This window comes from Paenibacillus sp. FSL H7-689, assembly GCF_000517905.1.
GTDB lineage: Bacteria > Bacillota > Bacilli > Paenibacillales > Paenibacillaceae > Paenibacillus > Paenibacillus amylolyticus.
This window is the reverse complement of record NZ_ASPU01000013.1, coordinates 230687-288357: the sequence shown is the minus strand read 5'-3', so window position 1 is coordinate 288357 and position 57671 is coordinate 230687. Positions and strand designations below refer to the sequence as shown.

The following is a 57671-nucleotide window of genomic DNA, read 5'->3' as shown; positions in this document are numbered from 1 at the left end:
GATCTTCATTTGGGTAAGGCACAACGGGTGCCTGATGGATAAGCGTTCCTTTGGCAATATCAACGGTAGCAAATACCCCGCGGTTAAACTCACCACCATCACCCAACTTGGATTGTTTCACTTCAATCATAATCTTCACCTGATGCTCTTCGAAGAGCTCCGTTCTATATAATAGTAATTCGTTAAGGCAAAATTTTAACCCATACTTTCATATAAGGCAAATTTCAGACAAAAAGGTGGAATAATTTTTAATATGGCGTTGAGTTGTGCAGGATATAACGCTTATAATATACAAAGAATTAAGTCTATATAGAAAAGGTGTCATGAATGAGCATATTAAATGTAGAAAAATTAAGTCACGGTTTTGGTGACCGTGCTATCTTTAACGACGTTTCATTCCGCCTGTTGAAGGGCGAACATATTGGTCTGATCGGGGCCAATGGTGAAGGTAAATCCACCTTCATGAACATTATTACAGGAAAACTTCAGCCGGATGAAGGTAAGGTGGAGTGGTCCAAACGGATGCGTGTTGGTTATCTGGACCAGCATGCTGTATTGAACAAAGGCCAATCGATCCGTGACGTACTTCGCGGCGCGTTCCAGTACTTGTTTGATATGGAACAGGAAATGAATGATATGTATGGCAAAATGGGCGATGTTACACCGGAGGAGCTTGAACAACTGCTTGAAGACGTGGGTACGATTCAGGATACACTGACAAACCAGGATTTCTACATGATCGATGCCAAAGTGGATGAAACCGCACGTGGTCTGGGTCTGACGGATATCGGTCTGGATAAAGACGTCAATGACCTGAGTGGTGGACAGCGTACCAAAGTATTGCTTGCCAAGCTGCTGCTAGAAAAACCCGATATTTTGCTGCTCGATGAGCCTACGAACTATCTGGATGAATTGCATATCGAATGGCTGAAACGTTATTTGCAGGAATATGAGAATGCTTTTATTCTGATCTCTCACGATATTCCGTTCCTGAACAGTGTAATCAACTTGATCTATCACATGGAGAACCAGAATCTAACTCGTTATGTGGGCGATTATGATCACTTCCAGGAAGTGCATGAGATGAGAAAACAGCAGCTGGAGTCGGCTTACAAACGTCAACAACAAGAGATCGCTGACCTCAAGGACTTTGTAGCGCGGAACAAAGCAAGTGTAGCTACACGTAATATGGCGATGTCCAGACAGAAGAAACTCGACAAGATGGATGTCATTGAGATCGCCAAGGAGAAACCGAAACCGCAGTTCAACTTCCGTGATGCAAGAACATCCGGCAAGCTCATTTTTGAAACCAAAGGACTTGTGATTGGTTACAACGAACCGTTGTCCAGACCACTGGATCTGCGTATGGAGCGTGGACAGAAGATTGCCCTCGTTGGTGCGAACGGAATTGGTAAAACAACCCTGATGCGCAGTATTCTGGGTGAAATTCAAGCTCTGGAAGGAACCGTTCAACGTGGTGAACATCTGGAGATTGGTTACTTCCAGCAAGAGATGAAGGATGCCAACTACAATACGTGTATTGAAGAGATCTGGCAGGAGTTTCCTTCGTATACCCAATTCGAGGTGCGTGCTGCACTTGCAAAATGTGGTTTGACTACAAAACACATTGAGAGCAAGGTAGCTGTACTGAGTGGTGGCGAGAAAGCTAAAGTGCGTCTCTGTAAGCTGATCAATAATGAAACCAACCTGCTTGTGCTCGATGAGCCGACGAACCATCTGGACGTTGATGCCAAGGAAGAGTTGAAACGTGCGCTCAAGGCTTACAAAGGCAGTATTCTTCTGATTTCCCACGAACCGGAATTCTACCGTGATGTCGTTACGGAGACGTGGAACTGTGAGTCGTGGACAACAAAGGTATTCTAAATAGAGGTTGTTCAAAAAGTCCGCTTTTGATTACGAATCATGTACGAGCTTGCGAACAAGCTCGAAGCGTGAGAAAAGGCGCGAATTTTGCTTGCAGAACAAGCAGAACTCGCGCCTTTTTTGCGTGGTTTTAACGAAAAATGTTTGAGCCCAATTCACAGTTGACAGCTTGAATAAGGCAATAATATAATTCAGGAAAGCGATTACATTTATATATTAAAAACCTGTTTCACTGCATAGGGGCAAAGAAAACACGGTATTCCGTATGAGTATCATTGCACTTAGAAGGGAAGACGGGTCTTTTTTTGCGCTCCAATGAAACCGGTTTCATTAAAATAAGGAGGTGGACAAGAGCTCGTTACTGACCACTGGTTGCTAAGGATAGGCTGAACAACAACACCGCGCATACAAGAACCATGCTTTCATCTTTCACGCCAAAGGAGAGAATGAACATTGGATAAACTCAGGAAACCCATGATATTTATGTTATCTGCAACACTTGCGCTGTCTTCGGGACCGTTGATGTTGCCGAGTAAGGCGTATGCCGATCTGAGCAGTATACCCGCCACGTTGTTGCAGGACGATTTTTCGGATGGGAATTTCACGGAATCACCCGCGTGGAACGTAAGCTCAGGCAACTGGGAAGTGTTCGCTGACCCGACAGATGCGTCCAACTTTACGCTTTTCCAGAGCGATACCAATGAAGGCATCATCTCTACTGGAGACTCCATGTCGGACATGACCGTGTCCATGCGCTTTTACACGGGAGCCGGTCAGGGGTATCCGGGAATATTGCCGCGGTTTCAGGATAAGAGCAACTTTTACTATTTTCAAATGCAGGTTCCCAATAATAAACTCGTTTTCTCCAAACGGGTGAACGGATCAGACACAACTTTGAAAACGGTGGACTATGCTTTTGCCAAAGATGCATGGTACACGCTCAAAGTGGTGTTATCAGGTACCACCATTCGCGGGTATATCGCGGAAAACGGCTCCGATCGGTTGGTATTTGATCTGGTCGATCCTACATACGGGTCAGGTACTGTGGGCATTCGGAATAAGTGGCAGTCGGTACATGCAGATGACGTGACCATTGCCGAGCAACCGCCTGGGAACGATATTCAGCTCTCTATTGCTGAGCAGACGGCTTCTTCGGTTTCACTGCAATGGTCTGAAATCGCGGGAGCATCAGCCTATCGCTTGTACCGTTCCTCTACGCCTGAAGGCGGTTATTCTCTGGCAACCAGTACCGGAACTTTGGAACACATGGATGAAGGATTGAGCGGGGATACGGTGTATTATTACAGGCTCGCTTATGAATACGGAGGCCTAACCGAATCATTATGGACTGCTCCGCTGGAAGTTCGGACGACAGCCGCAGCACCACAGGCTCCGGGCGAACTAAAGGCCGAAGCACTCAATGCCACAAGCGTGAAGCTATCTTGGTCCGCTGTGGACAAGTCAACTGGTTATCGCGTGGTTCGGGCCGAATCTGGCAGTGAGCAATACGAGCAGATATACGAAGGGAAAGGGCTCACATTCACGGATAATGCACTTGAGCCGGGCACCAGCTACAGCTATCGCGTAACAGCCTATAACGCAGCTGGGGAGTCAGCATTCACTGTTGCAGAAGCCACGACATACTCCATTGACTCTCCAGCAGAGTTCGCTGCCACAGCTGTGACGGACACATCAATCTCTCTGGGGTGGAATGTCTTGCCTGGATCTGATGTAACGTATATCGTGTCCCGTTCAACCAGTGCTACGGGTACGTATCAGCAGGTCTATAGTGGCAATGAAAACACGTTTAACGATAGCGGTCTGACGATGGGCACAGGATATTTTTACATCATTCAGGCGACCGTGGAAGGCGTAACTTCTCCAGCATCCACACCGCTGGGTGTTGCCACAGTTCGCACAAGCATTACACCAGGGCAATTGTGGCCAGATCTGGACGGCAAGCCGATTGATGCGCATGGGGCTGGCTTTTTCTATGATGAACAGACGGAGACCTATTACTGGTATGGCGAATATCATAAGGGCGGCTGGCCAGCTGTTGGTGTGCGTGTGTATTCATCCGAGGATCTGATGAACTGGACTGACGAGGGCATGGCTCTGACGACGCTTCAATCGATGGATGATTTTGACAATGACCCATTGATTTCCGAATTGTATGCAGGACGCGAAGACAAGGTGGATATCTGGGCAGATATTCGCAAAGGACGGATCATTGAACGACCAAAGGTCATATACAACGACAAAACGAAGAAATACGTGATGTGGGCCCACATGGATGGCGACAAGGACCCTTATAACGATAATGCGAACTACGGTAAGGCGAGAGCCGGTTATGCGATCAGCGACTCTCCAACAGGGCCTTTTGTGTATCAGAAGAGTTACCGGATGGACAGAGCTCCGGAAGGGGAGAAAGATTATTTCCCAAGCGACCGGGGTATGGCACGTGACATGACGTTGTTTAAGGATGATGACGGTACCGGTTATCTGATCTACTCCAGTGAGGAAAACCTGACGCTCTATATCTCCAAACTGAATGAAGACTACAGTGACGTAACAGGGTGGCATAAGGAAGGACGAACGGATGACAAAGGCAATCCGGTACGAGATTCTACCTATCAGGCGGAATACGGCGTCGATTACGTGCGTGTGTTCCCGGGAGGGCAACGTGAAGCACCGGCGATGTTCAAGTATCAGGGGAAATATTATATTTTGACTTCGGGAGCTTCCGGTTGGGCCCCTAACGAAAACAAAGTGACGGTGGCGGACAACATCTTTGGCCCGTGGTCAACGCAGACCAATCCGTTCGTGCGTACGTTGCCAACCGATCCTGATCCAGGCAAGGCATTTGGCACACAGACCACTTCCGTCATTCCGGTCGATCCGGAAAAAGGCAAATTCATTTACGTGGGGGATACGTGGAATGGTGGCAATTTCTCGAATGATGCTGCAAAATACGTGTTCTTGCCAATTGAGTTTGGAATAGGCTCCGACATCGCGATCAAGTGGTATAACAGCTGGACACCTGATCTGCTGAATTCGATGGGAAAGGTAGATATTGCTGATCCGTTGCCAGAAGCCGTGGCGTTAGGCAAAGTACCATCCCTGCCAACAACATTGAATGTGCGCGACGGTGGAGCACTGGTATCAACGCCAGCAGTATGGACGATTGATAACCGGGAGATGACGGCAGAAGATTTTGCTAAGCCAGGACCGCTCACATTACAGGTAACGACACCGGAATATAACAACAAAAAGCAGGCAGTTCGCGTAAATGTCATTCCGGAGAATACACTATATTTCGTGAATAGCGGAGGTTACGAAACGGCTGATTACAGTCTCATGGGTGCTTATATGAAAGGAACGCTTGCCAACCCGGAAACGGCGGATCAGATGTACGCTCCGGCTGAGGGACGTAATTGGGGTTATGTCAGCGCAGATGCACTGGCATCCGGTTCGAATGGCGGGGATATATTCTCGACCGTACGTTATCTGAACGGTGGAAATGTCAGCAATTCTCCTAAAGGCACGGACTTAACCTATAGATTTGATGTGCCAAACGGGACATACGATGTCTACGCCGGATTCAACGATCCGTGGTCCAATGCATCGCGCAGAGCAAATTACATCATCAATGGAACCAATACTGGTGCAGTTACTTTTACACCTGCCAGCGTTAGAGCCCGCAAAGGCATCAGCGTGTCGGACAACAAACTGGAGTTGACCGTGCGCAATACGGCATCGCAGGACCCGATGATTAGCTGGATTATGATCGTTAAACCTGACGCCGCGCCACCTGCAAATGATAGTGCTGGCCTTAATGCTGATGCGTTAGATTCAACGAGCGCAACGCTTCGCTGGGATGCTCATCTTGGTGCAGCAAGCTACAAGCTCTACCGCTCAGATCGTGAGCAAGGAGAGTATAAGGTGGTCTACAGCGGCAATGGACGAGAGTACACGGACAGTGAACTGAACCCCGGCACGGAATATTATTACAAAGTGGAAGCTTTTGATGCGACGGGGCAATCCTTGAGAGGTGTATCTTCCGCTTATCAGGTGCATACGGCTCAGCAGAGCGCTGCTGATGTAGCGACAAGCATTACAGCGTTGGAACAGCCTTCCGCAGGTGCAAAAAAACTGAAGTTCCCATCCGTGCCGCAAGGTTTCACAGTGAAGATTGCTTCCAGTTCGGTACCGTCGGTCATTCAAACCGATGGAACGATTGTCCCACCATCTAAGGAAACAACAGTAACCCTGGAGTTGGAAATTACTCGAACTTCTGACGACAGTAAAGCCTTGACTGCACCGTTGACGGTGAAGGTGCTCGCATCTGTCCCTTCCCCCGGAGGCAACCCTGGTTCGGGCGGTAGTCCAGGCGGTAATTCCAATGGAATTCCAGGAAATAGTTCTGGTTCAGCCAACAATGGTGGACAAACAGGAAGTGGTAACCCAAGTGCAGAGAATGCGGTACCACAACTTAAACCGGAGAAGGACCGTTCTGTTCTGGAGTTGCAGGGACAGTCTGATCAGAAGGGGGTAGTGTATTCCAACGTAGATGTTTCAACGATTAAAGATGCTTTTAAAGTTGCCCCTTCAACGGATGCTGGTCTGCGCTTGGTCGAACTTCGGCTGAAGCCGGTTTCGGGAGCAACGGCATATGAAGTGTCTCTGCCTGCCTCTGCGTTAATAGATCAGGGTGAGTCACATGTGTTCAACATTGTTACAGAGCTGGGAATGTTGGAGCTTCCTGCGACACTGTTAAAGGATATAGTTGGTGATGGGATTGCATCAATCCGATTGGTCAGAACGGAGCTGCCAAAAACAGTCGCAGATCAGCTCGGCACGCAATATGGAGTCCAGCTTGAACTTCAACTGGATGGTCAACCATGGCCATCGGAAAGCGGGTTGAACCTTCGTCTGCCTTTCCAATCCTCACAAAATGCTCAGCAGGATCGGATTGTAGCATTTGCCATTGGCGCGAACGGTGTGGCAACCCCATTGCCGCAAAGTTACTACGATCAAAAAAGCGGGCAGCTTGTATTTTCCGTAACATCACTCACAGGAAATTATGCTGTTGTGCTTGTGGAGCAGACATTCGCAGATCTTGCAGAAGTGCAGTGGGCCAAGAAAGCAATGGAGGCTTTGGCTGTCCGAGGTGTAATTGATGCTGAGGCAAGCGGTGATTCCACCCAGTTACATCCAAAACAGGAGATGACCCGCGGCCAATACATGCAATGGTTGATGACTGCGCTGGGTTTGAATGCTTCTTCCGGGAATGCGTTCTCTGATGTAAACGAAAATGCTTCGTACTACGAAGCAGTTACAGCTGCGCGTTCGCTAGGTATCACCAGTGGTACAGGTGACGGGCGCTTCTTGCCAGAGTCCACGATCACTCGTCAAGAGATGATGACATTAACAGTGAGGGCACTTGCAGCGGCTGGACTGATTGACTCCGAGAAGGCTGGAACAGATAACCTTACTCGTTTCCGTGACGCTTCCGAGATTCACTCTTATGCCCGGGATAGTGTGGCATTACTTGTGGATCTGGGCATTGCCAACGGGTACAACGGTGAGGTGAAACCTCTTGCCGAAGCGACCCGAGCTGAATCGGCTACGTTGTTATATGCGATGATGAGCAAATTCGTATGGAATAAGTGATGATACATCAGAATCGCAGCGTGTGAAAAAGAAGGCTTACTTTGACCTGGAACCCAGGTTGGAGTAAGCCTTCTTCATTGTACGCCAGCCATGGGCGAAAAGTCAGTTACTCAACGAACGAGTAACCTCCTATCGTTTTGCAGTTGTTATCTGTAATTTCTACGAATGTTATCTGTAATTTCTGCGAATTGTTAATTGTAATGTTTGCCGATTTGATATGCTTGCTCAAGCAAGCCTTCGATATGTTCTTTGGATTCTGAAATGGTTTCATAGAGGAATTCGACTCGGGATTCCTGCATTCTCGCATAGCCTGCGATCCCATTATTTAGATAGTTGGAAATCATGTTGTAATAGTCGTATTTATGGAATGAAGCCTCCGTCCCCCCAGCTAGTGCAATCCACAGTGCCTTTTTGGAGTTTGCCTTGTTCAGCAGCCCCATGTTCCATACCTTGTCCAGATAAGCTTTAAGCATGGAGGGAACGTTGTACCACCAGATCGGGAAAACAAATACAATGGCATCAGCCGCAAGCACACGATCCAGCTCTTTGCGAATCACAGGGGCATGCTGTTTATCGGGATTTTGCCAGTCTCGCTCATCTTCTACACGATATAGGGGATCGAATCCGTCATGATATAGATCGAGGATATCGATTTCATGGGAATTCTCCTGCATACCTTCTATAAAACGATTCATCACGGCAAATGTTAGGGAGTCCTGTCTTGGGTGAGTAACGACTAGTTTAACTTTCATGTAGGAGTAACCATCCTTTTTTCTTTTTATTTTGGTTAAACATTCTGACCAATGTTATTATAAGTTTCATGACATCTTCTTGAGAAGTACGCACCTGAGAGTGCTGTAGATACTTTGGGGTTCTTCGGTTACTTTTAATAACGGGTATACATATATGTGAATTATGGGGGAGTACAAGTGGAACAAGAAATGAAAAAATATGAGAGTGGCGTGCAGGCAATGCTGGAACTGGTCGGTGGAAAATGGAGGATTCTTATTCTGCATCAGCTGATATCAGGTAAAAAACGAACAAGCGAACTTCGCAGAGCCATTCCTGGCATTACCCAGAAGGTCTTAACCCAGCAGTTGCGTGAACTGGAAAAGAATGAAATCATCCATCGGATCATTCATCCCCAGATTCCGCCCAAGGTAGAGTATGAGCTGACAGAGTACGGCTTGACACTACAGGACATCATTGACCGCATATGTCTATGGGGAGAGAATCACTTGGACAGAGTATACGGAGATAAAAGCAGAGTGCTTGGAGATCATTTTAGTGACTATATTCCACTTTCAACTTCAACTTGAGCTGGCCGCCAAATTAAAATTAAAACAAAACCGTCCATGTTTTGAAAAGGAGGGTTTTTGTTGTTTTTTGTCCTTTATCAGCGAAACTGATAAATGCTATAAAATCATTGAAATTGACCCTCAACACCCGGTGTGTTAGGTTTTAGAGAGAAGAAATTAAATTAATGTGATGATTTTAGTCGGAATTAAAATCGAAGCAATGCGCGAGGTGGCAAACAGTGGAACTTCAAGTGACAAACAGCCCTTTTAATCAAGAACAAGTTGAACTGCTTAATCGTCTTATTCCTACATTGACCGATGGACAATGTACTTGGTTGAGCGGATATATTGCAGCAATTCAGGCAAGCGCGACAATAGCCGCTCCAGCTAACCTGGTACAGGCTGCACCAACTACAGGTATTGCACCTGTCAGTGCTCCGCCAGTATCCCGGGAAGTTACCGTGCTCTTCGGTTCACAAACCGGGAATTCCAGTGGCCTATCGAAAAAGCTGGCCAAGAAACTTGAAGAGCAAGGTCTTCAGGTAACGTTGTCATCGATGGGAGATTTCAAACCGAACGGACTCAAGAAAATTGAAAATCTTCTCATTATCGTCAGTACGCATGGCGAAGGCGAACCACCAGATAACGCGATTCCGCTGCATGAATTCCTGAACAGCAAACGGGCTCCGAAGCTTGAAGGACTTCGTTACTCGGTGTTGGCTCTGGGAGATACCTCCTATGAGTTCTTTTGTCAGACAGGTAAGGACTTCGATAATCGGTTGCAGGAGTTGGGTGGTACAGCCCTTGTACCGCGTGTGGACTGTGATGTTGATTTTGATGAAGCAGCTGCGGAGTGGATGAATGAAGTACTGGCATCCTTAAGCAGTACATCTGCTGCTGCGAGTACGGTAACCACGGAGGCTGTTACAGCTGCGGTGAGCAGCGGAGAATCCGAATATGATCGTACGAATCCATTTAAGGCTGAAGTGTTGGAGAATCTCAATCTGAATGGCAGAGGATCGGACCGTGAAACACGCCACATTGAGTTGTCTTTGGAAGGCTCCATCCTGGATTACGAGCCAGGTGACAGCCTTGGGGTATTCCCTGAGAACCATCCGCGCCTTGTGGAGGAATTGATTGCAGCCATGGGATGGAATGCCGATGAACGCGTGACCGTGAATAAAAACGGCGATCAGGTATCTGTACACGAAGCGTTGCTGCGTTATTTTGAAATTACAGCTGTGACGAAACCGGTCGTGGAACAACTTGCGAAACTGAATCCTGGGAGTGGCCTAACGGCATTACTTGCAGATGATTCCGAATTCCGTACAGTCATGAATAGCTGTGATCTGCTGGATCTGGTTCAGGATTATAATCTGAAAGGGATTCCTGCCGGAGAATTTGTAGCTGCTCTTCGCAAAATTCCAGCACGTCTGTACTCCATAGCGAGTAGTTCGAAGTCTTTCCCGGATGAAGTTCATCTTACCGTTCGGTCAGTACGTTATGAAGCGCGTGGCAGAGAACGTTATGGTGTATGCTCGGTACATCTGGCTGAACGAATCGAAGCTGGCGACACCTTGCCTGTATATATACAGCATAACCCGAATTTTAAGCTGCCTGAGAACCCGGATACACCGATCATCATGGTTGGCCCAGGTACAGGTGTTGCGCCGTTCAGATCTTTCCTTGGTGAGCGTGAAGAAACAGGAGCAGAGGGCAAGACATGGCTGTTCTACGGAGATCAGCATTTCGCCACGGACTTCTTGTACCAGACGGAATGGCAACGTTGGCTCAAAGATGGTGTGCTCACTAAGATGGATGTAGCCTTTTCACGTGATACGGAACAGAAAGTGTATGTACAACATCGCATGCTGGAACACAGCAAAGAACTGTACCAGTGGCTTCAGGAAGGTGCAAGCGTATATATCTGTGGTGACGAGAACAAAATGGCACATGATGTGCATGCTGCGCTCACCACGATTCTTGAACAAGAAGGCGGTTTATCGCCTGAGCAGGCATCGGAATATCTGACACGGTTACAGCAGGAGAAACGTTATCAGCGGGACGTCTATTAATCACCGGCCCAGCCGGATTGCACCATCCCGCAGAGACGAGAGGAGAAAGCAGCATGGTTTATAATAACTTACTTAACCCACAGCGCACGAATAGCGATGTGGAAGATATAAAGATCAAAAGTGATTACTTGCGCGGAAGTCTGACCGAAACGTTGGCTGATCGTATCACGGGGGCTATTCCAGAGGACGACAACCGTCTGATGAAACACCACGGTAGTTATATGCAGGATGACCGTGACCTGCGTAACGAGCGTCACAAATCCAAGCTGGAGCCTGCATACCAATTCATGTTACGTGTGCGTGCTTCCGGTGGGATTGTAACCCCGGAGCAGTGGTTGATGATGGATCGGGTAGCGCATAAATATGCGAATGAGACGATTCGTCTGACCACACGTCAGTCTTTCCAACTGCATGGCGTACTGAAGTGGGATCTTAAAAACACCATTCGCGAAGTGAACGATTCGTTGTTAAGCACACTGGCTGCATGTGGTGACGTAAACCGTAACGTGATGTGTAACCCGAATCCGAATCAATCTGATGTGCATGCTGAAGTGTATGAGTGGGCATGTCAGGTGAGCAATCATTTGGACCCTCGGACCCGGGCTTATCATGAGCTGTGGCTGGACGGAGAGAAAGTGGTTGATTCCCAGGACTCGGACGAAGAAGTTGAACCAATCTATGGCAAAGTGTATTTGCCACGGAAGTTCAAAATCGGTATTGCTGTACCACCATCCAATGATGTGGACGTCTATTCACAGGATCTTGGCTTTATTGCTATTGTGGAGAACGGCAAGCTGCAAGGCTTCAACGTTTCCGTTGGCGGCGGCATGGGGATGTCTCACGGTGACGCCAAAACCTATCCTCAGGTGTCCAAAGTGATTGGTTTCTGTACGCCGGAGCAAATGATTGATGTGGCAGAGAAAACAGTTATGATTCAGCGTGATTATGGAGATCGTGCAGTTCGTAAACATGCTCGTTTCAAATATACGCTGGACGACCGTGGTGTGGAGTGGTTTGTTGGTGAGCTGACCACCCGTCTGGGATGGAAACTGGATGCGGCACGTCCATATCATTTTGAGACTAACGGAGATCGATATGGTTGGGTAAAAGGTAATAATGGCAGATGGCACTACACGCTGTTCATTCAGAATGGTCGTGTAAAGGATGTTGATGGATATCCTCTCATGACGGGTTTACGTGAAATTGCCAAAGTGCATACGGGTGATTTCCGTCTGACTGCGAACCAAAATCTAATCATCGGTAATATTAGCAGCCAGAAAAAGAAAAAGATTGAAGCACTCATTCAGCAATATAACCTGACCGATGGTGCACATTACTCAGCGCTGCGCAGAAGTTCAATGGCTTGTGTTGCGTTTCCGACCTGCGGCCTTGCGATGGCTGAGTCCGAACGTTACTTGCCGTCCCTGATCGACAAACTGGAGCCTGTACTCGACGAAGCCGGGCTGAGAGACGAAGAAATTGTCATTCGCATGACCGGCTGCCCGAACGGATGCGCAAGACCTATGCTGGCAGAGATTTCATTTATCGGTAAAGCACCAGGGAAATACAATATGTATCTCGGTGGCAGCTTCACTGGACATCGCTTGAATAAGCTGTACAAAGAAAACATTGGTGAAACTGAGATTCTGGACACGTTAACTCCAATGGTGAATCAGTATGCCAAGGAGCGCAATGAAGGGGAACATTTCGGAGACTTTGTCATTCGTGCGGGTTATGTTCCTGAAGTGTTGGATGGTCGACAATTTCACGCTTAATTGACCGAGTAAGATAACTGAAATTAGGACTGATTTAGGGCGGAAGCATTCCTTTATGGGGTGCTTCTTGTCTGCTATATATGGAGTGAATAGAGGTAACGTTAGTTGCTGCTGAGAGATGTATGAGAGGATAAACTGAAGCTAATCTTCAAATGGAGATGGATAATCACCGCAGTTATTCCCATTATTTCGTGTGTATTAACTTGTTGAAGTACGCTCAACAAGATATAATGGCATAGTAGAAAGCAGATTAAATGTTGAAAGTGAGCGGAAACGATATGGGTCGTAAGTGGAATAATATCAAGGAAAAGAAAGCTTCAAAAGATGCAAACACGAGCCGGGTCTACGCTAAATTCGGCGTTGAGATCTATGTAGCTGCCAAGAAGGGCGAACCGGACCCGGAAGCGAACCGTGCACTGAAAGTCGTGCTGGAACGTGCCAAAACGTATAATGTACCCAAAGCCATCATTGATCGTGCGATGGAAAAAGCAAAAGGCAGCGGGGATGAGAACTATGAAGAGTTGCGTTATGAAGGCTTCGGACCGAATGGTGCGATGGTCATCGTTGATGCACTCACCAACAATGTGAATCGTACAGCGCCGGAAGTGCGCTCTGCGTTTAACAAAAACGCTGGCAACATGGGTGTCAGTGGTTCAGTTGCTTACATGTTTGATCCAACAGCGGTTATCGGTATAGAAGGCAAAAACTCCGAGGAAGTACTGGAACTTTTGCTTGAAGCAGATGTGGATGTACGTGATATCGTGGACGAAGACGATGCTGTAATTGTATATGCAGAACCGGATCAATTCCACGCTGTACAAGAAGCATTCAAAGCTGCTGGTATTACTGAGTTCACAGTAGCCGAGCTGACCATGCTTGCGCAAAACCATATTGAACTTCCAGAGGATGCACAAGCTCAGTTCGAGAAACTGATCGATGCGCTTGAGGACCTTGAAGATGTTCAGCAAGTTTACCACAACGTAGAGTTTGTTTAAGATAACGAAACGATATGTGGTTTGATTGTATAAAAAGAGTGTCTGACCAATCTATGGGATTGGACGGACACTCTTTTTTGTTCGTTTACGAGTCAGACTGCAACGTTCCAGGGGACTGCTCTGATTTTTTCGATTTCCCTCCACCGAACTTGAACAATACAATTCCCCCAACAATGACAAGTACACCGAGCAGCTGATTCCACGAAAAAGGAATTTGCTCCAGACCGAGCCATCCCATGGAATCAAACAATAGAGCAAAACTCAGTTGGGATGTTAGCACGATCGAGATGGCATATGTGGGACCAAGTAGCTTCATCCCTTGCACGAGACAGAAGACCACGCCAACGCCGATGGCTCCACTGAGCCAGTACCAGGGTTGCATATGCTGGAAGCTGAATGTATTCTTGCCCTCTACTAGCAGAGAGATGAGGAACGAAGCAATGAATCCGGTGAAAAGCACCATCGTTGTTGTGGACCATGAACCGGTGCGTTCATTGACTTTGCTATTAAAAATCGTTTGCAGACTGACAAGTGCACCTGCCAGTAGTGCAAGCGAAATACCTGTGATTAACATGGTTGTCGAACTCCTTATTCATAAATATTGTGACCTGCTATTTCACGTAGACCCGCTCGATCCTTGATCATAATCAATCCCTGATGTCGCTCGATTAATCCGTCTGCACAGAGCTTCTGGATGACCCGGTTCAGGTGTCGGTAACTGGTGCCGATCAGATTCGCGATGTCGGTCAGATTGAACACGTCCAGCTCTTCATGAACGACGTTGCCCGCTTCTTCTGTTGAGATGGAGAGCAGGTAGCTGACTAGACGAACCTCAACGGGATACATCAGGTTGAAATTGGAAAAGTTCGAGTCAATGTAGAATTTGTGTGAGATGATTTTAAGCAAAAATTTAAGTAAAGGTGCATAATCGCTGGCAAGCTCAGCGAGCCATTGATAATGAATGCGAAGCATCACCACAGGTGACACGGCCTGAACCGTATTAACAATATCGCTTTCACGGACATACTCTATGTCACCGACAACTTCAAGCGGTGTTTTGAAACAAAGCACCAGCGTTTTGTCCTGAGCGGAGGTGGTGAAAATCTTGATTTTACCCTCGACCAGTACGTACAAATATTCGGAAGTTTCCCCTTCACGACAGATCAGTTCACACTTCTCAAAGTGGCATAACGTCATATGTGTACGCAGGGACTCGTGAAATACAGTTTCGAGTTGATATTGCTTCAGATATTGTATTAATTGTTGCTCGTTATGGATCTCTTGCACGCTGTGATTCACCCCCGACGATATGTTTCAATCCTTCTCCAAAAACTATAGTTTCATAATAATGACACCAGTCACCATTAAGGCAATGCCTAGAAATTGCGGCAGTTTCATCTTTTGTTTTACCACGCCGAACCATCCGTTACTATCCACCAGAAAAGTCAGGAACAGCTGAGCAATGAGCAGAGCCGAGATCGTGAATGTAACTCCAATTTGCTGAATTGCTGTCACTTCGCTGAAAATAATGACGGCGCCAAAAGCACCTCCGGCCAGGTACATAGGTTTTACTTGTTTGAGTCCTTGAAGGTTGGTGTCTCTAACAAACATTAGGATCAGCGCCGCTAAGATGAACCCTGTCAGTTGTGTAATCGTAGCGGCTTGCCATGTGCCCATGTCGGTGCTAATCCGAGTATTGGCAACCCCTTGGAGCGTGATACACGCTCCGCCCAGTAATGCAAAAATAATTCCTCTCATATGTACGCTCCTTATTCAATCACTTCGACTTCTATTATTAAATGATAAATTGACTCTGAACGCCAAGGACAAATGTCCTGAGCTTTGAAGTCACAGCATCTAGAGTACTATAAAGAACTCGGTAAATCCAGATGGGGCATGAAAAGATGCGTGGCATATGTGCTCAGTACTCATTTTTCATCATAATCTAACGAACTAGTGACACCTTATTGTACTGATTCGATTGAATTGAGAAATCTAACAAATCTCAGCGACGTTAAATGGGCTATGTTGGGTAGAAATGGGCGGTAAAACAGGGGGAATGGAGGCATAGGGTGTCTACGATTCGTTACTTTTGAAAATCGGCAAATATTCGCTCAATAGAGGGTGTCAGGTTCGTTAGCTATCCAAGAAATGAAACGAGAGTCTGCCCAGCGTCCCCGGAGCATAGAAAGTATCCAAAGCTCCAGGGTAGGATAGGCAATGAAAATTAGAAGCAATCAGCTAGAAGATCCTGATCCTCTCCATACAAATCAAATGATCCTATTAGATCACAGTGTACACAGGCTTCTCGCCTATAAAACGAACAGACAATTCAGGAAAACGTTCTGCCAACCTGTCTGCTAATAGCTTCATTCCCGAAGCCTCGCTCTCTGCATGCCCCATCATGATCAGTGCCTTGGACTTGCCTTGTTGCACGGCATCACGGATATATTCCGGTGTTTCCCATTCGAATCCTTCTCCAGCGATGATGAGATCTAATTGCTCATTCTGAATCAAGGGAATTGTCACATGTCCATTACCACGAAAACCTACCAGTACCGCTGCACGTCTACAGACTATTTCCGCATTGCCTGCAACGCGTACATAATCGATGCCCAGGGAACTTTTCACATGGTGAGCAATAGCTTGGGCGGTGCGTCCTTCCGGAAAAGAAAGGATGTCTGCTTCCGCTAGTCGTTGTTCCACATAAGAGGACCACCCCAAGGCCTGAATCAGTCCTTCGGTAATGCCGTCCGGTTGGAAGCGGTGGATGATATCATGACATCGATAGATGGAAATGCCTGCTTCGTTGATCAAGCTTTTTTTAGTTTCATAAACTGGATCATTGGCTAACCAATCGGTATGACTGTGATGGTTGTAGAAGGGGGATTCATGAGCGATAATTAGATTGGCCCCACGTTGTATGGCATGGTCAATGACATGTTGAGTGGGCATAAAAGTAACAAACACACCTGTGACCGTTTGGTCGGACGAGCCAGTAATCAGCCGATCTACCGTGTTCTCCGGTAACTCTACATGGGCTGTGAGATACTGTATAATGTCTTGAATGGTTATATTCATGAACATAAGTCCTCCAAAATAATAGATTTTATTGTTATTGTATCATTTTGAAGAATAAACAGTAGAATAGAAAGGTCTTGCTTGAAGTGACAAAAGGAGTTATACTGATCAAACATAACGGAATGAACGTTCATTCCTATATAAAGGAGGGATAGCCACATGGCTAAAAGCAGCAAAAAAGATGATATTTTTGCAGCTGCTTTAACGCTTTTTGCCCAGCGGGGATTCGATGCAACAACCATGCCGATGATTGCTGATTCGGCTCAGGTGGGGGCAGGCACTATTTACCGTTATTTTACGAACAAGGAAGTATTGTTGAATGAACTTTTTCAGAAAAGTATCAGGGAGTTTCTTGATGCCTTAAAGCATGGGTTTCCGAATGAGCCGATACCTGTACGAGACCAGTTTCATCATATTTTTCGTGGATTGTTCAAGTTCGCAGAGTCCGACCCGGATCGCCTAAAGTTTATTAATTCTACGGGTAATGCATTGCATTTTCACGATGAAAGCAAGGAAAGTGTCAATGAATTTATGGGGTTTCTGAATGAATGCATACATAAGGGGCAGCAGCAAGGAGCCATTCTTATACTGCCTACAGAAGCTTTAATGAATATAGTTTACGGTGCTTTCATACATTTGTTTGAACACTTTAACAAAGGTCTCCTGGAAGCGACGCCGGAGCTAATGAACCAGCTTGAGGAGTGCCTGTGGAATGCCATTAGAGTCCATTGATTCTATTGGCCTTTTTTACAACATAAACGGAATGAATATTCATTCCTATACTAGACATAAGGTGTGTGAAGATAAATCATGAATAAACTTAGGAATCCCAGAACGATTTCCCTGATTTTTTGGATACTTATTACTCTCGTTTCTGTAGTGGCGATGCCTGATTTTGGTCAACTGGTAAAAGAAAAAGGACAGATTTCAATTCCTGAAACGGCACAAAGCCAGGTTGCTGCGACTATGTTGAAAGATATGGATAAGGATAGCGGGAATACTTATTCCATCATTGCTGTATTTAATAGTGGAGAAGATACACAAGCATTAACGAACCAGCAAAAGACGGAGATCGAATCCGTTTTATCCAACCTGAAAAATCAGAAAAAGCAACTGAATATTGAGACGATCACAAGCCATCTGGATGGTGAAGAGCAAGCCGATCGGCTTATATCCGAGGACCAAACCACGATCCTGACTCAAATCACCGTCACTAAAGATGAGAATATTCCTCTTTCGGAAGTGATTAGTCTATTAAAAGAATCTACAGCCATCCCTGATGTGGATACATATCTGACGGGAGCTGACCTGATCGATGATGATTTTGGTAAATCGATTGAAGACGGTGTGCAGAAAACAGAAATTATCGCGATCATTTTCATCCTCGTTATCCTGATTATTATTTTTAGATCGCCGATCATACCTGTTATTTCACTGCTCACGGTAGGTATATCTTACGTTGTTTCATTAGCTATTGTGGGATATCTTGTAGATTGGTTTAACTTTCCGTTCTCGAACTTTACTCAGATATTTATGGTCGTTATCCTCTTTGGTATTGGGACGGATTATAATATCCTGTTATATACCAGATTCAAGGAGGAACTAAGTAGACAAGATGGCGATGTGATTCTTGCGACCAAAACGACATTTAAAACAGCAGGCAGAACCGTATTGTATAGCGGCATCGCTGTATTCATCGGGTTTCTTGCACTCCTGCTTGCCAAGTTTCAGTTATATCAGGCAACCTCAGCGGTGGCGATCGCAGTAGCGGTTCTCATTATCGTCCTCAATACGTTGAACCCGTTCTTCATGGTTGTCATGGGCAAAAAAATGTTCTGGCCATCGAAAAAATTCGAAGGCCATGCGGACAGCCGACTGTGGGGATTTTTATCCCGCCAATCGGTACGAAGACCTTTCCTGGCAATCATTCTGGTTGCGGTGATTAGTGTTCCTTTATTATTCAGTTACAGTAATCGACTAAGTTATAATGATCTATTTGAAGTCAATAATGACTACAATTCCAAACAGGGGATTAATCTGATTATGGAGCATTATGCACCAGGATTCTCAGCGCCAACAACATTGGTTGTGCAATCCGAGCAGGCAATGGACAATCAGACCTTGCTGAAGGCACTGGATGATCTGACGGATAAGATGTCCAAGGTGGAAGGTGTCTCTGAGATTTACAGTGTCACTCGACCAACTGGAGTCCAAATTAAAGAGTTGTATATTAACGATCAAGCAGAGGAGCTTAATCAGGGTATTGGTAAAGCAAACGATGGTGTAAGCGAAATTAACGAAGGTTTGTCCTCTGCAGCTGGACAGCTTCAATCTTCAAATGATTTAAGTAACGTACAGCTGTTGATTGATGGGACAAGCCGGTTGCAAGTTGGAGTAAATGCATTGGGAGACGCCATGAATCAGGTATCTGATGGTCTGAATAATGGGGAAGAAGGGGCAGAGACGTTGAAAAACGGACTTACTACCCTTAAAGAAAAGGTTGGGGTCCTGTCTAAAGGTGCCAATGATCTGCAAAAAGGGTATAGGCAACTTGAACAGGGATTTGGTTCCTTTAGTGGTACTTTCACAAGCAACAAGACAGCCATTAAGGGAGCGCTTGATGCCTATACTCAGATCGAAGGCAGCATGACCCGTCTAATTGCGACTCATCCTGAGTTACAACAAGAAGAAGATGCCGTACAAGTGATTAATATTTCTCAAGCGGCTCAAACTGAACTGAACGCGTTATACACACAGTTGGACCCGTTGATGCAGCAGTACAATGGGGCTATGGTTTCTTTCAAGGAAGCCAACGAGTCAATGGCTCAAATTAGTGTCGGTCTGACTCAGGTTGCTGTAGGTGTCGGTCAGCTTGAAGACGGTGCTGGCGAGCTATCCAAAGGTTTGGCGACTGGAGCCAATGGAACCCAGCAGATAGCGGGTAAAACATTGGAAGTGAAAGATGGGCTGGGTCAGATTAATGAAGGACAGAGTCAGTTGTTAAGCGTTCTGAACGATTTGCAGGACAAAATGGGTGAGTTGAAATCCGGATTGACCGAAAGTACAAAAGGACTCTCAGATGTGTCGAAGGGGCTTGGTGATGCCGAAGATTATTTGGCCCATCTTGGCCAGTCTGATGTTGCGAAAAGCTTCTACATTCCAGAAGATGTATTAAAAGGAGAGGAGTTTCTAAGTTCGCTCGACATGTATATGTCTTCGGATCGGAAGACAGCGGAAATCTCCATCATTTTGACCGATAATCCATATTCGAAAGAAGCGATGGATGTTGTTCAAAATCTTAACAAGCAGTTGGAAACGGCTTTGGTTGGCACGGATTTGAGTGAGGCGAAAGTGGCACTGGGCGGCATACCGTCACAGAACCTGGATATGAAAGAATTATCCGGAGGTGATCTGAATCGGACGTCCATGATCATGCTGATTGGAATTGGATTGATACTTTTGTTCATTATTCGTTCGTTTTGGCAGACTGTAATCATTATAGGTGCGTTATTCCTGACGTATTATGTGGCCCTTGGTCTGAATGAATTGCTGATGGTTGGCCCGCTTGGCGTTGACTATCTGAGCTGGAACGTTCCTTTCTTCAGTCTGATCATGATTGTTACACTTGGTGTGGACTACAGTATCTTCCTCATGATGAAATATCGTGAGATTGAAGGAGATCCAATTCATAAAATTACGGAAGCTTCCCGTAATATAGGAGGGGTCGTGATCTCCGCGGCAGTAATATTGGGAGGTACCTTCGCCGCACTAATTCCTTCCGGTGTTGTTACGCTGATTGAAGTAGCTATTTCTGTCATCATTGGATTGGTTTTGCTAAGTTTTGTCATGCTTCCAATCTTGCTTCCGGCTCTAATCAGTCTATTACACAAGTTAAAAAACTGGGGTTCGGGGTCCGATCCCATAAACAAATAAACAAATAAATCATCTTTATATCAAACGATTCCTGACAAACATGACGTCAGGGGTCGTTTTTTATTTTTTTATCCTATGAATTATAACTAAGTTATCATAACAATGCGGGAAATAATCTAACGTGAAACAATGACGGATTCATATAGTTTTCTCAAACAAGAATAAGTATACTTACATAGAGTCTTTGTTTGTATTAAATGGAGCTAATTGCAGCGCAAGTAAATCTATTTTAAGGCACAATGAGAATCAGTTGAGGATCAGCATTCATTTGCAACCACAGAACAGATTGTGAAAGGGGATAACTAAGATGACTGCAACAACTATTATGGAACGTCTGAAGAGCGAGACAGCTCATTATCACAGACAAGTAGAACAGAACCCTTATGCAAAAGCCATTATGAATCAAACTGTGACTATAGAAGAATATAGAACATATTTAGAGAAATTTTATGGATTCCTGAAACCGCTGGAGGATCAGGCTGTACAACAGCCTTTCTGGGAAAGTACGGGACTGGATATTGAGATTAGAGGCAAGGCTGGACTGTTGGAGAAAGATTTACGAAATCTGGGTGCCAGTGAAGAGGAAATCAGCCAACTTCCGCTCTGTGAAGAACTGCCGGATATTTCAACACCTGCCCGTTTGTTTGGATACCTGTATGTAATTGAGGGGTCCACGAACGGTGGACAAATCATGACCAAGCGTTTGTCGCATTTCCTGCCCATTGAGGCTGATCGTGGATTGGAATATTTCAATGCTTACGGCTCAGAGACAAGAACAAGATGGAGCGAGTTTACGGGGGTGCTGCAGCAGTCCATCAGTGCTCCAGAAGATCATGACAACATGGTGCATAGTGCATCAGAGACTTTCCGACTATTAGATCAATGGATTAATACGTAGGGCGGACTTTTTTAATATATTAAAAGGAACCTATATAAGTTGAAATAATACATTTACACATAACGGAGAGGACAGAAAAAAGTTAAATAGACATGATGAAAAGAGGGCAGAAATGCCTTCTTTTTTGTGTCCAGGAATGTCTAAATTTCGTCACCGCAGACACAGGACAAGTGATATAATGATCCCTATGGATACACTTGTTCGTATTCTGTCTTGGAGGAGGGTGAGATAACGTTCTATGAAAGACAACTCAAGACAATTGGAATTTATGGAGATAGATCTGAGTGAAGAACCTGAAACAGCAGCGGTTCCGGTTCCTGATCGTTCAACCATTGTGCAGTCTGCACATGATACGATTCAGCATCGTGGAGGCATATTGTCCTCAGAGAAACGTTTTGTAGAGGAAGCAAAGCAGTGGGCAGAGATGGAGGGGGATGTATCCCCGTGGGTTCCCTTTATGAGTTACTGGCCAACGTATGGCGTGATGAATGAAACCCAGCGCAAGTGGTATATGTTTTGGAGGAAGGAAGTACGTCAGGGGAGATACCCGGATACCGATCTGTCCTATCTATTTGTTCATATCTACGAGTTAATTAACGGCATTGGCTGGCAGAATCCTCAGGATGGTTATGATCAATTAAAGCAGCTATGGGTGAACTACCGTGAACGGTTGCCCCAATTAAATATATATATGCAAGAGTGGATGGTCGATTATGTGCTGGTCCATCAGATGGAGATGTCCTTATCCGAGGTCATGGGCCTTTCGGGCGGATACCTGCCAGCAGAGATGCTGGATAGGGAGCTGCAACGCATTTTACAGGATAATGTATCGGATATATCGCTGAATATGCTGCAAAGATACTATGATTACGATATTACGCTCAGTAAATTCTACAGAGATGGCGGCAAAGAAGTGATGGAGCAGTACATCCCGCGGGTCGTGGCCTTGGTTGATTCGTACCTGGAACGTACGCGACAAGTTGGACTGTTGCCTGAGTGTGATCCTAACGATGAACGCACGATGGAGCGCATTCTGTTTCGCAAAGCAGTCTATGATGATTCGATCTATGGAAGATCGGTATCGTTCAGATATACGCCAATAGGTGAACAGGCTGAATTTGTGCAGATGGTTACGCGGATCTATCGATGTACTGAAAATAAACTTCGTGAACTGCTCGGATTCAGAGGCAGATTGCGAGGACAGACTCTTGAACCCGAACTTGCAAATCTGATTGAGCGTTACCTGGACAAGGCTTATGCGATCGAGCAGGCTGAGACTGTGGAGCAACCAATGATTCGTATTGATACAGAGAAATTGGCGTCTTTACAGCAGGAAAGTGAGTACGTGCGATTGGCGCTTACAATTGAGGATGATCACCCTTCTGAAGTGAAGGATGAAGAGGTTAATAGCGCAAATGTTACAAGTAATCCATTCGATGTACTGGAAGCAAGGAATGAGATCACTCCAACTGAAGGTTCCATGGAGTCGGAGCCATCCGCAGAAGAGATTGCAACAGGAGCGCAAGTAGAATCGATTAGGTTGCAGTGGGACGAGTCTGCTGAGGCTGATCTGGATGAAGAATGGCTACTCTTTGCCAAGGAACTCTCCCCTCAGCAGGTGCAAACGATTCATGTTCTACTTGGCGCAAGTCCAGATACGGAGCTGATGCGTCTGGCTGAGCAATATGGAACGATGCCTACGCTTCTGCTGGATGAAATTAATGATGTAGCTATGGAAACGATCGGTGATCTTCTGATTGATGGTGATCGGATTGTTCCTGATTATATAGATGTGTTCGAACATGTGAAGAGGTGATACGCAGTGACAGAACTTAAAATACCAAAGCGGCTGACCACCGCACTTGTAAATTCATTGACAGCTGGTGTTGTCCCGCGCATAGGACTGGAGCAGATTGCTGTTGGTCGGAAACCGGAAGTGGAAGCCATCTTGCGGAATATGGACAATATCGCCGAGGGAGGCGCAGCGTTTAAACTCATTACGGGTCGTTACGGCAGCGGTAAAAGCTTTCTTTTGCAGATGATTCGTAACTATGCGATGGATCGTGATTTCGTTGTGGCGGATGCGGATCTGTCACCTGAGCGACGACTGGTGGGAACCAAAGGCCAGGGACTTGCGACATATCGCGAACTGATGACTCGTCTGTCTACACGCACACGCCCGGATGGGGGAGCGTTGGAGCCGATTTTGCAAAAATGGATCGCAGGGCTGCAACAATCCACGATGCAGAGTCAGAACCTGCGCCCGGATGATCCCGCTTTGCCGCTTGAGGTAGAGAAACAGATTTATGCGGTGACGGGGGAGATGCAGAATCTGGTTCACGGCTTTGATTTTGCCAAAGTACTGGCGTCATACTGGAACGGGTACAAGTTGGCTGATGATGATCGCAAACAGGCGGCCCTTCGCTGGCTTCGAGGAGAATTCGCAACCAAAACGGAAGCGAAAAAAGAGCTGGCTGTTGGCGTTATCATTGATGATGACAACTGGTATGACTACTTCAAACTATGGTCTGAATTCACAGCGCGCATTGGTTACAAAGGATTGTTGTTGTTCATTGATGAAGCGGTGAATCTGTACAAAATTACAAACAGTGTCTCCCGTCAAAGCAACTATGAGAAATTGCTGACCATGTTCAATGATACGATGCAGGGTAAGGCAGAGCACCTGGGCATATTTGTAGGCGGTACGCCGCAATTTGTGGAGGATGAACGGCGTGGATTATACAGCTATGAAGCGCTTCGCTCCAGGCTTATTGATGGTCGTTATGCAGCCAAAGCGTATGCGAATTACACAGGTCCGATCCTGAAGCTGGCGATGTTATCGCATGAAGAGATTCTGATTCTGCTCCAGAAGCTGCGACAGATTCATGCCTTGCATTTTGGATACAGCGCAAGTCTGACGGATGAACAATTGGTTGATTTTATGCAAACGGCGGTGAACCGGCTGGGTGCGGATGAATTGCTGACCACGCGTGAAGTGGTACGAGACTTTATGGATGTTCTGCATACGTTACACCAGAATCCTGAAGTGACTTATACTCAATTACTTGGCGAGCGGGTTGCCAAATCTCAGGAAACGGGTAAAGGGACAGATGCTTCCGCGAATACAGATGATCTGGACGACTTTCTGGCGGAGTTTGAATTATGAGTGATAATCCGTTCTATCGGCTGGCTCCGTTTGTTCAGGAATTTATATATAAAAAAAGATGGGAATCGCTTCGTCCTGCTCAGATTGAGGCCTGCAATATCTGTTTTCATACCCCACATCATATGCTGATTGCGGCGGGAACGGCCTCCGGCAAAACGGAGGCGGCTTTTTTTCCTGCATTGACCGAGCTGTATGAACGGCCTTCCAAGTCGGTTGGTATTTTGTACATTGGACCTCTGAAAGCTCTGATTAATGATCAATTCGAACGTCTTAAGGATCTGTTATCCGAAGGAAATATTCCGGTTTGGCATTGGCACGGGGACGTACCTCAGGCGGAGAAAACAAAACTGATGAAAAATCCGTCTGGTGTGCTCCAGATAACGCCAGAATCGTTGGAAGGTCTGCTCATGAATCGACCGAATGCAATCCCGGCGCTGTTTCATGACTTGCGATATGTCATCATCGATGAGGTGCATGCCTTTATGGGAGCGGATCGGGGCATTCAAGTACTCAGCGAGCTTGCCAGAATCGAGCGCATGGCTGGCTGTGCACCGCGAAGAGTGGGCTTGTCCGCCACACTTAGTGACTATGATGCGGCTACATCTTGGCTTGCTGCGGGAACGCAGCAGGGGGTGGATGTGGTCTCTTCCCCGGGCGGTCGCAAGTTGCGACTGCGGGTGGAACATTTCTCCTTTCCAGATGCACAGGACGAGGAGCAGGCGGAGCAGCTTCATAACGCACGTAAAGCGTACTACGACTTCATCTATGAGAGCACACATCGTAAAAAAGCGCTGATCTTCACCAACAGCCGAACGGATGCTGAAGTCACCATTCTTGAGATGCGGCGGGTCGCGGCTCGCAGGCAAGAGCGTGATGTGTTCCATGTGCATCATGGAAGTATCTCGGCCATGCTGAGGGAAGAAACGGAAGCTGCCCTACGCACAGGATCGGGGCCCGCGGTTGCTGCGGCAACGGTCACGCTTGAACTGGGCATCGATCTGGGCGAACTGGAACGTGTGGTTCAGCTCGGTGCACCGTATAGTGCGTCCAGCTTTGTACAGCGTCTGGGACGTTCAGGGAGACGAGAGGACATGGCATCAGAGATGCTTTTTGTATGTCCGGAGGAAGAGGATGAGGAAGCGCAATTGCCAGCGCGGATGCCGTGGACGTTGATGCGTGCGATTGCTGTTATCGAACTGTATGTAAAAACGAAGTGGGTCGAGCCGCTTGAAGCCCGCAAAATGCCCATAGGTGTGCTCTACCATCAGACGATGAGCATGTTGAAAAGTATGGGGGAGGCGGAGCCGAGAGATCTTGCGGAATCCATCCTTTCGCTGGCGCCATTTGCGTTGATTAGACCTGATCAATATCAGGTATTCCTGAATTACCTCATTGAGACGGATCATCTGCAATGGACAGAGGATCGAACATTGATCATCGGTCTGACAGGTGAGAAAATTGTGAATAATTATCGCTTCTACGCCGTGTTTAAAGACGATGAGGAACATAAAGTACTAAACGGCTCGGAAGAGATTGGTTCGATTACAACCGTGCCCCCACCTGGCTATTGCTTCTCGCTCGCAGGCAAACTGTGGAAAGTGGAAGAGGTCGATCACAAGCACAAGGCTGTGTATGTGAAGTCTGCAAAAGGTAAAGTAGATACATTATGGCTTGGCGCGGGAGGAGATATTCATACGTCGGTCGTACAGAAAATGCGTGAAGTGTTGTCCGACTCGACCATCTATCCCTATCTGTCACCACAAGCCGTCAATCGACTTGAACGGGCGCGCCGCCTAGCTCGTGAAAGCGGACTGTTGAAGCAGGTCGTGATTCCGGCAGGGGGAGATTCGATGTATGTTCTTCCTTGGGTAGGAAGTAAATCATTCCGTACATTGGAGCGCCTGATGAAGCATAATCTGTCCAAGAAACTTGCCTTGCGTTCGGTTGTGCCCATGGAGCCATATTATTTTGTAGTGTCCGGCAAGGTCGACGAACGAACATTGTTAGCCGAGATCATGAGTGAGTGTCGAACGGCTGAAGACGCATCTGCGTTACTGGCTGAAGATGAAGCGCCTTATCTGGGCAAGTATGATGAATTTGTCGCGCCGCCTTTGATCCGTGAGGCTTTTGCTGTGGATGGGTTAGATTTAGATGGATTGAAGGCAGGTTTACAACAAACATTGGAGTGGGACTCCTCAAGCTCCAATCGAACATGACGTTTTTACGTAATCAGAATACTCGAAGTATAGTACAGCGATCAAAGCGACTCGGTGTAATAATTTAGTTCAACTTTTTATACGGAATAGGGTTGACACCATCTCACCTCCCATGTAATATATGAAAAGTCGTCACACACGAATTACATCAAATTGCATATATCATTTCGTATAACCTCGCAGGCCGAAAGTGTACACAGGGCGAGGGTCTCTACGGGAAGCCTATACTTCCTAACTACGATGCCAAGGAATCATTGTATTCCTTGCTCGTAGTTAGGATTTTTTGCATTTAGATGGTGTCTGTGACCTTGGCATGAACCAACATGCGGGCGTATTTTTCTTATCATCAGGAGGTTTATTCACAATGAAATATTATCTGTCCGTTCTCGCGGGAGCGATGAGCTATGGCATATTATCCACGATTGTGGTTCTGGCGTACGGCGAAGGATATAAACTTGGAGAGGTTGTGGGAGCACAGCTGATCACGGGTTTCCTTCTATCCTGGATGCTGGCGCTATACACAAAATTTAGAACAAAACGTAAGTCACAGGCAAATGGCAAAGCATCAGGAGCCGTGGCACAGGTATTCAAGCGGTTGACGTGGAAACAACGTCTGATATTGATGGCTGCTGGAACACCAACGGTAATTACAGGTCTCGTGTATTATCAGTCTTTGCGTTACATTCCGGCTTCACTTGCCATTATCCTGTTGTTCCAGTTCACATGGATTAGCGTATTGATTCAGGCGATAAGCAAACGGCAACGTCCAGACAAAGTCACGTTCCTGACGTTGATCATTCTGTTTGGTGGAACTTTGCTGGCAGCGGGTTTCCTGGAACAAGGATTGGGTGAGTTCAACGGTCTGGGTATTGCTCTTGGACTAATGGCAGCCGTAAGTTATTCCCTGTTTGTCTTGTTCAGCGGCAAAGCGGTTCCTTCAGCGCATCCAGCCTTCCGCAGTGCGTGGATGGTTACAGGCGGATTGATCCTGCTGTGCATTTTGTTCCCGCCGACATTCCTCTTTAACGGATTGATCTGGAGCCAGTTGCTTGTATTTGGATTGCTGCTTGGATTCTTCGGGGCATTCATTCCACCAGTACTGTTCGCTATCGGCGTTCCGCATATTGGTGGTGACATGGCCGGAATCCTGGGTGCAGTGGAGCTTCCAATTGCAGTATTGTTATCCTCAATCGTGCTCCATGAGCATGTCAGCGGATTGCAATGGTTCGGAGTTATTATTGTACTCATTGGTGTAGCCCTGCCAGAGTTGTATAAATTACGCATGAGACGAAGTCGGAATACACCGATCTATTCCTGAGTTATACCAAAAGGGATATAGCAAAGCATGAACGGGAATACCCGTAGATAAGCCTGAGAAATCAGGCTTTTTCTATTGAAATATTTTTGCTCAATCGCAATAGCCCAGAGGGGTCATTTTCATTGTCATGCGAATCAGGTATGCTTAATGAATACATCCGTCTGTTGATTGAATATTGATGGGACATCGAATGAGGAGTGTTTATATGAAAAGCTGGTTTGGAAAAACATGGCCTTGGTTAACGCTGGGTCTGACCGTTGTTGTACTGCTTGGATCATTTTTGGTTTATTTTATGGGCAAAGACGTATCCCCCGGATCGGGAGGTGCAGTAACAGCACAAGCCGAGACTCCGGAGGATTTGAAGGGATATGAAGTCATTGATGTGGACGTGAGCAACGATGGTTTTGGACCAGACGTTATCGAGGTGAAAGCTGGCGTACCGACCAAAATCAACTTTATTCTGACCCGGTCGGTGACACATGTGAAATCAGTGGGATCACAAAAGCTTGGCATGGATCTATACATGCAAAAGGGACCCAATTATTATACGGTTGACAAAGATCTGCCCAAGGGAGAATATGAGATCCATTGCGGCATGTACATGATATATGCAACGATTAAGGTCGTATAAGCAGAAGGAGCAAGGTTTCGGGTCACCGAGCTTTGCTCCTTTTTTTGGTGCGTGATATCATGAGAAAGTGGGTAAAATCGATCAGGAGGTGGCGAAATGAAAGCGCTATTTATTGGAGGGACAGGCACGATCAGTACGGCCATTACGGAGATGCTTGCACAGCAAGGCTGTGAACTTTATTTAATTAATCGCGGCAATCGGAACGATGAGTTGCCAGCAGAAGTCAAGGTACTTCAAGCTGATATTAATGACGAGGCACGTGTAGCGGAACTGATAGCTGATCTGGAATTTGATGTTGTGGCAGACTTTATCGCTTTTGTACCGTCTCAATTGGAGCGAGATTACCGTTTGTTCAAGGATAAAACCAAGCAGTTTATATTTATAAGTTCAGCATCAGCGTATCAGACTCCTCTGGCCGATTACCGGATCACGGAAGGCACGCCCTTATCGAATCCATACTGGGAGTATTCTCGCAACAAGATTGCCTGTGAAGACTATCTGATGAAACAATACCGCGAGCATGGATTCCCTGTGACCATCGTGCGTCCGAGCCATACGTATGGCGACAAATCGGTACCTCTGGGTGTTCATGGTGCTCAAGGCAGCTGGCAGGTTCTCAAGCGTATCCGTGAAGGAAAACCCGTTATCATCCACGGAGATGGCACCTCACTGTGGACCATTACGCACAATACTGATTTTGCCAAAGGGTTTATCGGGCTTATGGGAAATATCCATGCCATTGGTGAATCGGTACATATCACCTCGGATGAATCCGTCACCTGGAATCAGATTCATGAGATTATAGCTGGCGTGTTGGGTGTTAAGCTTCATGCGGTACATGTACCCTCTGAGTTCTTGGCCGCATGCAGTGATCAGGATCTTCGCGGCGGATTGCTGGGTGACAAAGCCAATACCGTTGTGTTTGATAACAGTAAGCTGAAGCGGCTTGTTCCGGAATTTGTAGCAACGACAAGAGCCGATCAGGGCATTCGAAGTACGATTGAACACATTCTGGAGCATCCTGAGTTACAGACCGAAGATCCGGAATTTGATGTATGGTGTGACAAGGTCGTTGGCGCATTGGACGAAGCGTTATTAAAGATCAGAGATGAGAAATGAGAAGTAAGGCGTTCATGATCAAGTGTTTACATTCATGCGCTTAATCGTTATAATCAAGAAAAAATGACACTTGTTAGGGGAGGCACCCCAACTTAGGACATCGTTCCTTTGTTGGGGTGCCTCCTTTTTTTTGTGCCAAAAAGGAGAGTAGACGTTGAAGAAATCAGGAAAACGTGTGAAGAAACAAGCGGAACAATTAACCAAAGTGGTGCTGGCATTTGCGTTATTATCACCTCAAGCCCTGTTGCTTGAATGGGGTGCAGCCACGGTAATGGCTGAAACGGTTGAAACCATCGGGATTGTATCCGATACGTCCAGCATGAAGGCTGTACAGTCCTCCAAGGTGAAAGTGGAGATGAACAGTGACGGTAAATACAGAATTGTATTACTACCAAACACAAATGTATTTTACGGTGGTGATACAGGGAATGTATCCACCATTATCGACCATAATGGATCACCCGTGAACTTCAAAACATTGCCGCTTAATTATTACCGAATTAACAATAATGTGATTGAAATGTCCCGGCAAAAGGACAATGTCGAATATATTTTGCGTGTATCTATCGTTAATGCTACCTCACAAGGTGGATACATGAAGGTTGAACTGGAAGCCATCAACCGCAGTGGATCGGCACTGAATTTGGGTGGAACATTTTATTGGGATACGATGGTGAATGGCAATGATGCATCTCCGTTTGAAGTCATCGAGAATGGATGGCGCAATTACAGCGGCGGCGTTCAGGTCACGGCTTTTTATGCGAATACGTACAATGTTGTGAATGCAGATCGCATATACATGGGACAGTACAGCGGTCCGGACAATGCGCAGCTAACAGGGGGTTCTTCACCTTCGTCATTCACTACAGGGCAGACCGTTACGGCGAGTGATACAGCTGCGCAATTCTGGTGGAATGCCAAAGCAACAGCGAATCAGGCTTCACGCAAATTTTCAACGATCGTGGGAATCGGCCCTCAGAACGTTCCGCCTTCATTTACACTAACGGCTCCTTCTTCGGGGCAAACGTATTACAAAGGCGAGCAACTTCAGATCTCTGGTACAACGCGAGATACGGATGTAGGAGACCTATTGACCGTGAAATGGTCCATTGATGGTGGGTCTGAGAACATTTTGACCCAGATGACCGCGACGGGTTCAAATCAGTCTTTCAACACTAACTACACATTGCCTGACACCCTGCCAGATGGTACGCACACATTGCAAGTATGGGTCATGGATGACAAAGGTGGAGTGTCCTCAGCAGGAACCGTTAACTTTACGGTTAGAAGTTTTGTTGTGCCTGGAACGCCGACTTATACACTGGTTAACCCTAATAACTTGACGGTCAACTGGGATAAGAAGGCCAATGACGCCTCTGTTACATATGAGCTGAAGAATATGACCACGAATCAGATCGTGGATACAGGTGCGTCAAACAGTCGGCAGGTGACAGGGCTCACTCCGAATACCAGTTATTCTTTTGCTGTACGTGCCAAAAATTCAAGTGGTTCCTTCACGGGGTACTCCAGTCCATCCACCAAATATACATTGGCGAATCCACCCGCTGCTGCGGCTGTGACACAATCAGGCAACTCTGTTACAGCGAGTTGGAATAATAATGGAAATCCTGCGGGCGCTCATTACAAAACGGAAATACGCAGTCCAGGTGGGCAAGTCCTCGCAACGGGAACAACAACTTCCACACGTACAGAATTTGCCCTGACCGGACTCGCGGACGGAAAATATGAAGTTTTTGTGGCGGCACTGAATGGTGAAGGGATACAGACCCCATTTATATCCGCTGGAGAGATGATTAAAGATACAACGGGTCCAACTGCTCCTTCCGTTACAGTCACTCCATCCTCATGGACCAAGGAAGATGTTCTCATCACGGTTGAAGAAGGAAAGGATGCCTTGAGCGGAACTCAGAAGACTGAAGTAAAAGTTGGTCCGGCAGGAGAATGGCGTGAATACAGCGCTCCGTTTACCGTAAGCAGTGAAGGAAACACAACTGTTATGGCACGCAGTATTGATGCGTTTGGTAATACAGGACAGGAAACGGCTGTGACAGCCAGAGTAGATCGGACGGCACCAACGCCACCTGTCATCTCGCTGAATCCGCCCGATTGGACAAAAGCGGCGGTAATCGTGACATTAACGGAGGGTACGGACGAAGCGAGTGGCATTGGTCTGACACAATATAAGCTGGGAAGTGAGGGAGAATGGATCGACTATAAGGCTCCTCTTACACTAAGTGAAGAAGGGATAACTGAGATTTACGCACGAAGTGTTGATCGGGCCGCCAATGTCAGTGCTTCCACTTCGGCAACAGCCAGAATCGACAAGACTGGGCCTGAGCAACCAACGATTGCGTTAAGTGAAGAGGATTGGACGAATGAGGATGTAACTTTTGCAATAAACAGTGGTGAAGATGCGGGCAGTGGGCTTGCCAAGAGCCAATATCGACTTAACAAAGAAGGTCCCTGGATCGATTACACGGGCGAAGTGACGGTTACCGATGAGGGAGAAACGATCGTATATGCACGCTCACTTGACCGTGTAGGCAATATAAGCACGTCCGCTCAGGCTACAGTTCGAATTGACACGACAGCTCCAACCGAGCCGGTGATTAGTTTAAGCCCTTCTGGATGGAGTAAAGAACATGTGCAATTCACTATCGCTGGAAGTGTGGATGAACAAGCGATATCCTATGAATACAGCATGAACGATGCTCCTTATATTGCAGGCAATACGGGTACAGTAAGCACAAACGGCGCTACCACCATTCGGGCTAGAGCAAGGGATACTGTTGGCAATGTAAGCAAGGAAGTGAGTCGAATCGCCTATGTGGATCAGATGGCTCCAACGATTACATTTGCACCGAACGGACATGCTTGGACGGATATAGATATATCCACTACCATTCAGTATGCCGATGACCACTCAGGCATTCAGGACCGGGAACGATTCTATCAACTTACGAACAGTGCAGAATCACCGGAGCATTGGCTTGAAGCTCGCTCTGACCAGCATAAAATATCCATCGAATCGGAAGGTATATGGTACATCCATGCGAAAACCATGGACAGAGCAGGGAATACATATGAGACAACATCATCACCTTACCTTATTCAACGCAAGCCCCAGCAACCGACTCATGTGAAAACGACACAGATCGCTGAGACTTCAGCTGAACTTACAGTGGATTTGCCAACTGGGGAAAGGTATACCGATGGATATCAGTATGAGATAACGAATAAAACGACAGGACAGTCATGGACACTGGATTATCCTAACCACAGTATAATCGATAACTCCCTAAGCGGTGGTCAGGTCTATGAATATGAAGTTAGAGTGAGAAACCATACCGGAGTAAGTGATGCAGTAAGTGTTCAAGTATTAACTACCCCGGCAGCTCCCGGAACGTTGCACGTTAGAAAAGTAGATTCACAGCCCAATTTGGCCGAAATTCATTTTGATTCAGTACGAGGAGCAGATGCTTACCGCATCATCGCGACTACTTCGGACGGTGCCACCGTATTTGATCAGACGGTATCTGATCCTGGCAGCCTTCCCTATGTTAGCAACCTCGTTCCAGGAACCATTCATAACATTTCGGTAACGGCAATGAATGAAAGTGGAGCAGGTGGTAGCAGTAGAACCGGATTTCTCACACTGCCGGCAATGCCCGGAGAATTTATGGCCGTTCAAATTCAGGAGCATGATATTTCATTAGAATGGCAGGCAGTGACTTCTGCAACGTATTATGGTCTTTCACGTGATGGAGCAGCCATATATGAAGGAGAGCAGACGGAGTATCTGGACTCGGGTCTGGATAGCGGAACGGAGTACAGCTATACGTTAATTGCCGGAAATGAGACAGGAACAGGACCGTTGGCAGGATTACCTTTGCTCAAGACTTTACCTGGGCAAGTGTCCGGCTTACAGGTATCCGATGCTTCCACAGCGAGCCTTCGTCTGAATTGGGAAGCAGTACGAGGAGCCGATCGTTATGAGTTATGGTTGAATGGAGAGATGTCGGGAACGGTTTCTGCCGGAACCCAAGAATGGGTCTATGCGGGACTGAGTTCAGGAACATCTTATCAACTGGATGTACAAGCAGTGAACGGAAGTGGACAGGGGATACGCAGTTCGGTATCAGGAACAACACTACCGGAGAGCCCGTCGGGAATTCACGTTGTTCAAGTAACTGAACAGGGAGCAATCTTGAGCTGGGAGCCTGTAGCTGGGGCAACGAAATATCGGGTGGTCATCGATGGACAGAGCCATGAGATATCAGATACACAACTCGCAGTTCACCACCTGTCAAGCAGTCATGAGTATACCTATGAAGTACAGGCGGGCAATGCTGCCGGGTACGGTGTATCTACCAGTAGTACAATTCTTACGCTACCTAGCAGGCCGGAAGGACTTAATGTCACATCGACTGGTGAGACAAGTATGGGACTTGCATGGCAAGCTGTAGATACGGCGAATCTCTATATTGTGAAAATCAATGGAACAGAAATGGGCAGAACATCAGAACTGGCCTACATGCTTGAGGGATTGTTGCCAGGTACAGAGTACGCTTTGGAAGTTCAGGCTGTGAATGCTTCTGGATCAGGTGAAACAGCTCAGCTCATCCGATTGTCCAAACCTGTGTCGCCTGCCGAAGTACTTGTTGATTCAGGAGTACATCATGCAAAAGTTTCCTGGTCTGTCGTGGAAGGTGCCGCTGAATACGTGATTGAGCAGAATGGCAAGGAGATCTATAGAGGAATGGAGAATGAAGCAACGATTACAGGGCTCCAGGATGGGACGTGGCATCACTATCAACTATGGGCGGTCAACAGACAGGGAACTCGTTCTGAAGGGACGGATGTATCTCTGCTGACTTTGCCTGAGAAACCCGTTAAGGTTGCAGTATATGATGTGGCAAAAAACAGCCTAAGTCTGGATTTCAGTAACACTGGTGTCCAAGGGGCAGATCATTATGTCATTGAACGGGATGGAAGAGAGATCGCTCAGATGGATTCAAGTGAACCCCAATTTGTAGACAAGGATCTGTCGCCAGGAACGAAATACACTTATGTAATTCGGGCAGTCAATGCGAGTGGAACGAGTGCGCCGCTTACTTTCAGTGTAATGACTCAAACGTTGCCATTGGTTGCAGAAAGTATCACAGTGAAAGCCGGAACACATGCGGTGGATCTGGCTTGGGATGTTGTTCAGGGAGCGGCTGCATATGAGATTCGTAATCAGGTAACGGGAGATGTACAGAGCGTGTCTGAACCGTCTGTACATCTCAATAGCATGCAGGATGGCACAGCATATGAATTCGAACTTGTTGCGATTAATGAAGATGGTCATCGGTCAGAGGCTATTCAGATTCAGGTTTTAACGAAACCCATCTCACCTCAGACGGCAGGCATAACACACATCACAGATAAGACTGCGGTATTGGACCTGACTGGAAGCTCAACACGGGGAGCAGAGCAATTCATCATTATGCGGGATGGTGTTGAAGTCGCTAAGGTTCCAGCAGATCAAGCTTCATTTGAAGATGATGGACTGACACCAGGAGAGCATTACACGTATACCATCAAAACATCCAATGCAACGGGAGAGAGTGATTCCGGTTTCGAAGTTCACTTGCGAACGTTGCCTGCGATCATTCATGAACCTTTACATGCAAGCAAGATTGGGGAAAAAGAGGGATTGATCTCTTGGCCAAAGGTACAAGGTGCGGAGGGATATACCATACGTATCGGAGATCAGATGTTCACCACGATTGAAGAAGGGGATATCACAGAGGTGAGATTAACTCATCTGGAGAGTGCAACCCGATATGATCAGATACAGATTATTCCTTATAATACGGCTGGTTCAGGAAGTCCAATGATCGTGACTCCTTTTTACACCTTGCCTCATGTGGATTCACTGGAAATGAAGATATATCCGGAGACAGATCACGCCAAACTGGAATGGGACTTCCCTTATGGGAACGAAACTTTCGTTATATTACTGGATGGTACAGAAGTATACCGAGGCAAACAAAAAGAGTTTATTGTTAATCAACTGGATGCAGGCAAACAGTACTCGATTGAAATCTACACAGAGAATGATCAAGGAGATGCATCGGAGAAGCTGGCGTATTCTGTCCTGACCAAGCCAGCAGCTCCGGTCAAAGTGGAGTATCATTCGGCGAAGGACCACATTCGTCTTCTATTGGAACAGAGCCGGGTCGAAGGTGCCGAGCAGTTTATCATTGAGCGTGACGGTGTAGAGATTGCTCGTGTTCCTGCAGACGAACTGTTCTATGACGACAAGGAACTCGAACCGGGCGTGAACTATATCTATATAGTGAAGGCCATGAATGCCTCCGGCAGTAGTGATGGTGGTTATTACCTTCATGCAATGACTTTGCCTGGTAGTGCTGCTTCATCTCCTGTAGTAGAGGGGCGTTCCATGTATGGTGCAGACATTGTATGGGAACTGATTCCTGGTGCTGGGGGTTATCGAGTTTATCGAAACGAAGAGCTTGTGGGAACAACAACGGAGACATCCATACATGTGTCTGAATTAAACAGTGCCGAGCGTTATACTGACTTTGCAATCGTTCCATTTAATGAGGCAGGTGAGGGTGAGGCGCTCCAGGTTCCGGAATTCGAGACGTTGCCTTCCGAGGATCTGACAGTTGCAGCCGTAGCGCAAGGCACAAGTGCGATTAAGCTAACTTGGGAACTGGATTCAATAAATGAGGTGATTGTGATCACCCATAAAGATCGTGAGATCTACCGTGGCACGCAGCGCAGTCATGTATGGACAGGACTGAATGCCGAGCAGCATTATGAGGTGGAAGTATGGACGGAGAATTCAGCAGGTGAAAAAAGTGAAAGAAAACGGGCAGCAGCCATGACTTTTCCGTATCCACCATCCTCCTGGAGCGGTGGCGGTGCAACCCCGAGTCCAAACGGTACATCGGAAGAAGCCGATGAGGTGAGTTCACAACCAGAACCGTCTGAGCAGCCTGATGTACCTGTGAAAAAAATCATCAAATTTATTGATATCAGCCAAACATTTAATAAAGATCAGATCACCTGGCTAGCGGAACAAAATATCATTCAAGGTGTAAGTGAAACTCGCTTCGAGCCACGCCGTCCGATCACCCGTGCGGAGTTCACTGCATTAATCGTGCGTCTGATGGGTGTGGACACAGCGGTTAATGAACAGCATGGATTTCAGGATGTAAACGATGAGGATTGGTTTGCTCCTGAGATTAAGGCAGCCGTTCACCATGAGATGGTTCAAGGCATGGGGAACGGCAAATTCGCTCCACATGCGCTGGTGACACGGGAACAGGCATCCAAGATTATAGCAAATGTTGTTCGTAAAATCAGACCGGAACCGCTGACTTCCCCAAGAGCGTTTACCGACCAGACTGATGTATCCGATTGGGCCAAAGAAGAAGTACAGGAACTTGCAGGTTTGTACATGATTACCGGATATGAAGACGGTAGCTTCCGTCCCATGCAGCACTTAAGCAGATCCGAAGCTGCAGCGCTCATCTTCCGCTTAAATAAGCTGATTCAAGTTATGAATGAGAAGCGTACAGATCAAGTGGAGAAAGCGTCAGCGTTTGATCGTCATATCTAGATTGTATTGATTCTTACACATGATACTGCAATCATCGGCAGTAACGACATTACCGCTTGATTGGTTTTTAATGCTATAATGGTTGCCAATATGATAAAAAAAGGGTAATGAACAATGGTGATGAATAATGAATAATAAATTTATCCGGATATATAAAGATATTGCAGATCGTATTCGGACCGGAGAGATTGAGGCAGGGACGTTACTTCAATCGGAACTGGATCTATCGGAAAGTTATCAAACGTCTCGAGAGACTATTCGCAAAGCATTGAAAATGTTGTATGAAGAAGGTTATATTCAGAAGATTCAAGGCAAGGGCTCGATTGTACTGGATATACGCAAGATCGATTTTCCCATCTCAGGTCTGGTTAGCTTCAAGGAATTGGCCAAAAAAATGGGACATCGTGCTCAAACGTATGTGAAGGTTTTCGAGGAGCAGCAGGTGGATCAGGCGTTGCACAAGAAGATTAACTTTGGTCTGAATGAACAGGTCTGGGAGATCAGACGTGTGCGCAAAGTGGATGGAGAGCATGTCATACTGGACAAAGATTACATTAGCCAGCGGCTTGTTCCTGGGCTCAGCAAAGAGATCTGTAATGATTCCATCTATCAGTACATTGAGCAAGAGCTGGGGCTTTCGATTTCGTTTGCCAAAAAAGAGATTTTGGTGGAAGAACCCACCGCCGAGGACAGGGAACTGCTTGACCTTGAAGGGTTCCACAATGTAGTTGTGGTGAGGAGCCAAGTCTACCTGGAGGATGCCAGTCAATTTCAGTATACGGAGTCGAGGCACAGACCGGACAAGTTCAGATTTGTGGATTTTGCACGTCGCAGATAAGTTAATCAAGATCGATCAGAGAGTACCTTTCACTGCATTATTCAGTGGATAGGTGCTCTCTTTGGTTATGGGGGAATCCGAAGATCGTCCATCAAGAACCGCTTAATGTCAATGTTCTTCCTGCATGTCGGAGCGTATGATCACAATATATACGAGGCCGAGGAGTGAGGGAATTGAATCACGTGACAGCGAAATCAAATGTTCGCATATGGGAAGAAACCAGAGATATTCCAACCTATGGTACAGGTAAACCGGACAAAAATCCGATGTTTCTTGAAAAGAGAATCTACCAGGGGAGTTCGGGTAAGGTGTACCCGCATCCCGTGATCGACAGCATTGAAGATGAGGCCAAAATGAAGTCGTATCGATTAGTTATTCTCGAAAATGAATATGTACGTATCGAGATGATGCCCGAACTGGGTGGACGGATCTATCGTGCGCTGGATCGGACCAACAACTACGATTTTGTATATTATAACCGGGTGATTAAACCTGCGCTCGTGGGTCTGGCAGGGCCATGGATTTCCGGAGGAATTGAATTCAACTGGCCACAGCATCATCGGCCCAACACGTTTGGTCCAGTCGATTATACATTTGGCAGTAATCAAGATGGAAGCGCTACCGTGTGGGTGGGTGAGATTGACCGCATGTATGGTACCAAAATGACCGCTGGCTTCACATTACATCCCGGCAAAGCCTATCTTGAAATCCATGCCGAGGTATACAATCGCACCAGCGCACCTCAAACTTTTCTATGGTGGGCCAATCCGGCTGTAGCTGTCAACGATCATACGCAATCTGTGTTTCCACCTGATGTAACGGCTGTGCTGGACCACGGAAAACGGGACGTATCCCGCTTTCCCATCGCAACCGGTACCTATTACAAGATGGACTATTCTGAAGGTGTGGATATCTCGCGATACAAAAACATACCGGTTCCAACATCCTATATGGCGTATAAGTCGGATTATAATTTTGTAGGGGGTTATGACCACGGGGTTCAGGCGGGTTTGTTGCATGTAGCCAATCATCATATTTCTCCGGGCAAGAAGCAATGGACCTGGGGGAACGGGGAATTCGGGCAAGCTTGGGATCGTCAGTTAACGGACGAGGATGGACCTTATATTGAATTAATGACCGGGATCTATACCGATAATCAACCTGATTTTACGTGGTTACAGCCCTATGAAGCGAAATCATTTTCGCAGTATTTTATGCCGTATAAAGGAATTGGTATGGTCAAAAATGCAACGATTGATGCAGCGGTTAATCTGGAAATGGACGAAACGACCGGAATGGTAACCGTGATGGTATATGCGACGTCGGTTTTTGAACAAGTGACCGTTGAAGTGATAGGACCAACCATGGTATATCTCCACGAGAGATGTAATATCTCACCTACGGAACTATATAAATCTTCATTCCCGTGGAGCGGACAAGATGAATGGCATCAGGTGAAGTTAAGTGTTCGAACTGTGGAAGGAAAAGAACTTGTGGCCTATCAGCCTGAACGTACTGAGATCCAGGAAGTTCCAGATCCGGCCACACCACTCCCGCTACCATCCGAGATTCGTACGAATGAACAACTATATCTGGCGGGTCTTCATCTGGAACAATATCGGCATGCCACGTATGAACCGGAACCTTATTATCTGGAAGGTTTGAAGCGTGATGCAACGGATATTCGTCTAAACATAGCGTATGGCACATTGCTGCTGCGTAGAGGGCTGTTTCAAGATGCAGAGAAGCATTTCAGACAGGCAGTACAATCGCTGACATGGAAAAATACAAATTCGTATGATAGTGAAGCATTTTACCAACTCGGTCTGAGTTTGAAACTACAGGGGAAACAGGAAGAAGCCTACGCAGCCCTGTATAAAGCCGTATGGTCTGCACAGTATCAGGATACAGGTTATTACATGCTTGCTCAGATCGATACGGGGCAACATCGGTACATCGAAGCTTTGGATCACATCGAACGTTCGCTGATTCGTAACACCAGAAATTATAAGGCTCGCCATCTGAAGGTGGCTCTGTTACGTAGATTGGGTCAAAATAAACAGGCCATTCAATATGCGCGTGAGACATTGGAACTGGACCCGGTTGAATTTGGAGCTGCACATGAATTAGTCCTGATCTACAGCGGAGCAACTGCACCTTCAGAGAGAGAACAAGCGGGGCAAACACGTGAGCATTTCCATCGTCTGATGCGAGGAGACGTTTATAATTATCTGAATCTAGCCGCAGACTACGCGGATTGTGGATTGTGGGAAGAAGCACTGACGGTACTCTCTTATGTTGAATCCGAAATTGCACAGCCGTATCCTATGGTTGGTTATGTTCAGGCTTACTTGTATCGTCAGCTGGGGGATGTGGAGCAGGCCCGAGAATGTAAAAAGCAGGGAAAAGCTGCTCCAACGGATTATTGTTTTCCTAATACGTTATTTGAATTCATGGTGCTTCAGGATGCATTGGCAGTGGATTCGAATGATGCGCGTGCTCACTATTACCTGGGAAATTGGTTATATGATCATAAACGCTACGAGGAAGCAATTACCCATTGGGAAACTTCACGCGAGGTGGATGCTGCATATTCGACTGTACATCGGAATCTGGGACTGGCTTATTATAACAAGCTGAATCGCCCCGATCTTGCACTGGCATCATTAGAGGAAGCTTTCCGGTTGGATTCACAGGATGCCCGAATCTTCTACGAGTTGGATCAATTGCACAAGAAGATAGGGTATTCCTGCGAGAATCGAGTCAAATTGCTGGAACAACATATGGAGTTGGTTCACCACCGTGATGATCTTTATATCGAGTGGGTGACGTTATTGAATATGCAAGGTAGTCATCAAGAAGCATGGAATGCCCTTCAGACCCGGCGGTTTCATCCATGGGAGGGTGGAGAAGGCAAGGTAACAGGACAATATGTTACGGCACTGACGGAACTGGCAAAGCGAAAACTGGAGAAACAACAACCTGAACTAGCAATGGAATTGTTGAAGAAGGCTTTGGTTTACCCGGAGAACTTAGGTGAAGGTAAATTGGAGGGAGCCGGAGACAACCCAGTTTACTTTTATCTTGGCTGTGCCTACCAGCAACTGAAGAGTAATCAGGCGGCAGAGGAAAGTTTCCACAAAGCATCCATCGGTTTGAATGAACCGGCAAGCGCGATGTTTTATAATGATCAACCGCCGGAATCCATCTATTATCAGGGTCTGGCCTGGCAGAAACTTGGCAATGTGAAGGAAGCAAACCGACGCTTTAACAAACTCATAGACTATGCGGAAAGACATATGCATGATCACATCCGAATGGATTATTTTGCGGTATCTCTGCCCGATTTCCTAGTGTTTGACGACGATCTCAATCAGCGAAATGAAGAACATTGCAGGTATATGCGGGCATTGGGTCTTCTGGGGCTGGGGCGGACAAGTGAAGCCAAACTTGAGTTGGAGCGGATATTGGAGAAAAACCCGAATCATCAAGGGGCAATCATCCATCGATAATTGATAATCGTTTCAACACATCCCATTTATATCGAAGGAGTTATATAATCCATGAATGATACTATAGCAGGTAGCCAGATTCGTTTCATATTGGATGCGGAAGATAAAGAGATTCGTGCGGGTCGCATGACTGGCAGTGGCGGCAAAAGCCCACGAGGGGAATCGTATGATTTTACCAACTATTATATGACTCGTAATGTTAAACCCCATATTCCGGTGGTAGGTGAGTTTCATTTCTCCAGATTTGCTTACTTGCAGTGGGAAGAAGAATTACTGAAGATGAAGGCAGGCGGGGTGAGCATTATCGCTTCCTATGTTTTCTGGAATTTTCACGAGGAGCAGGAAGGCGAATTTAATTGGTCAGGAAATCTGAATTTGCGGCACTTTGTGGATATGTGTGGCAAACATGAGCTGCCTCTGATCGTACGAATTGGTCCATTCTGTCATGGGGAAGTGCGTAATGGTGGAATGCCGGATTGGTTATTCAGTTATCCATTTGAAGTCAGGTCGAACGATGAAGGATATCTGTATTACGCTAAGCGATTATATCGGGAGATTGCCCGTCAGCTCAACGGCTGCTTTTATCAGGAGGGTGGCCCTGTTATCGGGGTACAGTTGGAAAATGAGTATATGCACGCTGGCGCACCCATGGATGCCTGGGGATATACCCGCGAAAAATACATTTCCTCCGGCCGGGACGGGCGAGAACATCTGAAGATACTTCGCCATATTGCCGAAGAAGTCGGTATGAAGCCGATGTTCTATACTGCCACGGCCTGGGGCAATGCTGCGGTGCCTGAAGAAGGAACATTGCCTATGCTAGCGGGGTATGCGTACACACCATGGATTCCCAATCAGGCTCCAAGCCGGGAGTATTTATTCCGGGATCTGCATATGAATCCTGTGGAAGAAGTGGATTATGACAGTCTGGAGTACCCTGCTGCGTATTGCGAGCTTGCTGGAGGCATGCAGGTCAGTTATCACGCTCGTCCGGTTGTTGATGCGGACAGTGTCGAGGCGATGACCATTGTGAAACTTGCGAACGGCAGCAATCTGGTTGGGTATTATATGTATCACGGGGGAACCAATCCGATAGGCAAAAATTCATATATGAACGAGCAAGCATTGCCGAAAATGACGTATGATTACCAATCGCCACTCGGAGAATTTGGACGTGTCGGTGAATCGTATGACCGCATTCGTACCTTGTCCATGTTCCTGGAAGGATACGGTGAGTTACTTGCCCCAATGGGCTGTGTTGTACCGGATGGTCAACATGGGATAACACCGGAGAACACGATGGATATGCGTTGGTCTGTTCGCCAACAAGATGGCTCGGGATTCCTGTTCATGAATAATTATCAGGATCATGTGGCGATGCCTGATCGAGACATACAATTGGAACTGCATACCAGCAAAGGGACTGCTTTTTATCCAAGAGAAGGAACAATGCAGCTGAAATCCGGCATGGCAGCCATTCTGCCTTTCCATATGAATCTGAATGGAATGAAGATCATTAGTGCTACCGTTCAGCCACTGACCCGATTTATGGTAAATCAGGAGCTTACGGCTGTCTTTTATGCCCATGAAGGCATGGCGCCTGAGTATGTTGTTGATGCATCATCTGTTACAAATGTGGAGATGCCCGAAGGTACAATATCAGAGCAGGGGAATGAAGTTGTGATACATCCGATTGCCGGCAAGGACCATCATCTGGGGATTACAACATCGGACGGTATAGCCATACGTATCATTACATTAACCCGTGAAGAGGCATTACATGCCTACCGTTTCCGTGTGGGCGGAGAAGAAAGGCTTGTAATTAGCAGCAGTCATCTGTATGTACAGAATGAGATGCTCCTATGTACATCTGTGGAGCAACCAGAGATGGAGGTATCCTTTTATCCGGCTCCAGAGCATGTTTCAGCTTCGAAATATGCTGTGTCATCCCAGTCGAAGCAGGGAATATTCGGTACGTATACATTCCAAGTTTCTTCTTACGAGCCTGCTGTAGAGGTTGATTATCCGAAAGAGTATGCAGCAACACTGAGATTGGACACAGCGTGGCCGGAACAAGTAGATGACGTGTGGATTGAGATTGATTATGAAGGAGACGTTGCAACAGCACATATTCATCATCAGATGTTAACGGATCATATTCACTATGGACACAGCTGGATGCTTGGTTTGAAGCAATCCCGTCATTTGTTGGCTGATCACGCGCTTCGTCTGTCTATAACCCCAATTCGAAAAGGGACGACTGAGAGTTATGTGAATCAGGCTTATGTGGAGCGGTTTGAGGGCGTGGAGATTGGAAAGTTTAATGAAATTCGGGTGAGACCACAGTATCGGGTTGGTTTGGTATTGGCGGGAGTTAGAGAAGACACTTAGTCTAAATCAGGAGTTAAACAAAATAACAGATAAACAAGATTTAAACAAGAGTTAACTTTAGTTAATAATACAGAGGGTTCTTTCTCCGAACGATTGTGAGGGGAGAGAACCTTTTTTTGCTGTGTTATGTAAAAACAAATGATTCCTAATCATGGTAAAAAGATCTTGACTGGTAAGCGTTTTCAATTTATTATAACTTCATAACCTTAACGATAAAGTTTATTTAAACTAAATAACGTGACTTATATAAAGTTTTTTGTTATTTATTTAATAAAAAAAAACTTCCATTACCAACGATTTTAGTTAACTTCTTGCCTAGAGCAGGGTTAATTGAAATAAAAAAACAAATACAGGAGGTTCCAAACGAATGGTTAATCTGAAAAAGTGTACAATCTTCACGGTTATTGCTACACTCATGTTCATGGTATTAGGGAGTGCAGCACCCAAAGCATCTGCTGCTACAGGATTTTATGTAAGCGGTAACAAGTTATACGATTCCACAGGCAAGGCTTTTGTCATGAGAGGTGTTAATCACGGACATTCCTGGTTCAAAAATGATTTGAATACCGCTATCCCTGCAATCGCCAAAACAGGTGCCAATACGGTACGCATTGTTCTTTCGAATGGTAGCCTGTACACCAAAGATGATCTGAACGCTGTTAAAAATATTATTAATGTGGTTAACCAAAATAAAATGATAGCTGTACTCGAGGTCCATGACGCCACAGGGAAAGATGATTATAATTCGTTGGATGCGGCGGTGAACTATTGGATTAGTATTAAGGAAGCTTTGATTGGCAAAGAAGATCGGGTCATCGTCAACATCGCCAATGAATGGTATGGAACGTGGAATGGAAGTGCGTGGGCTGATGGTTACAAAAAAGCCATACCGAAACTCCGAAATGCGGGAATTAAAAATACGCTAATTGTAGATGCAGCCGGATGGGGACAGTTCCCTCAATCCATCGTGGATTATGGACAAAGTGTATTTGCAGCCGATTCTCAGAAAAATACCGTCTTCTCCATTCATATGTATGAGTATGCTGGCAAAGATGCTGCAACGGTCAAAGCCAATATGGAGAATGTGCTGAACAAAGGATTGGCTCTGATCATTGGTGAATTCGGGGGATATCACACAAACGGTGATGTGGACGAGTATGCTATTATGAGATATGGTCAGGAAAAAGGGGTAGGCTGGCTTGCCTGGTCTTGGTACGGAAACAGCTCCGGTCTGAACTATCTGGACATGGCCACAGGTCCGAACGGAAGCTTAACGAGTTTTGGCAACACCGTAGTTAATGATACCTATGGTATTAAAAACACTTCTCAAAAAGCGGGGATTTTCTAATCCGCCGTTGAAACAGGAACACTCTGACGGTTACGTCAGGGTGTTTTTCTAATAAAATAGCTCAATTTATAATGACTTTTGAATATTTCCGTTTGGTTTTAAAATATTTTGTTTTCAAAATAAAACAAAGATGTTAAACTCGGATTAGGAATAAAACAAACATTATCGGAGGGAAACAAATGGTACAGAGTTTATGGAATGCATCGCAGGCATCTGAGAAAACAACAGGACTTGAGCAGTTGGTTTACCGATCCAATCTGATTGGGACTGATCGCAGTGTATGTAACATCTACGGTGGTAATACGTCTACCAAAACGACAGTGAAGGATTTTCGTGGTCGTGATGTAGAAGTAATGTATGTGAAGGGAAGCGGCTCTGATCTGGGTTCCATGGAAGCGAAACATTTTACCGGACTTGGGCTCGAAGACATTCGACCATTAATTGAACGTGAATCCATGTCGGATGAAGAGATGGTTGAATATCTGGGACATTGCATGATTGATGCCAAGCACCCACGTGCCTCTATCGAGACTCTGCTGCATGCGTTTCTTCCATATAAACATGTTGATCATACGCACCCGGATGCCATTATCAGCTTGTGCTGTGCACATAACGGCAAGGAATTGGCGAGAGAGATCTACGGTGATCGTTTTGTATGGGTACCTTATGTACGTCCAGGGTTTACGTTATCTAAAATGATTGCTGAAAGCGTATTCTCGAATCCCAATGCCGAACTCGTACTGATGGAAAAACACGGACTTGTCACTTGGGGAGAAACATCCGAGGAATGTTACGCTCAGACCATCAAGATTATCAATGAAGCAGACTCATTCATCGAAGCACGAGTGAACGAAGAAAGTTTGTTCGGCGGTGTGAAACACCCGGCACTGGCCGCTGATGTTCGTCGTCAGATCGTATCACGTGTGATGCCAACGATTCGTGGAGCGGTATCGGATAGCAAAAAAATGATTTTGTCCTTTGATGATCAAGAGGACGTACTTGCTTTTGTGGGTGGAGCAGATTCCCCGGAATTGTCTCAGGTGGGTGCAGCTTGCCCGGATCATCTGGTACATACCAAAGTGGTACCTCTGTTCATTGATTGGACACCGGATGCGGAAGATATCGAAGGCTTAAAAGCCAAGCTGGTAGAAGGTGTCGCGGCCTACAAAGAGCAATATCAACAGTATTTTGAGAGCAACAAAAACGAAGGTGATGTCATGTTCGAAGCGGCACCACGCGTTATCCTCATTCCAGGTGTGGGCATGATCAACACAGGCAAGAGCTGGGCGCTTTCCCAAGTAAGCGGAGCGTTGTATCACAGAGCGATTGCCGTTATGCGTGGGGCTACTAGCTTGGGCCAATTCGTATCACTTAGTGCAAACGAGTCTTACAATGTGGAGTACTGGCCGCTGGAATTGTACAAATTGTCTTTGGCTCCAGCAGAAACCGAATTCTCCCGTAAAGTGGCGTTTATTACAGGCGGCGCAGGCGGGATCGGAAGTGAAACAGCACGCAGATTGGTATCTGAAGGCGCACATGTGGTGCTTGCTGATCTCAACCTGGAGGGCGCACAGAAGGTAGCACAGGAAATCAATGATCAGTACGGTGAGAATCGTGCTTATGCGCTGAAAATGGACGTAACCGATGAGGAAGCCGTTCAATCTGCGTATGCAGATGTTGCGGTGCAATATGGCGGAGTGGATATCATCGTGAACAATGCAGGATTGGCCACATCCAGCCCATTTGACGAAACATCCCTGAAAGAATGGAACCTGAATATGAATGTTCTGGGTACAGGGTATTTCCTCGTGGCTCGTGAAGCGTTCAAGCTGATGAAACAGCAGGGTATTGGGGGTAGCATGGTATTTATCGGGTCCAAGAACTCGGTGTATGCAGGTAAAAGTGCCTCGGCTTACAGCTCAGCAAAAGCGCTGGAAGCACATCTGGCACGTTGCATTGCAGCAGAAGGTGGAGAGTATGGCATTCGTGTCAACACGATTCTTCCAGATGCCATTCTACAGGGTTCAGCGATCTGGAACGGTTCCTGGAGAAACGAACGTGCAGCGGCATATGGAATTGAACCGGATCAATTGGAAGAGTATTATCGCAAGCGGACGACATTACTCGTGAATATCTATCCAAGAGATATTGCGGAAGGAATTGCATTCTTTGCTTCTTCGAAATCCGAAAAAACAACCGGTTGTATGATGACCATTGATGGCGGTGTACCGGCAGCATTTACACGTTAAAATAGGAGGGTTCTTGCGGATGGATAACCAAGTCAAGCAAGCGTATGAAGCAGCCAAGGCATTGTATGCCCAGCACGGAATTGATACGGACGAGGTACTGAACAAACTCGCGGAGATCAAAGTATCCGTACACTGCTGGCAAGGCGACGATGTCAAAGGTTTTCTGAATAAAGATGGGGAGTTAACAGGGGGTATTTCCGTTACCGGTCAATATCCGGGGGCTGCGACAACCCCTGCGGAGCTTCGTAACGATCTGGAGCAAGCTTTTGCTCTGATTCCCGGCAAACATAAGGTCAATCTGCACGCGATCTACACGGATACAGACGAGCAGGTTGAACTGGATCAGATTGAGCCAAAGCATTATGAGAACTGGGTAAAATGGGCTAAAGAACAAGGACTCGGTCTGGATTTCAACCCAACATGTTTTTCCCATGAAAAATCAAGTGACGGGTTCACGCTCAGTCATCCAGATCCTGAAATTCGCAAGTTCTGGATTGATCACTGCAAGGCATCCCGCCGGATTGGTGCTTATTTCGGGGAACAGCTTGGTCAGACTTGTGTAACCAATGTATGGGTACCGGACGGATTCAAAGATAATCCGGTTGATCGGTTGACACCACGCAAACGTCTCAAAGAATCGCTGGATGAAGTATTCGGCGAACCACTTAACCCGGAGCACAACCTGGACGCGGTAGAGAGTAAGCTGTTTGGTCTGGGTTCGGAAGCATATGTGGTGGGTTCTCATGAATTCTATATGGGTTACGGTTTGCAAAATGATACGTTAATCTGCCTGGATGCGGGTCATTTCCATCCTACAGAGGTTATTTCCAATAAACTGTCGTCATTGTCTTTGTTTACAAGCGGCATCCTGCTTCACGTAAGCCGCCCGATGCGTTGGGATAGTGACCATGTGGTAATCATGGACGATGAGCTGCTGGAAATTGCCCGTGAACTGGTTCGACATGATCTGCTTGCGACCACACATATTGGACTGGATTTCTTTGATGCAAGTATTAACCGTGTAGCTGCATGGGTTGTGGGTACTCGTAACACGATCAAAGCTCTTCTGCGTGCGATGCTCGAACCAGTGGATTCCTTGAAACAAGCCGAGTTGGAAGGGGATTACACGTTGCGCCTTGCCTTAACGGAAGAGTTCAAATCCTATCCGTTTGGCGCGATCTGGGACTACTATTGTGCTCAGCAAGGCGTTCCAGTTCGTGAGAAGTGGATCACCGATATCAAATCCTATGAACAAGACGTATTACTACAGCGTGATAAATCATTGGTGTAACTGTATTTACGTTTCGTCTAAACCACTATGGAATGAAAATTCCATGGTGGTTTTTTGGCATAATCACGCTGAAATGCATAACTGAGGCGATTGCTTCCATACTAGGAATATAGATCCGTATCGTATACGATTGCCACGCAGAGGAGGAATAATAGAGTTGAATCTAGCCCACAACAAACTGTATATCGCTGCACTTGGCGGCGTGAATGAAATAGGAAAGAATATGTATTTCATCCAGTACCATCAGGACATCATCGTGATTGACTGTGGTTCGAAGTTTCCTGATGAGACATTGCCTGGTATTGATCTGATCATTCCGGATGTAACGTATCTGCTGGAGAATCTGGATAAAGTAAGGGGTCTTGTAGTTACCCATGGACATGAAGATCACATCGGTGGCATTCCCTATTTGTTAAAACAAATGAACATTCCGGTGTATGCATCCAGGCTCACTCGTGGGCTGATCGAACTTAAACTGAAAGAGCATGGGTTGCTGCGCAAAGCCGACTTGCATACGATCGATGCTCATTCCAGCATTACGCTGGGAGGGATCGAGGTTTCTTTTTTTGCAACCAGCCATAGTATACCGGATTGTCTTGGTATCTTTTTTCAGACCCCAGCAGGCAATGTTGTGCATACCGGAGATTTCAAATTTGATATGTCGCCTGTACATGGACCCTTCCCAGATCTGCACCGTATGGCCGAGATTGGCAAACAGGGTGTCCATATTTTGCTCTCCGAAAGTACCAATGCAGAAAGACCGGGATTTACACCTTCCGAGCGTGTTGTGGGAGACCACATTCTGGATGCCTTTATCCGTGCAAAACAAAAAGTATTTATCTCTACCTTTGCGTCGAATGTCAGCAGGGTACAGCAGATTGTGAATGCAGCATTCGAGACGGGGCGCAAACTGGCACTGTTGGGCAGAAGTATGGTGAATGTGGTATCGGTGGCCAGTGAATTGGGGTATTTGCAAGTTCCTGATGGATTGTTGATTGAAGCTATCGATTCGGATCAGTTTCCACCAGAACAAGTTGTTGTATTATGCACCGGTAGCCAGGGAGAAGCGATGGCAGCATTGTCACGTTTGGCATCCGGTAAACATCCTCACGTAAGAATTAACGCCGGGGACACGGTCATTATTGCTGCCGGAGCCATTCCGGGCAATGAACGAAATCTTGCACATGTAATTGATAACCTGTATGTTCTCGGAGCACGTGTGATATATGGTTCAAGTGGTGCTGCTGGGATGCATGTGTCCGGGCACGGCAGTCAGGAAGAACTCAAATTGATGCTTACCCTGATGAAACCGGATTATCTGATTCCGATCCACGGTGAGTTTCGCATGTTGTATCAACACAGACTGCTTGCTGAATCCGTAGGTATAGAGCGTGATCATGTGTTTATCGTGAATAATGGGGATATGGTCCAGTACAAAGACGGCATTGCTTCGCTGGGTCCCAAAATTGCATCAGGAAATAGTCTCGTAGACGGTCTGATCATGGGGGATGTCGGCAATATTGTACTTCGCGACCGCAGGCAACTGTCCTCCGATGGCATGCTGGTGATTGTGACTACACTGAGCAAAACGGAAAAACAGATGGTCACGTCACCCGAAATTATCTCCCGAGGGTTTGTATTTGTTAAGGATTCGGAAGAATTCATGCATGAGATCCATGAGCTTGTTCTATACCGGATGGGTGAGTTGACCGGGGCTGGGGTGAATCAGTGGAATGTGATCAAAAGAAAGCTGAAAGACGAGATCGGTCACTATATTTACGCTCAAACGAAGCGAAGACCTATGATCTTGCCAATTATTATTGAGGTCTGAGTCAGCAGGGATAGGGATTATCCTTGCCCTAATGGTCTGTGCAAACATGTATATGGAAGCTTAACAGCCTGATGAATGTCGGATCATACTTCGGTATGGACGTCACATTGCCATCGGGCTTTTGTTGTTTATTCGGAGTTGTACAACGTGATGTGTATTAAATGGAGTTGAATCAAATTCGCCATAGGTTCGCGATTCGAAGTATAATAAAAGGTAAACTAGTTAAAGAAACAAGAGGAGTCTTTATGAATAAAACGATTTCTGATATCGCTCAGATGGCAGGTGTGGCAAAAAGCACGGTCTCTCGCTTCCTGAATGGCGGATCGGTTAGTGAGGATACACGCCAGAAGATTGAGCGTATTATCAAACAATACAACTATGTTCCCAATACATTTGCACAGAGTCTGAAGGCTAAGAAGACCAGTATCATCGGTACGGTTGTGCCACGTCTTGATTCGTTTGCAACATCACAGACATTGATCGGAATTGATGAAGAACTGCGGAGTAATCAGTATCAGATGCTTATCGCAAATACGAGTCAGGACATGCAACGGGAGATTGATGCCATCTATGATTTTGCACGACAGAAGGTATCGGGTATTATTCTGCTGGCTGCTGAAGTGACCGAAGCACATCTGAAGGCCGTTGAGGATATACGGATTCCGGTGTTATTGGTAGGGCAGCAGCATGAGCAACTGCACAGTCTGGTTCACAATGATGATCAGGCAGGTTATGAGATGGGCAGATATGTCGTCGAACAGGGTCACCGCAAGATCGTGTATATGGGGGTTAGCGAGAAGGATCGGGCGGTAGGAATCTATCGTAAACAAGGGTTCCAGCGAGCAATCGCCGAGTGTGGTGGATGTGAAGTGAAGTATTATGAGACAAGCTTTAAGATGTCTGAAGCCATCGTTACCGCTGAAGCCATACTGAAAGAGACCACACCAACGATCATCGTGGGGGCCACGGATAATATCGCACTGGGTGTGATGAAGATTGCATTCTCCAATAAAATCCGCATACCGCAAGATTTGTCTGTTACGGGATTTGGCGGATATGATATTACGGAGATGATTCATCCCACGCTGACGACTGTGAAATATCATTATTTGCAGGCGGGCAAAGTAGCGGCGAATCACATTATTCGTCTGGTCAAAGGCGAGTCGGTGGAGGAACGAACAACACTGGACGTAGAACTAATTCCTCGAGAAAGCGTTGACAAATTATAAAAACATCCTTTATGATAATTCCATCGAACCGGTTCCATTATGAATATCCAATACGGATATGCGAATACGGGCAGGCATTAGTGCCATATGGAATTATTTTTTTGCGCCTAATGGAACCGGTTCCTATATTTTGAATGGAGAACAGCTATGAAAATGACTAGAGAGCAACGCTACAGACGAATTGAGCAAGCAGAGCCTGGAGAGATTGCGAAGCTTGAAGCACAGATATCCGTATGTCCTTGGAGACAAAGTTATCACATTCAGCCGATAACAGGTCTACTTAATGATCCTAACGGCTTTGCATATTATCAAGGCTATTATCATCTGTTCTATCAGTGGTTTCCACTTGGGACAGAACATGGCATGAAATACTGGTATCATACCCGCTCGAAGAATCTGGTGAACTGGGAAAATGTCGGGATTGGAATCGAACCGGGTGGCAGGTATGACTCACACGGAGCTTATTCCGGTAGCGCAATTGAAAAAGACGGCAAGCTGCACTTGCTATACACGGGCAATACCAGAGATGAGGATTGGGTCAGACATCCGTATCAATGCCTGGCAGTTATGGATGAAAGCGGTTCAGTAACCAAACTGAATGATCCCGTGATCTCGTCTGTGCCAGCCGGATACACGGAACACTTCAGAGATCCCAAGGTGTGGAAACAAGGAGACACGTATTATTGTGTAATTGGTGCGCAGAGAACAGACGAGACGGGATGTACAGTGCTGTATCGCTCCATTGATCTGAACAACTGGGAGTTCCTTGGTGAAATTCGTACGCAATTAACCTCCTTTGGTTACATGTGGGAGTGCCCGGATTATATGGAGATGGACGGGAAAGGTGTACTTGTCTTTTCCCCGCAAGGCTTAGATGCAGCGGGAGATCATTATCAGAATATTTTTCAATCTGGTTATCTGATCGGTGAGCCGCTCAATCTCCAGACGAGAGAGTTCAATCATGGTGAATTTCAGGAACTGGATCGTGGATTCGACTTCTATGCGCCGCAGACGATGCAGGGCCCGGACGGAAGACGTATTCTGGTTGGATGGATGGGACTTCCCGATCTGGAATATCCGACAGACGGTAGTGGCTGGGCTCATTGCCTGACCATTCCTCGGCAATTGTCACTCCGTGACGGCAAGTTAATTCAACAACCGGTTGCAGAGATGGTCCAATTACGTCAGCAGGAGGAAGGGACACATATTCGCGCAACGATTGATAATGAGAGTCGATCTTTCACTGGTTTTAATGGGATTGCCTATGAGCTGATATGTGAGATAAGCCATGTAGAAGCAGAGGTTGTAGGCATCGAATTCCGGGCAAATGGAACTGAAAAAACGGTTCTTCTGTATGATCGGATTCAGCTGAAAGTTGTCTTGGATCGGACGATGTCTGGTACCGAGCTGGCAGAGCAGAATGGTGTTGTACGAAAGTGCACACTTACTTCGGAAGTGATCAAGTTCCATCTGTTCGTAGATTCGTCTTCCGTCGAGATCTTTGTGAACGATGGGGAAGAGGTCTTTACCAGCCGCATTTTCCCAAGCCGGGACAGCGTGGACATTCATTTCTTTACACACGGAGGCAAAGCTGATTTTGAAGCAACTCAATGGAATTATTAAGTATTACGTGAGAGGAATGAGATAACATGTCGGAGAATCAACGAATTGCCCAGGAAGTCATTCATGCCATCGGGGGCAAAGAGAATATCGCATCATTTGCACATTGTGCAACACGTCTTCGTATCATGGTGAAAGATAAAGAAAAGATTGATCAGAAAACGGTCGAGAATATCGAGAAGGTGAAAGGTGCTTTTTTCAACTCAGGTCAATATCAGATTATCTTTGGTACGGGAACAGTGAATCGAATCTTTGAAGAGGTTGAGAAGCTGGGCATCGAAGGAACGTCCAAGGAAGATGTGAAGAGTCAGGGGAAAAAAGAAGGAAATGCTTTTCAACGGGCTATCCGCACGTTTGGTGACGTATTTGTACCCATCATTCCCGTACTGGTAGCTACAGGACTGTTCATGGGATTGCGCGGATTACTTACCCAGAATGAAATTCTGGCGTTATTCGGTGCAACACCGGATGATATCTCGGCCAATTTCCTGTTGTTCACTCAAATCCTGACGGATACGGCATTTGCATTTCTACCTGCACTTGTAGCGTGGTCCGCATTCCGCGTATTTGGCGGAAGTCCAGTACTTGGTATCGTACTGGGGCTAATGCTGGTCAATCCTGCATTACCCAATGCTTACGCGGTGGCAGATGGATCAGCACAGCCGCTGCATATGTTCGGTTTTATACCTGTCGTGGGTTATCAAGGTTCGGTTCTGCCTGCGTTCTTTGTAGGTTTGATTGGAGCCAAGTTTGAGAAGGTACTAAGAAGACGGGTGCCTGAGGCATTGGACTTAATTCTGACTCCTTTTATTACGTTGACAGTCATGATTACGCTTGGACTTTTCGCCATTGGTCCCGTATTCCATTCCCTAGAAGAGTGGGTGCTGCATGGAACAACTGCCGTATTGGATCTGCCGTTTGGAATCGCTGGTATTATCATTGGATTCTTCCATCAGATTATTGTCGTTACCGGTGTACATCACATCTTTAATTTCCTGGAGATTCAGCTACTGGAGAAAACGGGATTCAATCCGTTCAACGCCATCATTACCTGTGCCATGGCAGCTCAAGGAGCGGCTTGTCTCGCAGTCGGTCTGAAGACCAAAAATATGAAACTCAAAGCACTCGCATTACCTTCTTCCTTGTCCGCATTTCTGGGCATTACGGAGCCAGCGATCTTCGGAGTTAACTTGCGTTATATGAAACCATTTATTATGGGACTTGTTGGTGGTGGTGTGGGTGGTTTCATCGCTTCCTTGTTCCATCTGCAGGGTACAGGCATGGCTGTAACGGTTATTCCCGGTACACTGCTCTATCTGAACAGCCAACTGCCGTTGTATATCTTGTCCAACGTAGTTGCCATGGCGATTGCATTTGCACTTACCTGGTTCTTCGGATATAAGGATCAACCGGTCGCAGAAGAATCGGTGAGCCATGAGAACAGTGGAGTAACATCAACTGAAGTTAAAGCAGAGGACTCTAATCCGCGTATTAATTCAGTTACCGATGCCGTTACAAGCAATCGTCCTAAGGTAGATTTTCTCGAAATCGCTTCGCCAATGAACGGTACCGTCGTTGCTCTGGAGCAGGTTCCTGACCCGGCGTTCTCGGAAAAACACATGGGTGAGGGCATTGCCATTGAGCCATCAGAAGGAAAAGTGTATGCACCGTTTGATGGTTTCATCGCACATGTCATGAACAAGAGTAAACATGCGGTGATTCTGGAGCATGAGACGGGTGTACAGATGCTGGTTCATATCGGAATTAATACGGTTGGACTAAAAGGGAACGGTTTCACCGCGCATGTGAATAGCGGAGATCGTGTAACTGCAGGTCAATTGTTGATTGAATTTGACATGGATGTCATTCAGTCTGCGGGTCTGCCTTTGATTACACCTGTGTTGATCCCTAGTGGAAACGAAACCATAGCAACTGTTACAGCAGCCTCAACAGGTCATGTTCAAGCCAATGGGGAAGCGGTGCTAGTAGTGAAATTCAAAGAACCTCAATAAGTGATCGTTTGAAATAGAAATGTACTGGAACATGGATGTAGAGAAATACAAATCATACAAGGCAAAGGAACTGATGTATCATCAGGTTTCCTTTGTCTTTTTGTATTACTTTTAGCCAAAGTATTAAGACATTTTGCTTTGAATCTGTGCATGTAAGCGATTAAAAAGAGATATATCTTCGATTAAGGCTCGGTTAATCAGATTTCTTTAATCGCTTATGATTAACGGAGATATAAGGAGATTCAGAGCGTAAAGGGCAGATTACATAGGATATAAAGAGGAATATGGTCTGGAATCAATCAGGAAGGTTCTGAATCGGATACGGTTCAATTGCGGAAAGGCAGACAGAGGACTATGATTCGCACATAACGTACTTGAGATGATATATGCAGGATCTGATGTGAAGGCGAGGTAGACAGCAATGGATGAAGCAATGATTGTTGTATCAGCAGGACACAGTGCAGCGGGGATGAATTTCGTGGATTTATTACTGAAAAAGGGATTAGCCTTCGTTGTGCTTGTACACAGTGAAGAGGAACGGGAACAACTTCAAACCCTTGGAGCATTTCCTGTGCGTTATATTCAAGAAACGGAAGGGATGCAACAGACTCGACCCGAATATATGATCACAAATGCATTTGTGTTCGAGAATAATCTGCCTCAGTGTTGCCAGGATATCCAGTTGTGTCACAGCTGGTATCCGCAACATCTCTATGTCGTTTCCAGTAACAAGGCTCCAGTTGGTCTTGTATATAAAGGGCTTGGTGCGACGTATGTCATTCATAGCCAGAGTGGGAATGTTTCGTTTTTATTGTGAACGGTCATTCATAATGGAAGTGGAAGGAATATCTGATTAAAAGGAAAAACGTTCTGTTCGAACCGATGGCTCTGGACAGAACGTTTCGTGATTCCCACAGGTATAGATCAAGTGGGGAATCCTTATAACTATTATGAAGTTACGCCAACAACGCTGGTTCCATTTTTCGTGATTTTGTACGTCAGCACATCTCCGTTCCAGAAATGGAACTTAAGCGTAACTTCGCCATCATTGGTTTCATTGAAGAAGTTAGGTTTCAGCTCAATCACATTACGTTCGTAATCTGGGCTAAATGTGTAGGAGAATTCTTTGAACGAAGTCCAGTTCTGTGGACCGGCGTTCTCTCCGTTTGCATATGTTGCTTCCATCGTGGCCAGTTGATTGCCGTTAAACGTAGTCGGAATGGCAAATGCACTGGTTGTACCCGTTGCATCGTTCAACTTAGGTGTGTCATATTTAATGATATTGAAGTTCCAGTCAGCACCTTCATTGAATCCAGCCGTGAGTGTGGCATTTACGCCCAAATCACCAGAGGCTGTCAATTTGGTTAACAGATTGGATTTTAACGTAAGTACATCTTTTTTAATTGTATAGTCTTTACCTCTTACAAGAGGGGTAGTGCCATTTTTCAACGAATTGAATTTGTTCCCATTCAGATTGAGTTTTACCTTCTTATCTTGAATGGCTTCATTTTGTTTAAGATACACGAGGTCCGTTTCGGCTGTGGATGAGCGACCTGTCCAGCTGGCTTTCATGGTATCAAATAATTCCTGATCAGACCAAGTAAAACTTGTGCGACCGAAGTGTTGACCGT

Annotated in this window: 34 protein-coding genes and 1 riboswitch (2 of these 35 running past the window's edge); of the genes, 27 read left to right on the top strand and 7 right to left on the bottom strand. The window is 46.2% G+C overall.

The genetic code is table 11. The features are described 5' to 3' along the window. Positions 1–130 carry the 5' portion of an SET domain-containing protein gene (locus C170_RS08810; RefSeq protein WP_036608537.1) on the bottom strand. It extends 344 nt beyond the left edge of the window, so only the first 130 of its 474 coding nucleotides appear in the window; its start codon is at positions 128–130; its stop codon lies off the left edge, out of view. Positions 131–327: 197 nt separating this feature from the next. Here C170_RS08810 and C170_RS08805 point away from each other — a divergent pair, with 197 nt between their 5' ends. Then, positions 328–1884 (top strand): ABC-F family ATP-binding cassette domain-containing protein, encoded by a 1557-nt coding sequence (locus C170_RS08805; RefSeq protein WP_017688769.1) that lies wholly within the window; start codon positions 328–330, stop codon positions 1882–1884. 453 nt (positions 1885–2337) lie between these two features. Beyond that, on the top strand, positions 2338–7557 hold the full coding sequence (locus tag C170_RS08800) for an S-layer homology domain-containing protein (RefSeq protein WP_036608536.1): 5220 nt from the start codon (positions 2338–2340) through the stop codon (positions 7555–7557). A 191-nt stretch (positions 7558–7748) separates the two neighbouring features. On the opposite strand, the gene C170_RS08795 is transcribed toward C170_RS08800, so the two are convergent. Further along, positions 7749–8309 (bottom strand): NAD(P)H oxidoreductase, encoded by a 561-nt coding sequence (locus C170_RS08795; RefSeq protein ID WP_036608534.1) that lies wholly within the window; start codon positions 8307–8309, stop codon positions 7749–7751. A 177-nt stretch (positions 8310–8486) separates the two neighbouring features. Here C170_RS08795 and C170_RS08790 point away from each other — a divergent pair, with 177 nt between their 5' ends. The 4 genes from C170_RS08790 to C170_RS08775 all read left to right on the top strand — a co-directional run bounded on the left by C170_RS08790 (position 8487) and on the right by C170_RS08775 (position 13700). Beyond that, positions 8487–8876 carry a winged helix-turn-helix transcriptional regulator gene (locus C170_RS08790; protein ID WP_280523071.1) on the top strand — a complete coding sequence of 130 codons (390 nt, stop codon included), beginning with the start codon at positions 8487–8489 and terminating at the stop codon, positions 8874–8876. A 218-nt stretch (positions 8877–9094) separates the two neighbouring features. Beyond that, entirely contained in the window at positions 9095–10930 is a 1836-nt protein-coding gene (locus tag C170_RS08785; RefSeq protein ID WP_036608531.1) for an assimilatory sulfite reductase (NADPH) flavoprotein subunit, read from the top strand. A 53-nt stretch (positions 10931–10983) separates the two neighbouring features. Next, positions 10984–12705, top strand: a complete 1722-nt coding sequence (gene cysI, locus C170_RS08780; protein ID WP_036608528.1) for an assimilatory sulfite reductase (NADPH) hemoprotein subunit — start codon at positions 10984–10986, stop codon at positions 12703–12705. A 278-nt stretch (positions 12706–12983) separates the two neighbouring features. Next, positions 12984–13700 (top strand): YebC/PmpR family DNA-binding transcriptional regulator, encoded by a 717-nt coding sequence (locus tag C170_RS08775; protein ID WP_036608916.1) that lies wholly within the window; start codon positions 12984–12986, stop codon positions 13698–13700. An 85-nt stretch (positions 13701–13785) separates the two neighbouring features. Here C170_RS08775 and C170_RS08770 read toward each other — a convergent pair whose 3' ends face one another. From C170_RS08770 to C170_RS08755, 4 genes are all read right to left on the bottom strand, one after another. Continuing rightward, complete coding sequence (locus tag C170_RS08770) at positions 13786–14274, bottom strand: DMT family transporter (protein ID WP_036608524.1); 489 nt, start codon at positions 14272–14274, stop codon at positions 13786–13788. 14 nt (positions 14275–14288) lie between these two features. Then, complete coding sequence (locus tag C170_RS08765; protein ID WP_036608522.1) at positions 14289–14987, bottom strand: Crp/Fnr family transcriptional regulator; 699 nt, start codon at positions 14985–14987, stop codon at positions 14289–14291. Between the two features lie 45 nt (positions 14988–15032). Next, positions 15033–15458 carry a DMT family transporter gene (locus tag C170_RS08760; protein WP_036608521.1) on the bottom strand — a complete coding sequence of 142 codons (426 nt, stop codon included), beginning with the start codon at positions 15456–15458 and terminating at the stop codon, positions 15033–15035. A 525-nt stretch (positions 15459–15983) separates the two neighbouring features. Beyond that, positions 15984–16781, bottom strand: coding sequence for a Nif3-like dinuclear metal center hexameric protein (locus C170_RS08755; RefSeq protein WP_036608520.1), 798 nt, complete (start codon positions 16779–16781; stop codon positions 15984–15986). 159 nt (positions 16782–16940) lie between these two features. On the opposite strand from C170_RS08755, the gene C170_RS08750 reads away from it, so the two are divergent. The 21 genes from C170_RS08750 to C170_RS08650 all read left to right on the top strand — a co-directional run bounded on the left by C170_RS08750 (position 16941) and on the right by C170_RS08650 (position 56857). Continuing rightward, on the top strand, positions 16941–17513 hold the full coding sequence (locus C170_RS08750; RefSeq protein ID WP_036608519.1) for a TetR/AcrR family transcriptional regulator: 573 nt from the start codon (positions 16941–16943) through the stop codon (positions 17511–17513). A gap of 78 nt (positions 17514–17591) precedes the next feature. After that, positions 17592–20714 carry an MMPL family transporter gene (locus C170_RS08745; RefSeq protein ID WP_036608516.1) on the top strand — a complete coding sequence of 1041 codons (3123 nt, stop codon included), beginning with the start codon at positions 17592–17594 and terminating at the stop codon, positions 20712–20714. A gap of 307 nt (positions 20715–21021) precedes the next feature. After that, entirely contained in the window at positions 21022–21612 is a 591-nt protein-coding gene (locus C170_RS08740; protein WP_036608514.1) for a biliverdin-producing heme oxygenase, read from the top strand. Between the two features lie 238 nt (positions 21613–21850). Further along, entirely contained in the window at positions 21851–23428 is a 1578-nt protein-coding gene (locus C170_RS08735; protein ID WP_036608512.1) for a TerB N-terminal domain-containing protein, read from the top strand. Between the two features lie 6 nt (positions 23429–23434). After that, a complete protein-coding gene (locus C170_RS08730) occupies positions 23435–24778 on the top strand; it encodes an ATP-binding protein (RefSeq protein ID WP_036608509.1) in 1344 nt (447 codons plus the stop codon). After that, positions 24775–26994: a DEAD/DEAH box helicase gene (locus C170_RS08725; RefSeq protein ID WP_036608507.1), complete on the top strand. Its 2220-nt coding sequence runs from the start codon at positions 24775–24777 to the stop codon at positions 26992–26994. The genes C170_RS08730 and C170_RS08725 overlap by 4 nt, the downstream gene beginning before the upstream one ends. 147 nt (positions 26995–27141) lie before the next feature. Then, positions 27142–27252: riboswitch (purine riboswitch) on the top strand. Positions 27253–27358: 106 nt separating this feature from the next. Then, positions 27359–28312: an EamA family transporter gene (locus C170_RS08720; RefSeq protein ID WP_017688752.1), complete on the top strand. Its 954-nt coding sequence runs from the start codon at positions 27359–27361 to the stop codon at positions 28310–28312. A 205-nt stretch (positions 28313–28517) separates the two neighbouring features. Further along, a complete protein-coding gene (locus C170_RS08715) occupies positions 28518–28943 on the top strand; it encodes a cupredoxin domain-containing protein (protein ID WP_036608499.1) in 426 nt (141 codons plus the stop codon). Between the two features lie 96 nt (positions 28944–29039). Beyond that, on the top strand, positions 29040–30062 hold the full coding sequence (locus C170_RS08710) for an SDR family oxidoreductase (RefSeq protein ID WP_036608497.1): 1023 nt from the start codon (positions 29040–29042) through the stop codon (positions 30060–30062). Between the two features lie 154 nt (positions 30063–30216). Further along, entirely contained in the window at positions 30217–37719 is a 7503-nt protein-coding gene (locus C170_RS08705; RefSeq protein ID WP_036608486.1) for a fibronectin type III domain-containing protein, read from the top strand. 127 nt (positions 37720–37846) lie between these two features. Beyond that, positions 37847–38557, top strand: a complete 711-nt coding sequence (gene treR, locus C170_RS08700) for a trehalose operon repressor (RefSeq protein WP_036608483.1) — start codon at positions 37847–37849, stop codon at positions 38555–38557. A gap of 173 nt (positions 38558–38730) precedes the next feature. After that, positions 38731–42069 (top strand): DUF5107 domain-containing protein, encoded by a 3339-nt coding sequence (locus C170_RS08695; protein WP_036608480.1) that lies wholly within the window; start codon positions 38731–38733, stop codon positions 42067–42069. A gap of 51 nt (positions 42070–42120) precedes the next feature. After that, complete coding sequence (locus C170_RS08690; protein ID WP_051447077.1) at positions 42121–44460, top strand: beta-galactosidase; 2340 nt, start codon at positions 42121–42123, stop codon at positions 44458–44460. Between the two features lie 415 nt (positions 44461–44875). Then, positions 44876–45808 carry a glycoside hydrolase family 5 protein gene (locus C170_RS08685; RefSeq protein WP_370739085.1) on the top strand — a complete coding sequence of 311 codons (933 nt, stop codon included), beginning with the start codon at positions 44876–44878 and terminating at the stop codon, positions 45806–45808. A gap of 179 nt (positions 45809–45987) precedes the next feature. Next, the gene (locus C170_RS08680) at positions 45988–48057 is read left to right on the top strand and encodes a bifunctional rhamnulose-1-phosphate aldolase/short-chain dehydrogenase (RefSeq protein ID WP_036608476.1); all 2070 of its coding nucleotides are present in this window, start codon (positions 45988–45990) and stop codon (positions 48055–48057) included. Between the two features lie 19 nt (positions 48058–48076). Then, complete coding sequence (gene rhaA, locus C170_RS08675; RefSeq protein WP_036608474.1) at positions 48077–49348, top strand: L-rhamnose isomerase; 1272 nt, start codon at positions 48077–48079, stop codon at positions 49346–49348. A 157-nt stretch (positions 49349–49505) separates the two neighbouring features. After that, positions 49506–51179 (top strand): ribonuclease J, encoded by a 1674-nt coding sequence (locus tag C170_RS08670; protein ID WP_036608472.1) that lies wholly within the window; start codon positions 49506–49508, stop codon positions 51177–51179. 245 nt (positions 51180–51424) lie between these two features. Continuing rightward, a complete protein-coding gene (locus C170_RS08665; RefSeq protein WP_036608469.1) occupies positions 51425–52408 on the top strand; it encodes a LacI family DNA-binding transcriptional regulator in 984 nt (327 codons plus the stop codon). A 147-nt stretch (positions 52409–52555) separates the two neighbouring features. Further along, the gene (locus tag C170_RS08660) at positions 52556–54031 is read left to right on the top strand and encodes a glycoside hydrolase family 32 protein (RefSeq protein WP_036608466.1); all 1476 of its coding nucleotides are present in this window, start codon (positions 52556–52558) and stop codon (positions 54029–54031) included. Between the two features lie 26 nt (positions 54032–54057). Then, positions 54058–56040, top strand: a complete 1983-nt coding sequence (locus C170_RS08655; RefSeq protein WP_036608463.1) for a sucrose-specific PTS transporter subunit IIBC — start codon at positions 54058–54060, stop codon at positions 56038–56040. 421 nt (positions 56041–56461) lie between these two features. Further along, the gene (locus C170_RS08650; RefSeq protein ID WP_036608458.1) at positions 56462–56857 is read left to right on the top strand and encodes a hypothetical protein; all 396 of its coding nucleotides are present in this window, start codon (positions 56462–56464) and stop codon (positions 56855–56857) included. Positions 56858–56988: 131 nt separating this feature from the next. Here C170_RS08650 and C170_RS08645 read toward each other — a convergent pair whose 3' ends face one another. Further along, on the bottom strand, positions 56989–57671 hold the final stretch of the coding sequence (locus C170_RS08645) for a cellulase family glycosylhydrolase (protein ID WP_036608455.1). 1042 nt of this gene lie beyond the right edge of the window; only the last 683 of its 1725 coding nucleotides appear in the window; its start codon lies off the right edge, out of view; the stop codon is at positions 56989–56991.

Coding starts and splice junctions, on each gene's coding strand:
- C170_RS08660 (WP_036608466.1), top strand. CDS start 52,556: ATGAAAATGACTAGAGAGCAACGCTACAGACGAATTGAGCAAGCAGAG.
- rhaA (WP_036608474.1), top strand. CDS start 48,077: ATGGATAACCAAGTCAAGCAAGCGTATGAAGCAGCCAAGGCATTGTAT.
- C170_RS08775 (WP_036608916.1), top strand. CDS start 12,984: ATGGGTCGTAAGTGGAATAATATCAAGGAAAAGAAAGCTTCAAAAGAT.
- treR (WP_036608483.1), top strand. CDS start 37,847: ATGAATAATAAATTTATCCGGATATATAAAGATATTGCAGATCGTATT.
- C170_RS08745 (WP_036608516.1), top strand. CDS start 17,592: ATGAATAAACTTAGGAATCCCAGAACGATTTCCCTGATTTTTTGGATA.
- C170_RS08760 (WP_036608521.1), bottom strand. CDS start 15,458: ATGAGAGGAATTATTTTTGCATTACTGGGCGGAGCGTGTATCACGCTC.
- C170_RS08650 (WP_036608458.1), top strand. CDS start 56,462: ATGGATGAAGCAATGATTGTTGTATCAGCAGGACACAGTGCAGCGGGG.
- C170_RS08725 (WP_036608507.1), top strand. CDS start 24,775: ATGAGTGATAATCCGTTCTATCGGCTGGCTCCGTTTGTTCAGGAATTT.
- C170_RS08720 (WP_017688752.1), top strand. CDS start 27,359: ATGAAATATTATCTGTCCGTTCTCGCGGGAGCGATGAGCTATGGCATA.
- C170_RS08740 (WP_036608514.1), top strand. CDS start 21,022: ATGACTGCAACAACTATTATGGAACGTCTGAAGAGCGAGACAGCTCAT.
- C170_RS08735 (WP_036608512.1), top strand. CDS start 21,851: ATGAAAGACAACTCAAGACAATTGGAATTTATGGAGATAGATCTGAGT.
- C170_RS08710 (WP_036608497.1), top strand. CDS start 29,040: ATGAAAGCGCTATTTATTGGAGGGACAGGCACGATCAGTACGGCCATT.
- C170_RS08805 (WP_017688769.1), top strand. CDS start 328: ATGAGCATATTAAATGTAGAAAAATTAAGTCACGGTTTTGGTGACCGT.
- C170_RS08750 (WP_036608519.1), top strand. CDS start 16,941: ATGGCTAAAAGCAGCAAAAAAGATGATATTTTTGCAGCTGCTTTAACG.
- C170_RS08715 (WP_036608499.1), top strand. CDS start 28,518: ATGAAAAGCTGGTTTGGAAAAACATGGCCTTGGTTAACGCTGGGTCTG.
- C170_RS08755 (WP_036608520.1), bottom strand. CDS start 16,781: ATGAATATAACCATTCAAGACATTATACAGTATCTCACAGCCCATGTA.
- C170_RS08665 (WP_036608469.1), top strand. CDS start 51,425: ATGAATAAAACGATTTCTGATATCGCTCAGATGGCAGGTGTGGCAAAA.
- C170_RS08680 (WP_036608476.1), top strand. CDS start 45,988: ATGGTACAGAGTTTATGGAATGCATCGCAGGCATCTGAGAAAACAACA.
- C170_RS08655 (WP_036608463.1), top strand. CDS start 54,058: ATGTCGGAGAATCAACGAATTGCCCAGGAAGTCATTCATGCCATCGGG.
- C170_RS08770 (WP_036608524.1), bottom strand. CDS start 14,274: ATGTTAATCACAGGTATTTCGCTTGCACTACTGGCAGGTGCACTTGTC.
- C170_RS08690 (WP_051447077.1), top strand. CDS start 42,121: ATGAATGATACTATAGCAGGTAGCCAGATTCGTTTCATATTGGATGCG.
- C170_RS08795 (WP_036608534.1), bottom strand. CDS start 8,309: ATGAAAGTTAAACTAGTCGTTACTCACCCAAGACAGGACTCCCTAACA.
- cysI (WP_036608528.1), top strand. CDS start 10,984: ATGGTTTATAATAACTTACTTAACCCACAGCGCACGAATAGCGATGTG.
- C170_RS08685 (WP_370739085.1), top strand. CDS start 44,876: ATGTTCATGGTATTAGGGAGTGCAGCACCCAAAGCATCTGCTGCTACA.